The 56703-nt window shown below is 65.0% G+C and carries 54 protein-coding genes (1 of these 54 only partly in view); 31 read left to right on the top strand and 23 right to left on the bottom strand.

Features of this window, described 5'->3' with window-relative positions; all coding sequences use genetic code 11:
• The 4 genes from AC1DQQ_RS20890 to AC1DQQ_RS20875 form a co-directional block, all read right to left on the bottom strand.
• A protein-coding gene (locus AC1DQQ_RS20890; protein WP_478046650.1) for a hypothetical protein crosses the window boundary here: on the bottom strand, positions 1 to 343 show its 5' portion. 350 nt of this gene lie to the left of the window's left edge; only the first 343 of its 693 coding nucleotides appear in the window; the start codon lies at positions 341 to 343; the stop codon falls past the left edge of the window.
• Positions 340 to 879, bottom strand: a complete 540-nt coding sequence (gene ppa / locus AC1DQQ_RS20885) for an inorganic diphosphatase (RefSeq protein WP_478029817.1) — start codon at positions 877 to 879, stop codon at positions 340 to 342. The genes AC1DQQ_RS20890 and ppa overlap by 4 nt, the downstream gene beginning before the upstream one ends.
• Positions 880 to 914: 35 nt before the next feature.
• Positions 915 to 2828 (bottom strand): M61 family metallopeptidase, encoded by a 1914-nt coding sequence (locus tag AC1DQQ_RS20880; RefSeq protein ID WP_478029818.1) that lies wholly within the window; start codon positions 2826 to 2828, stop codon positions 915 to 917.
• Positions 2829 to 2914: 86 nt separating this feature from the next.
• Positions 2915 to 3553 (bottom strand): DUF1345 domain-containing protein, encoded by a 639-nt coding sequence (locus AC1DQQ_RS20875; RefSeq protein ID WP_478046649.1) that lies wholly within the window; start codon positions 3551 to 3553, stop codon positions 2915 to 2917.
• Between the two features lie 50 nt (positions 3554 to 3603).
• On the opposite strand from AC1DQQ_RS20875, the gene hisS reads away from it, so the two are divergent.
• From hisS to AC1DQQ_RS20835, 8 genes are all read left to right on the top strand, one after another.
• Positions 3604 to 4965, top strand: a complete 1362-nt coding sequence (gene hisS, locus AC1DQQ_RS20870; RefSeq protein ID WP_478029820.1) for a histidine--tRNA ligase — start codon at positions 3604 to 3606, stop codon at positions 4963 to 4965.
• Positions 4962 to 6044, top strand: a complete 1083-nt coding sequence (gene prfA / locus AC1DQQ_RS20865; RefSeq protein ID WP_478046648.1) for a peptide chain release factor 1 — start codon at positions 4962 to 4964, stop codon at positions 6042 to 6044. The genes hisS and prfA overlap by 4 nt, the downstream gene beginning before the upstream one ends.
• A 57-nt stretch (positions 6045 to 6101) precedes the next feature.
• Positions 6102 to 6959: a peptide chain release factor N(5)-glutamine methyltransferase gene (gene prmC / locus AC1DQQ_RS20860; protein ID WP_478046647.1), complete on the top strand. Its 858-nt coding sequence runs from the start codon at positions 6102 to 6104 to the stop codon at positions 6957 to 6959.
• Positions 6960 to 7222: 263 nt separating this feature from the next.
• On the top strand, positions 7223 to 8047 hold the full coding sequence (locus AC1DQQ_RS20855) for a DUF4167 domain-containing protein (RefSeq protein WP_478046646.1): 825 nt from the start codon (positions 7223 to 7225) through the stop codon (positions 8045 to 8047).
• Between the two features lie 399 nt (positions 8048 to 8446).
• Entirely contained in the window at positions 8447 to 9154 is a 708-nt protein-coding gene (locus AC1DQQ_RS20850; protein WP_478046645.1) for a DNA helicase, read from the top strand.
• Positions 9155 to 9300: 146 nt separating this feature from the next.
• Positions 9301 to 10770 carry a DUF4139 domain-containing protein gene (locus tag AC1DQQ_RS20845; protein ID WP_478042919.1) on the top strand — a complete coding sequence of 490 codons (1470 nt, stop codon included), beginning with the start codon at positions 9301 to 9303 and terminating at the stop codon, positions 10768 to 10770.
• Positions 10771 to 10786: 16 nt separating this feature from the next.
• A complete protein-coding gene (locus tag AC1DQQ_RS20840; RefSeq protein ID WP_478042920.1) occupies positions 10787 to 12349 on the top strand; it encodes a DUF4139 domain-containing protein in 1563 nt (520 codons plus the stop codon).
• Between the two features lie 83 nt (positions 12350 to 12432).
• Complete coding sequence (locus tag AC1DQQ_RS20835) at positions 12433 to 13098, top strand: HAD family hydrolase (RefSeq protein ID WP_478042921.1); 666 nt, start codon at positions 12433 to 12435, stop codon at positions 13096 to 13098.
• A 185-nt stretch (positions 13099 to 13283) separates the two neighbouring features.
• On the opposite strand, the gene AC1DQQ_RS20830 is transcribed toward AC1DQQ_RS20835, so the two are convergent.
• From AC1DQQ_RS20830 to AC1DQQ_RS20820, 3 genes are read right to left on the bottom strand one after another with little or no spacing between them, the layout of a single operon-like run.
• Positions 13284 to 14552 carry a DUF445 domain-containing protein gene (locus AC1DQQ_RS20830; protein ID WP_478046644.1) on the bottom strand — a complete coding sequence of 423 codons (1269 nt, stop codon included), beginning with the start codon at positions 14550 to 14552 and terminating at the stop codon, positions 13284 to 13286.
• Positions 14553 to 14609: 57 nt separating this feature from the next.
• On the bottom strand, positions 14610 to 17762 hold the full coding sequence (locus AC1DQQ_RS20825; protein ID WP_478042923.1) for an efflux RND transporter permease subunit: 3153 nt from the start codon (positions 17760 to 17762) through the stop codon (positions 14610 to 14612).
• A gap of 13 nt (positions 17763 to 17775) precedes the next feature.
• Positions 17776 to 18954: an efflux RND transporter periplasmic adaptor subunit gene (locus AC1DQQ_RS20820; RefSeq protein WP_478029895.1), complete on the bottom strand. Its 1179-nt coding sequence runs from the start codon at positions 18952 to 18954 to the stop codon at positions 17776 to 17778.
• A gap of 239 nt (positions 18955 to 19193) precedes the next feature.
• Here AC1DQQ_RS20820 and AC1DQQ_RS20815 point away from each other — a divergent pair, with 239 nt between their 5' ends.
• Both AC1DQQ_RS20815 and AC1DQQ_RS20810 read left to right on the top strand, forming a co-directional pair.
• Positions 19194 to 19454: a GlsB/YeaQ/YmgE family stress response membrane protein gene (locus tag AC1DQQ_RS20815; protein ID WP_478029830.1), complete on the top strand. Its 261-nt coding sequence runs from the start codon at positions 19194 to 19196 to the stop codon at positions 19452 to 19454.
• A gap of 107 nt (positions 19455 to 19561) precedes the next feature.
• Positions 19562 to 20287: an SIMPL domain-containing protein gene (locus tag AC1DQQ_RS20810; protein ID WP_478029831.1), complete on the top strand. Its 726-nt coding sequence runs from the start codon at positions 19562 to 19564 to the stop codon at positions 20285 to 20287.
• 98 nt (positions 20288 to 20385) lie between these two features.
• Here the strand turns inward: AC1DQQ_RS20810 and AC1DQQ_RS20805 are convergent, their stop codons facing one another.
• The 4 genes from AC1DQQ_RS20805 to AC1DQQ_RS20790 form a co-directional block, all read right to left on the bottom strand.
• A complete protein-coding gene (locus AC1DQQ_RS20805) occupies positions 20386 to 20640 on the bottom strand; it encodes a GlsB/YeaQ/YmgE family stress response membrane protein (RefSeq protein WP_478046643.1) in 255 nt (84 codons plus the stop codon).
• A gap of 18 nt (positions 20641 to 20658) precedes the next feature.
• Positions 20659 to 20931: a GlsB/YeaQ/YmgE family stress response membrane protein gene (locus AC1DQQ_RS20800; RefSeq protein ID WP_478046642.1), complete on the bottom strand. Its 273-nt coding sequence runs from the start codon at positions 20929 to 20931 to the stop codon at positions 20659 to 20661.
• A 103-nt stretch (positions 20932 to 21034) separates the two neighbouring features.
• Positions 21035 to 21334 (bottom strand): CtrA inhibitor SciP, encoded by a 300-nt coding sequence (gene sciP / locus AC1DQQ_RS20795; protein WP_066588249.1) that lies wholly within the window; start codon positions 21332 to 21334, stop codon positions 21035 to 21037.
• Between the two features lie 104 nt (positions 21335 to 21438).
• Entirely contained in the window at positions 21439 to 21666 is a 228-nt protein-coding gene (locus AC1DQQ_RS20790) for a hypothetical protein (protein ID WP_478029833.1), read from the bottom strand.
• A gap of 150 nt (positions 21667 to 21816) precedes the next feature.
• Between AC1DQQ_RS20790 and mnmA the strand changes: the two genes are divergently transcribed.
• The gene (mnmA, locus tag AC1DQQ_RS20785) at positions 21817 to 22929 is read left to right on the top strand and encodes a tRNA 2-thiouridine(34) synthase MnmA (protein ID WP_478029834.1); all 1113 of its coding nucleotides are present in this window, start codon (positions 21817 to 21819) and stop codon (positions 22927 to 22929) included.
• A 6-nt stretch (positions 22930 to 22935) separates the two neighbouring features.
• Here mnmA and AC1DQQ_RS20780 read toward each other — a convergent pair whose 3' ends face one another.
• The 4 genes from AC1DQQ_RS20780 to pdxH form a co-directional block, all read right to left on the bottom strand.
• Positions 22936 to 23343: an acyl-CoA thioesterase gene (locus AC1DQQ_RS20780; RefSeq protein ID WP_478029835.1), complete on the bottom strand. Its 408-nt coding sequence runs from the start codon at positions 23341 to 23343 to the stop codon at positions 22936 to 22938.
• A 243-nt stretch (positions 23344 to 23586) separates the two neighbouring features.
• On the bottom strand, positions 23587 to 24384 hold the full coding sequence (locus AC1DQQ_RS20775; RefSeq protein WP_478046641.1) for a PhzF family phenazine biosynthesis protein: 798 nt from the start codon (positions 24382 to 24384) through the stop codon (positions 23587 to 23589).
• An 11-nt stretch (positions 24385 to 24395) separates the two neighbouring features.
• On the bottom strand, positions 24396 to 25343 hold the full coding sequence (locus tag AC1DQQ_RS20770) for a cation diffusion facilitator family transporter (protein ID WP_478046668.1): 948 nt from the start codon (positions 25341 to 25343) through the stop codon (positions 24396 to 24398).
• Positions 25343 to 25924 (bottom strand): pyridoxamine 5'-phosphate oxidase, encoded by a 582-nt coding sequence (pdxH, locus tag AC1DQQ_RS20765; protein ID WP_478046640.1) that lies wholly within the window; start codon positions 25922 to 25924, stop codon positions 25343 to 25345. Before pdxH ends, AC1DQQ_RS20770 begins: the two co-directional genes overlap by 1 nt.
• 150 nt (positions 25925 to 26074) lie before the next feature.
• Between pdxH and ku the strand changes: the two genes are divergently transcribed.
• The 9 genes from ku (at position 26075) to aroC (ending at position 37532) form a co-directional block, all read left to right on the top strand.
• Positions 26075 to 26968 (top strand): non-homologous end joining protein Ku, encoded by an 894-nt coding sequence (gene ku / locus AC1DQQ_RS20760; protein ID WP_478046639.1) that lies wholly within the window; start codon positions 26075 to 26077, stop codon positions 26966 to 26968.
• A gap of 104 nt (positions 26969 to 27072) precedes the next feature.
• On the top strand, positions 27073 to 29580 hold the full coding sequence (gene ligD, locus AC1DQQ_RS20755) for a DNA ligase D (RefSeq protein ID WP_478046638.1): 2508 nt from the start codon (positions 27073 to 27075) through the stop codon (positions 29578 to 29580).
• A gap of 202 nt (positions 29581 to 29782) precedes the next feature.
• Positions 29783 to 32269 (top strand): circularly permuted type 2 ATP-grasp protein, encoded by a 2487-nt coding sequence (locus tag AC1DQQ_RS20750; protein WP_478046637.1) that lies wholly within the window; start codon positions 29783 to 29785, stop codon positions 32267 to 32269.
• 10 nt (positions 32270 to 32279) lie between these two features.
• Positions 32280 to 33179 (top strand): transglutaminase family protein, encoded by a 900-nt coding sequence (locus AC1DQQ_RS20745; protein ID WP_478046636.1) that lies wholly within the window; start codon positions 32280 to 32282, stop codon positions 33177 to 33179.
• Positions 33176 to 33598 carry a hypothetical protein gene (locus AC1DQQ_RS20740; RefSeq protein WP_478042931.1) on the top strand — a complete coding sequence of 141 codons (423 nt, stop codon included), beginning with the start codon at positions 33176 to 33178 and terminating at the stop codon, positions 33596 to 33598. The genes AC1DQQ_RS20745 and AC1DQQ_RS20740 overlap by 4 nt, the downstream gene beginning before the upstream one ends.
• 49 nt (positions 33599 to 33647) lie before the next feature.
• Entirely contained in the window at positions 33648 to 34577 is a 930-nt protein-coding gene (locus AC1DQQ_RS20735; RefSeq protein ID WP_478042932.1) for a DnaJ C-terminal domain-containing protein, read from the top strand.
• 18 nt (positions 34578 to 34595) lie between these two features.
• Positions 34596 to 35540 (top strand): YihY/virulence factor BrkB family protein, encoded by a 945-nt coding sequence (locus tag AC1DQQ_RS20730; protein ID WP_478029843.1) that lies wholly within the window; start codon positions 34596 to 34598, stop codon positions 35538 to 35540.
• Positions 35537 to 36340: an enoyl-ACP reductase FabI gene (gene fabI, locus AC1DQQ_RS20725; RefSeq protein WP_478029844.1), complete on the top strand. Its 804-nt coding sequence runs from the start codon at positions 35537 to 35539 to the stop codon at positions 36338 to 36340. The genes AC1DQQ_RS20730 and fabI overlap by 4 nt, the downstream gene beginning before the upstream one ends.
• A gap of 115 nt (positions 36341 to 36455) precedes the next feature.
• Complete coding sequence (gene aroC, locus AC1DQQ_RS20720) at positions 36456 to 37532, top strand: chorismate synthase (protein WP_478046635.1); 1077 nt, start codon at positions 36456 to 36458, stop codon at positions 37530 to 37532.
• A 587-nt stretch (positions 37533 to 38119) separates the two neighbouring features.
• Here the strand turns inward: aroC and AC1DQQ_RS20715 are convergent.
• The 4 genes from AC1DQQ_RS20715 to AC1DQQ_RS20700 form a co-directional block, all read right to left on the bottom strand.
• Entirely contained in the window at positions 38120 to 39421 is a 1302-nt protein-coding gene (locus AC1DQQ_RS20715; protein WP_066825003.1) for an adenylosuccinate synthase, read from the bottom strand.
• Positions 39422 to 39537: 116 nt separating this feature from the next.
• Positions 39538 to 40650 (bottom strand): ATP phosphoribosyltransferase regulatory subunit, encoded by a 1113-nt coding sequence (locus tag AC1DQQ_RS20710; RefSeq protein WP_478042934.1) that lies wholly within the window; start codon positions 40648 to 40650, stop codon positions 39538 to 39540.
• A gap of 24 nt (positions 40651 to 40674) precedes the next feature.
• On the bottom strand, positions 40675 to 42252 hold the full coding sequence (gene serA, locus AC1DQQ_RS20705) for a phosphoglycerate dehydrogenase (RefSeq protein WP_478046634.1): 1578 nt from the start codon (positions 42250 to 42252) through the stop codon (positions 40675 to 40677).
• A gap of 86 nt (positions 42253 to 42338) precedes the next feature.
• Positions 42339 to 43499: a phosphoserine transaminase gene (locus AC1DQQ_RS20700; RefSeq protein WP_478046633.1), complete on the bottom strand. Its 1161-nt coding sequence runs from the start codon at positions 43497 to 43499 to the stop codon at positions 42339 to 42341.
• Positions 43500 to 43648: 149 nt separating this feature from the next.
• Here AC1DQQ_RS20700 and AC1DQQ_RS20695 point away from each other — a divergent pair, with 149 nt between their 5' ends.
• The 3 genes from AC1DQQ_RS20695 to AC1DQQ_RS20685 all read left to right on the top strand — a co-directional run bounded on the left by AC1DQQ_RS20695 (position 43649) and on the right by AC1DQQ_RS20685 (position 46050).
• Positions 43649 to 44290: a DUF4328 domain-containing protein gene (locus AC1DQQ_RS20695; protein WP_478029850.1), complete on the top strand. Its 642-nt coding sequence runs from the start codon at positions 43649 to 43651 to the stop codon at positions 44288 to 44290.
• A gap of 57 nt (positions 44291 to 44347) precedes the next feature.
• Complete coding sequence (locus tag AC1DQQ_RS20690) at positions 44348 to 45022, top strand: extensin-like domain-containing protein (protein WP_478046632.1); 675 nt, start codon at positions 44348 to 44350, stop codon at positions 45020 to 45022.
• Between the two features lie 92 nt (positions 45023 to 45114).
• Positions 45115 to 46050 carry an LOG family protein gene (locus AC1DQQ_RS20685; RefSeq protein WP_478046631.1) on the top strand — a complete coding sequence of 312 codons (936 nt, stop codon included), beginning with the start codon at positions 45115 to 45117 and terminating at the stop codon, positions 46048 to 46050.
• A 324-nt stretch (positions 46051 to 46374) separates the two neighbouring features.
• On the opposite strand, the gene AC1DQQ_RS20680 is transcribed toward AC1DQQ_RS20685, so the two are convergent.
• Positions 46375 to 47046: a c-type cytochrome gene (locus AC1DQQ_RS20680; RefSeq protein WP_478046630.1), complete on the bottom strand. Its 672-nt coding sequence runs from the start codon at positions 47044 to 47046 to the stop codon at positions 46375 to 46377.
• A 248-nt stretch (positions 47047 to 47294) separates the two neighbouring features.
• On the opposite strand from AC1DQQ_RS20680, the gene AC1DQQ_RS20675 reads away from it, so the two are divergent.
• The 5 genes from AC1DQQ_RS20675 (at position 47295) to folP (ending at position 52449) form a co-directional block, all read left to right on the top strand.
• Complete coding sequence (locus AC1DQQ_RS20675; RefSeq protein WP_478029854.1) at positions 47295 to 48185, top strand: prephenate dehydratase; 891 nt, start codon at positions 47295 to 47297, stop codon at positions 48183 to 48185.
• The gene (gene thiD, locus AC1DQQ_RS20670) at positions 48182 to 49354 is read left to right on the top strand and encodes a bifunctional hydroxymethylpyrimidine kinase/phosphomethylpyrimidine kinase (RefSeq protein WP_478046629.1); all 1173 of its coding nucleotides are present in this window, start codon (positions 48182 to 48184) and stop codon (positions 49352 to 49354) included. Before AC1DQQ_RS20675 ends, thiD begins: the two co-directional genes overlap by 4 nt.
• Entirely contained in the window at positions 49354 to 49950 is a 597-nt protein-coding gene (locus AC1DQQ_RS20665; protein WP_478029856.1) for a ribonuclease HII, read from the top strand. The genes thiD and AC1DQQ_RS20665 overlap by 1 nt, the downstream gene beginning before the upstream one ends.
• A gap of 185 nt (positions 49951 to 50135) precedes the next feature.
• Complete coding sequence (locus AC1DQQ_RS20660; protein ID WP_478029857.1) at positions 50136 to 51266, top strand: DNA methyltransferase; 1131 nt, start codon at positions 50136 to 50138, stop codon at positions 51264 to 51266.
• 124 nt (positions 51267 to 51390) lie between these two features.
• Positions 51391 to 52449, top strand: a complete 1059-nt coding sequence (folP, locus tag AC1DQQ_RS20655; protein WP_478046628.1) for a dihydropteroate synthase — start codon at positions 51391 to 51393, stop codon at positions 52447 to 52449.
• Positions 52450 to 52488: 39 nt separating this feature from the next.
• Here the strand turns inward: folP and AC1DQQ_RS20650 are convergent, their stop codons facing one another.
• On the bottom strand, positions 52489 to 52707 hold the full coding sequence (locus AC1DQQ_RS20650; RefSeq protein ID WP_478046627.1) for a hypothetical protein: 219 nt from the start codon (positions 52705 to 52707) through the stop codon (positions 52489 to 52491).
• Positions 52708 to 52763: 56 nt separating this feature from the next.
• On the opposite strand from AC1DQQ_RS20650, the gene AC1DQQ_RS20645 reads away from it, so the two are divergent.
• From AC1DQQ_RS20645 to AC1DQQ_RS20635, 3 genes are all read left to right on the top strand, one after another.
• Positions 52764 to 52910 (top strand): cupin domain-containing protein, encoded by a 147-nt coding sequence (locus AC1DQQ_RS20645; RefSeq protein WP_478046626.1) that lies wholly within the window; start codon positions 52764 to 52766, stop codon positions 52908 to 52910.
• 228 nt (positions 52911 to 53138) lie between these two features.
• Entirely contained in the window at positions 53139 to 53456 is a 318-nt protein-coding gene (locus tag AC1DQQ_RS20640) for an antibiotic biosynthesis monooxygenase family protein (protein ID WP_478046625.1), read from the top strand.
• Positions 53457 to 53539: 83 nt separating this feature from the next.
• Positions 53540 to 54559, top strand: a complete 1020-nt coding sequence (locus AC1DQQ_RS20635; protein WP_478046624.1) for a C13 family peptidase — start codon at positions 53540 to 53542, stop codon at positions 54557 to 54559.
• Here the strand turns inward: AC1DQQ_RS20635 and AC1DQQ_RS20630 are convergent.
• Positions 54540 to 56261 carry a long-chain-fatty-acid--CoA ligase gene (locus AC1DQQ_RS20630; RefSeq protein WP_478046623.1) on the bottom strand — a complete coding sequence of 574 codons (1722 nt, stop codon included), beginning with the start codon at positions 56259 to 56261 and terminating at the stop codon, positions 54540 to 54542. The genes AC1DQQ_RS20635 and AC1DQQ_RS20630 overlap by 20 nt on opposite strands.
• A gap of 43 nt (positions 56262 to 56304) precedes the next feature.
• Positions 56305 to 56508, bottom strand: coding sequence for a hypothetical protein (locus AC1DQQ_RS20625; protein ID WP_478046622.1), 204 nt, complete (start codon positions 56506 to 56508; stop codon positions 56305 to 56307).
• Positions 56509 to 56703 lie beyond the last annotated feature (195 nt).

Genomic DNA, 56703 nt, shown 5'->3' with positions numbered 1-56703 from the left:
TGAGCAGCATCGCGATGATCGCGCGTTGCACGCGACCGCGGCTCGCCGCGATCGCTGCCAGGACCAGGAACGCGGTGTAGGACGGGATGAAGCCGAGCGCGTCGAGCCACAATCCCGTATTCTGTGCGTCGATCAGGCTCGCGCGACACGCACCCGAACCGAACAACGCGGCAACATCGCCCGGCGTCCGGGCCAGCTCGAAGGCCAGAATCGGCCCCAGCTGCCCGGACCCGGCGAACGTCCCGCAGGCGACCAACCCGGGGATCTTCCCGAACGCAAAGGAACAGGCAAACGCCACCAGTCCCGCCAGCACGCACAAGCGCCAGGCGGTGCGTGGCCTCACGCCGCCTCGGTTGCCTTGGCGCGTTCGATCGCCTCGATCACGATCTGGCGGGCTTCGGCCGCATCGCCCCATTTGCCGACGCGCACCCACTTCTCGGCCTCGAGGTCCTTATAGTGGGTGAAGAAATGTTCGATCTGGGCGAGCACGATCGAGGGCAGATCCCCCCGCTCGCCGACGTCCGAATAATAAGGGAAGGTCGAATCGACCGGGACGCAGATCAGCTTCTCGTCGCCGCCATGCTCGTCTTCGAGATTGAGCACGCCGATCGGCCGCGCGCGGACGACACAGCCGGGGACGAACGGCGAGCGCGCGATCACCAGCGCATCGAGCGGATCGCCATCGGGCGACAAAGTGTGCGGAACGAAGCCGTAATTGGCCGGGTAGCGCATCGGCGTGTGCAGGATCCGGTCGACGAACAGCGCGCCCGACTTCTTGTCGAACTCGTATTTCACTGGCTCGCCGCCGACCGGCACTTCGATAACGACGTTCAGGCTCTCGGGCGGGTTGTCCCCGACCGGTATCAAATCGATCCGCATGTCATTCCCTATATGGCGTGGCGCGCCGCCCCGTCTCAGCGGGGCTGGAGCAGCAGGTCGAGACCGCTCTCCCCGGTCCCGGTCTTCACCAGATGCGGATAGCGCAGCCCGTCATGATAGTCGATGCTCACGCTGCGCACTTCTTCGCCCGCCTTGACCAAAAGGACGATGGGCGCCTTGCCGCCCTTGGCCTCGGTCACCGCCGCCTTCAGGCGATCGTCCGAATAAGCCAGGCCGTTCACGCCGACGATCGTGTCGCCGACGGTCAGCCCGGAGTCGAAGGCGGGGCTGCCCCAGCGCACTGATCCCAGGCTGGCGTCGCTGCCGATTTGGAAGCCGAGCGAATAATAGAAGTCGGTGACCTTGCGCCCGCGCTCGGCCTGTTTGCCGATCGCGGGCTGCACGTCGGTATAGACGAGCTTGTAGCCGTTGCGGTCGAACCCCCCGAGCGGTGCCGGCTCGCCGACGCCGTAGAGCCGCTTGGTCAACAGGCCGCGCCAGTCATAGGGCTGGATCTTGTCGAGCGTCGCGACGACATCGTCGAACGTATAAGTGACCTCACCCCAATCGCCGTCATTGATGCCGAAGAAAGCCCGGGCGAAATCGTCGATCGACTTGCTGCCCTTCGATTGCTGGCGAAGGATCGAATCGACCTCCATCCAGATCAGCAGGCCTTCGTTATAATAATCCTCCGACCGCTGGTTGCTGGTCCAGCCCTTGGGCCGGCGGTTGGAGATGATCGGGTCGTTGGTCGTGTCGATCATCGGGCGCCAGTTGCGGCCCGGCGTATTGTCGAGATTGGCCATGATCGCGGCATAGCCGTCGAGCGTATCCTGTTTCGACACCAGTCCCGACCGCGCCTGAAGCACATAGCCCCAGAATTGCGTCTGCCCCTCATAGACCCAGAGCAGGCTGTTGCGCATCGGATAGAGATAATCGGGCGTCCACAGATCGGCACCGCGGCGGAACTTGCCGTCCCAGCTATGGGTATATTCGTGCGGCAGCAGGTTGCGCGCGCCGGCGTTGTTCTCCCACTCGCTGAAATAGCCCATCCGCGTGCCGTTCTCGGAACTGCGATGATGCTCGAGGCCGATCCCGCCAAGCTCGTTCGAGATCGACAGCAGGAATTCGTAATGGTCGTAATGCTGCGCGCCGAAGGTGCGGACGGCCTGTTCGACCAGGCGCTTGTGCGCGTCGATCATCGCCGGGGTCGCCGAATCGAGTTCCTTTTGGGTGTCGGCATAGACGTTGAGATTGACGCGTTCGCTGAGCGGCCACTTCTTGTAATAGCGCCCGGCCAGGATCGGGCTGTCGAGCAGGATCTCGTAATTGGTCGGCTCGTAGGTGTAGGTCGACCCCGCAACCTTGGCGTTGAGCGCTGACGACGCGGTCCAGCCTTCCGGATATTTGACCGTCATGCGGATCGGGATCTGCCGCACGAAATAGCCGGCGGGGTAGAAGCTTGTGCCGATCGGCTCGAGGCTGAGCAGGTTGCGCGTGACCATCATGCGGCCCTGGTCGCCCTTGGTCGAGGTGACGTATTTGAACGTAACCTCGATCGACTTGGCGCCCTTGGGAACGTCGAGATGGAACGCATAGACCTCGGCCGGATCGCGCTTCCACGCGACCGCCTTGCCGGCGGCGGTGATATGCAGGTCGACTACCTTGTCGATCTCGTTGCGCGGCGTGTGTCCCCCCGGCACCCATTTGGGATAAAGCAGCACCATCTCGCCGCTCCCCGAAACCGGGATATTCTCCTTGATGACGTAGATGCCGCGCGCCGTGTCGGTCGCATCCACCTCAAGCGTCAGTGTTCCCGGATACGGCTTGTCGACCGCGACCGGGATCGTGTTCTCCACCGGTGTCGGCTGCGGCTTCGAATTTTCGGCGAGTGCGACGGTGGCGACAGAGGAGGCGAGCAGGACGGCAAGAGCGGCGCGACGGAGCATTGAGCAGAACCCCTTTTTGATGTGCGGCCGTCCTAGGACGGCGATACACCCGCCGTCCAGTAGCTAACGCTACGGAAACAGTAGAATTAACCGCCGCCGATCGAATTGATCGTGAAGGCCAGCACGCCCAGGTTGAAGACGAACGCGGCCAGGCAATGGCCGGTGACGACGCGGCGGACGCGACGGCTCGTGATGTCGACATCGCTGGTCTGGAAGGTCATGCCCAAGGTGAAGCTGAAATAGACGAAATCCCAATAATCCGGGTCGTCGCAATTGGGGAATTCGATCCCGGCGCTGTCTTCGTTATCCTCTGCCGGAAGATAATAGAGATGCGCGTAGTGGAGCGCGTAGATCATGTTCGAAAAGGTCCAGGCGAGCACCAGCGACACCAGCACCAGCACGATCGTGAAGGGCGTCGCCTTTTCAAGCTTTTCGGTCACCACCGAGACCATGATGATGATCGACGTCACGACGGTGAGCAACAATAGAAAGGCGCGATTGGCATCGTTGCGCTGCGCCGCCGCGCGCATCTGCTCGGCCGTCCCGCGCGCGAACAGCGGCATGATCGAGATGAGGAAGATACCGGCGGCGATATCGAACGCGATCATCGCGCCCCGCCCGTAACCCTGGGCCGGGATCGTAAAGAACAGTCCCACAACGAAGATCGCGACGAATGCAATGAAGCGGGGAGGCGCGAGCCGGTGACCGAGATGCATGTTCGCCATGACGAAACGCTAGCGCACGACGCACACGTCTACTAGAGAGCGCCGCCAACATGGCGCGTATCGAGACACCCCGGCCGATCAGAGGCACCCAGGACATTTTCGGCGACGAGCAGCGGCGCTTTGCCCGCGTGCTCGAGGCGTTCGATCATGTCCGCAAATTGTACGCGTTTCAGCGTGTCGACCTGCCGGTGTTCGAGGACACTCAGGTGTTCGCGCGCTCGATCGGCGAGACCACCGACGTCGTTTCCAAGGAAATGTACACGTTCGAGGATCGCGGCGGGGATTCGCTGACCCTGCGCCCCGAATTCACCGCAGGGGTGTGCCGCGCCTATCTGACTCAGGGCTGGCAGCAATATGCGCCGCTCAAGTTGGTTACCTCGGGGCCGCTGTTCCGCTACGAACGCCCGCAAAAAGGGCGCTATCGCCAGTTCCACCAGATCGACACCGAAGTGATCGGCGCGGCCGAGCCGGCGGCGGATGTCGAACTGCTCGCCTTTGCTGATCAGCTGCTCCACGAACTCGGCATTGCCGATGGCGTGACCTTGCAGCTCAACACGTTGGGCGATGCCGAGACGCGCGATGCCTGGCGCGCGGCATTGGTCGCGCATTTCGAGCAGCATCGCGGCGAACTGTCCGAAGACAGCCTCGTCCGGCTCGACAAGAATCCGATGCGGATCCTCGACAGCAAGGATCCGCGCGATCGCCCGATTGCCGACGCCGCGCCGGACATCGACGCGCATCTGACGAGTGAGGCGGGAGCTTTCTTCGAGAAGGTTACCAAAGGGCTCGACGCGGCGGGCGTGGCGTGGACGCGCAACGGTCGGCTGGTGCGTGGGCTGGACTATTATCGCCACACCGCGTTCGAGTTCGTCACCGACCGGCTGGGCGCGCAGGGCACCGTGCTCGCGGGCGGGCGGTATGACGGCCTGATCGAGTCGCTGGGTGGGCCGGCGACGCCGGGCGTGGGTTGGGCGGCCGGTGTCGAGCGGTTGGCGATGCTCCTTGAAGAGCAAGAGTCGGAACGCGTTGCCGTTGCGATCATTCCCTTCGGTGAGGAAGCAGAAGCCATCGCCTTATCCGTGTTGGCGGACTTTCGCCGGGCGGGCGCGTCAGCCGATATGGCGTTCAAGGGCAATCTCAAACGGCGTCTGTCGAAGGCGAACGCGCAAGGGGCGTCCCTTGCGATATTGCTCGGCGACGAAGAGGTGGCCAACCGGACATTGACGGTGAAGGTGCTGGGTACGGGCAAGCAATTGAGCATTGCGGGCAGCGATGTTGATGCTCTTCTGCATGCGGCGTTCCTCTATTCCACGGGTGTGGCGGACGCTGATGTCGAAGGCGATTCGGTGCTGGAGGAAATGCTCGAGGAGTGGCGTGAGGGGTTGTGGACAGCCGAGACGGGCGCCGCATGACCTCCATCTCTCCCGAGCGGATCGCGCAGATCGAGGCGCGGCGCGACGAATTGTCGGCGTTGATGTCGACCGGCGATTTGTCGGGCGAGCGCTTCGTCCAGGTGTCGAAGGAATATGCCGAGATCGAGCCGGTGGCCAAGGCCGCGGGCGAAGTGCGCCGGTTGCGCGCCGAACTCTCGACCTTGAGCCATATGGCCGAGGACGATGCCGCCGATGGTGAGCTGAAGGCGATGGCGCGCGAGGAGATCGAGGAGATCCGCGTCGCGCTGCCCGAGGCCGAGCGCTCGCTGGCGTTGGCGCTGTTGCCGCGCGACGCCGCCGACGAACGCGCGGCGATGCTCGAAATCCGCGCCGGGACCGGGGGTGACGAGGCGTCGCTGTTCGCGGGCGACCTGTTCCGCATGTACCAGCGTTATGCCGAAGGGCAGGGCTGGCGAGTCGAACTGATCTCCGCCTCCACCTCCGAAGCCGGTGGCTTCAAGGAAGTCGTCGCCTCGGTCGAAGGCAAGGGCGTGTTCGCCAAATTGAAGTTCGAAAGCGGCGTGCACCGCGTGCAACGCGTGCCGGTGACCGAAAGTGGCGGGCGCATCCACACCTCTGCAGCGACCGTCGCGGTGCTGCCGGAAGCCGAGGATGTCGACGTCCAGATCGACGAGGCGCGCGATCTGCGGATCGACGTCTATCGCTCGTCGGGGCCGGGCGGACAGTCGGTCAATACCACCGACAGCGCGGTGCGCATCACGCACTTGCCGACCGGTTTGGTGGTGATCCAGCAAGACGAGAAGTCGCAGCACAAGAACAAGGCGAAAGCGCTCAAGGTGCTGCGAACGCGCTTGTACGAAGCGGAGCGCGAGCGGCTCGCCGCCGAGCGGTCGGGCACGCGCAAGGCGATGGTGGGCTCGGGCGACCGCTCGGAACGCATTCGGACGTATAATTTCCCGCAAGGCCGCGTGACCGACCACCGCATCAACCTGACCTTGCACCGCCTGCCCGAAATCCTCGAAGGCGATATGGACGAATTGATCGGCGCGCTGATTGCCGAGGACGAAGCCGAGCGGCTGGCGACGCTGGATGGCTGATTTCCCCTCCCGCTTGCGGGAGGGGCTAGGGGAGGGCGTGTGTCCTCCCCGGGGCGCATGACACGCCCTCCCCCAACTCCTCCCGCAAACGGGAGGGGAGTAAGATTAGCGCTTGCCACTGCGACACAGCGCCTCGCGGCCGTCTCCGACACCCCTCGTCTCGATGCCGAACTGCTGATGGCGCACGCGCTCGGTACGACGCGCGAGCAATTGCTGTTGCGGCACCTGGATGACCCCACGCCCTCCACCTTCGCCGCGCTGATCGACCGGCGCCTCACGCATGAGCCAATCGCCTATATCACCGGCACGCGCGACTTCTGGACGATCAGCCTGGCGGTCGGCCCCGGCGTGCTGATCCCCCGCCCAGACAGCGAGACGCTGATCGAGGCGGCAATCGAACACCTGCCGGATGTCGAGGCGCCGCTGAGGATATTGGACCTCGGAACAGGGCCGGGAACGTTGCTGCTCGCCGCGCTGGCGCACTGGCCCGAAGCGCATGGCCTGGGGATCGACGCGTCGCCGGAGGCGCTCGCCTACGCCCGGCGCAATGCCGAGTTACTCAATCTGGCCAATCGCGCCTCCTTCCGCCAAGGCAACTGGGCCGATGGCGTCGCGGGGGATTTCGACCTGATCCTCTGCAACCCGCCCTATGTCGCCGCCGACGAATCGCTTCCGGCCGAGGTGCGCGAGCACGAGCCCGGCGCGGCGTTGTTCGCCGGCCCCGACGGTCTGGACGACTATCGTGTCATCGCCACCCAGCTCCCGCCCCTGATCGCGCCCGATGGCATGGCGGCGATCGAGATCGGCGCGACCCAGGCCGAAGCGGTTTCCGCCTTGCTGATCGCGCAGGGCCTGAAGGTCGCGGTTCGCCGCGATCTGGCCGGGCGCGACAGGTGCGTCATCGCCACACCTTGAAAATGACACACTCCGGATACATATTTCTTCTTGGACAAACGCCCCGCACCCGCTATTGAGCGCGAAGGGGCAGACGATCTCAATCGACAAGTCGTTGAAATCGCGGGCCTGCCCAATCCATCGTCATTAGGCCGCTCGTCCGGCGGCCATGACAGGCCTTTCGCGCCTCCACCCAAGTTTCGGGTTCGGCGCGGGTGGCGCGTGGGATTTGCATCCTCTTGGAGCAAGGCCGGGTTTGTTTTGAACACAAGGACCACAGGACTTTGAACATAAATCGTCAGGCCGGCCGCCGTCGCGGCCGTGGTGGCCAGCGCCAGGGTGGCGGCGGTAATCCCAACGGCAACAATGGGAACCGCATCGACAACCGCGCGCGGGGCAATGCGAACCAGCTCTTCGAGAAGTACAAGACGCTCGCCGCCGAGGCACAACGTCAGGGCGACCGCGTCAACACCGAATATTATCTGCAGTTCGCGGATCACTATTTCCGCGTCCTCGCCGAGAATCGCAATCGGTTCGAAGAGCAGAACCCGAATCAGGCTCAACAGCGCCGCGGCCGCGAGGACGCGTTCGATGATGAGGATGAGGGTTACGAGGACGATGGCGCCGAGGGCGAGAGCCAGGAGCCACGCCGCGAGATCCAGGCCGAACCGCGCCGGGAGAGCCGCAACCAGGATCGCGACGATCGTGGCAATCGCGACGACCGCGGCAATCGTCAGGATCGCGGCAATCGCGAACCGCGCGAGGATCGTGGCAATCGCTATAACGGCAATGCCAACGTCAACGCTGGCGCCAACGGCAACGTGAACGGCTATGCCGAGAACGACACCGACGAGGTGAACAGTGTCGAGGTGGCTGAGGTCGCTGCACCGGTCGAGGAACGCGCCGAGCGTCCGTCGCGCCGGGGCCTGCGTCCGCGCCGCGAACCGCGCGTGGTCGAGGCGAGCGAGGGTGAGACCTTCGACGCGTCGCTGCTCCCGCCGTCGCTCGGCATTTCGGCCGGCACCGAAGGCGAGGAAGAGCCCGCTCCCAAGCCACGCCGCCGCCGCACGCCGCGTGCGACCGAACCGGCTGCCGACGCCGCCGAGTAATAGCCGTCAACCCGATGCTGGCCTCGTGCCGTATCCCGATTGCCTGAGATCCCAGCGTTCGCTGGGATGACAGAATGAAACGCCCGGTCGGACCCGTTCCGCCCGGGCGGTTTGTTTTGTGCCTTAGCCCAGCGTTGAACGGCTTCCGCAAATGACGGCTTGCGGCCCAATATCGGCCACTCGCGCCAGCCTTCGAGAAAGGCCTCTTTGTATACTTTTCTGCCGTTAGGCTTGCCCGTCTCGTGTGACCGGGATAGCTTGCGGAACAGGCTTGGCCCGCGCCTCCTCCCTCCAGTTGGGGAAGTATCGCACATACGGGGCGACGAGAGTCATCGGACCATCTGTTCGAGCGTTCGCATAAGGAGGGATTGCGTTTCTGGCTCGGAATGGAGGTTTGCGATGCGCCTATCCGTACCGATCTATCAGCTAAAGCGCCGGGCCAAATTATTGGCGCGAGCCGAAAAAGTCCCCTTGCATGAAGCGCAGGATCGGATTGCCCGCAAGGAAGGCTTTCGCGCCTGGAGCGCGCTGTCCGCATGCATGACGGCGAACTCGCCAGCGTCCGCATTGCTGCCGAAGCTAGCCGACGGTGATATGCTTTTGCTTGGCGCTCGTCCGGGACAGGGCAAAACTCTGCTGGGCATACAGCTTTTGCTTGATGCTGCCCGCGACGGGAGGCGGGCTGTCCTCTTCACGCTGGAATATGCCGCTGAGGAGGCGATGCAGCTCGTCCTATCCGTAAATAATGGAGAGGTCAGGCACGCACCGGAAATCGTGACGTCGGGCGACATAAGCGCAAATCTTATCGTACAATATCTGTCCGGTTCGCCAACAGGAACCGTAGCTCTCATCGACTATCTTCAAATTTTGGATCAGCAAAGAAGCAAGCCACCGCTTTCGGAACAGATGCGCGTGTTGAGCGGATTTGCCAGGAAAAGCGGGGTCATCCTTGGCTTCATTTCGCAGATCGACCGTTCGTTCGATCCTAAGCGCGATCCTTTGCCTAGTCTTGACGACGTTCGCCTCCCTAACCCGATACCGGCAGGCATATTCTCGAAGGCCTGTTTCCTGCACGCTGGCGAAACTCGGCTTCAGCATGTCGTGTAGTGTTTCGAAGCGGCATCTTGAGCCACGCTCGGACGATAGCTCATCTCTCGATCGCTCCGGAATGGACACGACATTGCAGCTTCCACGATCTTTCAGCTTCCGTTCACCGGCCAATACGCTAGCTTTGTCTCAAACAAGACAAGGGGATGGTGATGCGCGGATTGGCGGTTTCGGTCTTGTTGCTGGTGCCGGGCGTCGCGTTGGCGCAGACGGCGCCCCAGCCCTCGGCGCAGGGTGATGTCTCGGTCACGATCTACAATAACGACCTGGCGCTGATCCAGGATACAAGGCGACTGGCCCTGGCGAACGGTGTCAACCGTCAGGAATTTCCCGACGTCTCCGACCGCATCCGGCCAGAGACGGTGCGTCTGTCGGTCGACGGCGCGTCGATCGTCGAACAGAATTTCGACTATGACTTGTTGTCGCCGAGCGCGCTGATCCAGAAGGCGGTCGGCCAGACCATCACGCTGGTCCGCACCAACCCGGCGACGGGCGCCGAGACCCGTGAGCGCGCCAAGGTGCTGGCGACCAATGGCGGCGTCGTGCTCCAGATCGGCAACAATATCGAGGTGCTGCGCGACGACGGGCTGCCGGTGCGCGTGGTCTACGATTCGCTGCCGCCCAATTTGCGCGCGCGGCCGACCTTGTCGATCTCGCTCGACGCTTCGGGCGGTGGTACGCGCCCGGCGACGCTCAGCTATCTGACCACCGGACTCGGCTGGAATGCCGATTATGTCGCGCTGTTCGACGAAGCGAAGAGCACGATCGATGTCCAGGGTTGGGTGACGCTGAGGAACGACAACAATGTCGCCTTCACCAATGCCGATACAATGCTGGTCGCGGGCGCGCCGGGGCAGGGCGGCGGCAATGCCGGCATGGCGCCGGGCACGCTCCCGGGTACCGAGCGTTCGGGACGCGCCCGGCTGGGGGATTTCTATCTCTACCCGGTCGGCCACCGCATCACGATCGCGCCCAATCAGCAGAAGCAGGTCAGCTTCCTGTCGGTCGGCGGCGTGCCGGCGAAGAAGCTCTATCAATATCGCAACGCCTGGTACGGCTCGTCGAGCGATCCCGTGAGCGCCGCCACGGTGTTGAGCTTTTCGAGTTCTAGAGATGGCGGACTCGGCGATGCGCTGCCTGCGGGGACGGTCCGCGTCTATATCCGCGACGCCAAGGGCCAGCCGCAATTCATCGGCGAGAATCGCATCGATCACACGCCGATGGGGTCGACCCTGGCGATCCGCACGGGCGAGGCGTTCGACGTCAAGATCAAGCCGGCGGTCGAGAAGCGCGAAAAGATCAACAGCGGGGAATGGGAGCGAACCGAGAAATTCCGCATCTCGGTCGACGGCGGCAAGCCGACCGTCGTCGAGCGCGAGGACGAAGTCACCTATTGGCGCACGACGATGAGCTATACGGTCACCAATGCGCGGCCCGAACCGGTCACGGTCGACCTGGTCCAGGCCGGGCTCGACCGCACTTACTGGCACGACACGCGCGTTTCGAGCGAATCGATCAAGGGCGAGCAACGGTCGCTCGACGAGCGGCTGTGGCATGTGACGGTGCCGGCCAACGGATCGACCGTGCTGACCGTCGCGTTCGACACCCGGTACTGACGGCGGGATCCGCGCGATGCGCGCCGCCTTGCTGTTGCTGTTCGTGCTGGCCGGCGCCGTGCCAGCGCGCGCGCAGACCGTCATCACCTCCGCCGGCCCCGACAAGGTATCGGTGACACTCTATCGCGACCCCAATCGCGGGGCGCAAAGCGCCATCAACCGGTCCTATCCGCAGGGCTTCGCGCTGGTCACCGAAACGCGCACGGTGACCATTCCCGCCGGGCCGGCGGTGATCCGGTTCGAAGGTGTCGCCGGCAACATCCTGCCCGAAAGCGCTTTGGTGTCGGGGCTGCCCGACGGGGTCGAGGAGAAGAATCTCGACGCCAATCTGCTGTCGCCGCGCTCGCTGTTCGAGCGCGCGCTAGGCCGTCGCGTTCTCGTTCGCCGCACCAACCCTGCGACGGGCAAGGCGCAGTTGCTCCAAGCGACTTTGCGCTCCTCGGCCAATGGCGCGGCCGTGCTCCAGTTCGGCGGGGCCTATGGTGACCTGCGCTGCTCCGGCCTGCCCGAAGCGATCGTTTATGACGGCGTGCCCGAAGGCTTGTCAGCCAAGCCAACGTTGTCGGTGAGGACGACGGCCAAGGCTCAGCGCCAAGTGACGCTGACCTTGTCTTATCTGTCGGGCGGGTTCGACTGGCAGGCGGATTATGTCATCGCGATGCGCAAGGACGGACAAAGCGCCGATCTGTTCGCATGGATCACACTCGCATCGACCGACGTCACCAGCTTCGTCGATGCCGATACCCAGGTCGTCGCGGGCAAGATCAATCGCACCGCCAATAGCAATTACGGTCCGCGCAATTTCGTCTCGTCGAGCTACCTGCCGCTGCAATGCTGGCCGCTGCCGGAATATGATCTGTCCAATGAGGAGCGCTATTCCGCCGACGCTGTGCGGGAAGCGCCCGCACCGCCGCCGCCGCCCCCACCGCCCGAACCGATGGAACTCGTGGTCTCCGCAAGCCGGGCCGGTTTTATGGCCGACGCGAAAGTGGCGACGGTCGAGGCGCTCGGCGACCTCAAACTCTATCGCTTCCCGACCCGCGTCACCGTCGCCTCGCAATCGCAGAAGCAGGTCGGGCTGATGAACAAGTCCGGCGTCAAACTCGCGCCGATCTATGTCAGCGATATTATGCGCGAGAACGCGCAGACCGGCTTGCTGCTGCGCGGCAAGAACACCACCGCCAACGGGCTCGGTGCCGCGATGCCGGCGGGCAAGGCGGCGGTCTTCAGCGACGTCGACGGACAGATGCTGCTGGTCGGCGAATCGGCGATCGACGACAAAGCCGTGGACGAATTGGTCGAATTCCGCATGGGCCAGCCGCAGAGCGTATCGGCGCGAGTGGTGGGCACACGCCGCCGTCCCAACGACCGCACCACCGGCTATACGCTGACCGTCACCAACGACCAGCCCTGGCCAGTGACCTACGAGACCAAGATTCACCTCTACGATTACGAGAAGATCGCGCGATCGAGCAGTCGGCTGGGGAGGAAGGACGGTGCGTCTTTCTGGACGACGATTATCCCCGCGAACGGTACCGCGACCTTATCCTACGCCGTGCGCGACGATCGCAAGCGGTAGGACAGTCCAGCTTTGCTCAGGTGCCGTCGGCCGGACGTGGCGGACCGTTTCAGCTTGCCGAATTCGCGGCTAAGGCAAGGGCGATGCAACGGCTCGCCATTTACGACATGGACAAGACGATCACCCGATCGCCGACCTGGATGCCGTTCCTCCGCGCCTGGGCCAGACGGCGGCCGTGGCGACTCGCGGCGCTAGCCGCCAGCGTTGCGCCGGCCGCGCTCTATCTCGGCAAACGCATCGATCGCGCGCGGCTGAAGGAAATGACGCAGCGGCTGGTGATCGGACGGCGGCCGGCGATTGACCAGGTCGATCAAGCCGCGGCGCGTTTCGCAAACCGAATCGTCGTCGGCAAGGTCTGGGACGATGCCCGCGCACGCATCGCGGCCGACCGCGCGGCGGGCTATCGCGTGGTGATGGCGACCGCCTCGTACGATTTCTACGTTCGCCCGATCGCTGCTGCCTTGGGCATCAGCGACGTCATCGCGACGCCGTCGACACTCGAAAACGGTCGTCTGCTGCCACGCATCGCGGGCGAGAATTGCTATGGCGATGCCAAGCTTCGCATGATTGAAGCGTGGATGGCGCGCGAGAGGATCGCGCGCCGGGACGCTCATGTCCGCTTCTATTCCGATCACGTCTCCGACGCGCCGACACTCGACTGGGCGGACGAAGCCTTCGCGGTTAACCCGCATGCGCCGCTGCTCGCGTTGGCCGGAGAGAAGGGCTGGACTGTCCTACGCTGGCGGTAGGTTCAGGCCATTGCGGTTGGTTTCCCCCTCCCTGAAAGGGAGGGGGTAAGGGGTGGGTTTAGCATCGGGCGAGGCTCGAAGCCTCGTCCGATGCTTTTTTGACGATCGGCCGACGAGTCTGTTGGGCGCGCAGACGCGCGCACCCACCCCCAACCCCTGCCTTGGCAGGGAGGGGAGCCGAAATCCTACAGCAATACATCCACCGCATGGATCACGAGCCCGACCAGCCCGCCGACCAGGGTACCGTTGATACGGATATATTGCAGGTCGCGGCCGACCGCATTCTCCAGCCGCCGCGTGATCGTCTGCGCGTCCCAGCCGCGCACCGTTTCCGACACCAATCGCACGATCGCGTCACCATAATCGGCCGCGGTGCCGACCGCGGCACGGCGCGCGAAACGGTTGATCGTATTGGCGAGCTCGGGATCCTCCTGCAACGTCACGCCGAGCTGGTGGAGCGCCTCACCGAACCGCCCGGCCATCATCGCATCGGGATCGCGCGCGATCTTCAGCATCGCGCCGCGCATCTGTTCCCAAATGCCCTGCCACCAGTCCGACAGCGCGGGATTGTCGAGCATCTCCGCCTTGAACCCCTCGACCCGCTCGCGCATCACGGGGTCGAATTGCAGATCATAAGCGAGCTGCGCCAGACCTTCCTCAGCCTTGGCGCGCAGCGGGTGGTCGGGCTGCGACGCCATGTCCTGGATCATGCCGTCGAGCCCGGCGATGATCTTGTTGGCCAGCGTCTCGTCGAGCCCGGTCCAGCGCATCAGCGATCCGGCGCGCTCATGCACCATCGCGCGGATCACCGGTTCGTTAGCGGAGAGCACCTTGGCCGCCCATTTGATGATGCCGTCGAGCAGGGGCACGTGGCGGTTATCGGCAATCGCGGCGTTCAGCGCGTTGCCCAGCAATGGCGAGATTTCGAGCGAGCGCAGGCGCTGCGCCAGCGTCGTCCGCACCATCCCGCCCAGCCGTTCCTGGTCGAGCGATTCGAGCATGTCGGCGGCCAAGCGCGACGCGCCGCGCCTGAGCCGGCCTTCGCTCGCGCCCTTGGGGCTGGCCAGCCAGCGGCCGGCGGCGCCGGCGACGTCAACGCCCTGCATGCGCCGGGCGACGACGCGTGGGATCAGGAAATTATCGCGCAGGAATTGCGCGAGCGTGTCGCCGATCCGGTCCTTGTTCCTCGGCACGATCGCGGTGTGCGGGATGGGCAGGCCGAGCGGGTGGCGGAACAAGGCGGTCACCGCGAACCAGTCGGCCAGTCCGCCGACCATTGCCGCTTCGGCAAAGGCGCGGACGAATCCCCAAAGGGGGTGACGATCGCCCAGCGCGCGCGCGACCAGGTAGAGCGCGGCCATCGCCACCAACAGAGCGGTGGCGACCAGCCGCATCCGCCTGAGGGCAGGGGGCGCGGCAGTCGGGCCGGGAACGGACAGTCGCGCCAACTTCATGCCCGAAACAATCCCCCAAAGCCGGGATTGTTCAAGCCCTCCTTATGCAACCGGTCGTCATTCGGCCGGTTGCGGCCCCTGTTCGCCATGGTCATAGCCAATCGGCTTGGGTGCATCCGGATGGTCGAGTATCGGCCGGCTATCGTCGCCGGGACGATAGGTCAGCAGCACGCGGCGCAGCCACGGCCCGGCCCATTCCTCGATCCCGATCGCCAGGCTGAAGCTGGCCGGCACGATCAGCAATGTCAGCACGGTCGACAGGATCAACCCGCCGATCACGACGATGCCCATCGGCGCGCGCCAGGACGCATCGCCCGACAGCGATACTGCGGTCGGCACCATGCCCGCCACCATCGCGACCGTGGTCATGACGATCGGCTGCGCGCGCTTGTGACCGGCATCCTCGATCGCGGCCAGGCTGGGCACGCCTTTGCTCATCTCTTCCAACGCGAAGTCGATCAGCAGGATCGAGTTCTTGGCGACGATCCCGATCAGCATCAGCAAGCCGATATAGACCGGCATCGAGATCGGCTGACCGGCGATCCACAAGGCGATCAACCCGCCCAGCGGCGCCAGCAGCAGCGAGCCCATGTTGACGAACGGCGGCAGGACGCGGCGATAGAGCAGCACCAACACCGCGAACACCAGGAACACGCCGGCCACCACCGCGACCAGGAAGTTGTAGATCATCTCTGCCTGCCATTTGGCCTGACCGAGCGTCAGTTGCTGCACGCCATTGGGCAAATGCTGCATGATCGGCAGCGCGTTGATTTCCTTCCACGCCTGGCTCGACACCAACGGCTTGCCGGTCTTGGGATTGAGGCCCAAATCAGCGCCGATCGTCAGCTGGCGCTGCAACTGGACACGTTGAATCTTCGATGGGCTGGCGCCGAAGCTGATATCGGCAACGGTCGACAGCGGTACAGATCCGCCATTGATTGTCGATACCGGAATGTTCTGGATCGTCGCCATCCGCGAGCGCGCCGATTGTTCGAGCGCGACGGTGATCGGCACCTGGCGATCGCTGAGCGAAAATTTTGCCTTGTTCTGGTCGATATCGCCCAAGGTGGCGAGGCGCACCGCGCTCGACAGCGCCTGCGTCGTCACGCCCAGATTGGCAGCGAGATCGAATCGCGGGCTGACCACCAGTTCGGGCTGTTGCAGATCGCCCTGGATACGCGGCGCCGTGACCGATTTAAGCTTCGACAGCTGCTGCACGATCGTCTGCGCGGTCGAGGTCAGCAATTTCGGGTCGTCGCCCCCCAGCACGATGGTGATGTCGCGCCCGCTCGATCCCCAACCCTGCTGTGAGCGGAACGAGACGCGCGCGTCGGGGATCGCGGCCAGGGTCGGCGCCAGTTGGCGCTCGAACTGGACGCTCTTGAGATCCTTGTCCTTCTTGAAGATCGCGGTCACACGGCCGTTGCCGACGAACGCGCGTGAATAGACGTCCTCGACCTGCGGCTGCTTCTTGAGCAGGGCCGCGACCTTGTCGACCACCGCTTGAGTCTGGGCCAGGGTGGTACCGGGCACCATTTCGATGCTCGCCGTCGATGCGTCCTGATCCTGATCGGGCTGGAACGATTGCGGCAGGATGGCGAAGAAGACCACCGTCAACGCCAAGGCTACCGCGCCCGCCACGATTGACGACCAGCGATGGCGCAGCGTCCAGCGCAATGCCGCCATATACCAGTTCATCATCCGGCCTTCGCCATGCGAGGCATGGCCCTTGGCCTTGAGGAAATAGGCCGCGATCATCGGCGTCAGCAAACGCGCGACGGCCAGCGACATCAGCACCGAGGCGACGACGGTCAGGCCGAAATTCTTGAAGAACTGGCCCGACACGCCCGGCATCAGGCCGACCGGCAGGAACACCGCGACGATCGACATGGTCGTCGCGAGCACCGCCAGGCCGATCTCGTCGGCGGCGTCGATCGCCGCCTGATAGGCGGTCTTGCCCATGCGCATGTGCCGAACAATGTTCTCGATCTCGACGATCGCGTCGTCGACCAGCACGCCGGCGACCAGGCTCAACGCGAGCAAGGTCATCTGATTGAGCGTGAAGCCGAGTTGTTGCATCACGAAGAAGGTCGGGATTGCCGATAGCGGGATGGCCAGTGCCGAGATCGCGGTCGCGCGCCAGTCGCGCAGGAACAGGAACACGACGAGGACGGCCAGGCCCGCGCCTTCGTACATCGCTTCCATCGCCGAGTGATATTGCATCTCGGCATATTGGACGTTGTTGAAGATCAGCTTGAACTTGACCTTGGGATTCTTCTTCTCGAGGTCGGCGAGCTTCTTCTCGGCGCCATGGAACACGGTGACGTCCGACGCGCCCTTGGCGCGCTGGAAGTCGAACGAGATGACCTGCGCGCCGTTGAGCTGCGACGCCGACCTTTGTTCGGCGAACTGATCGACCACGGTGGCGATATCGGTCAGGCGCACCATGCGGCCGCCACCGGCCGAAATCTGCGTCTGGCCGAGCGCATAGGCGTCCTTGGCATTGCCGAGCACGCGCACGGTCTGTTCGGAGCCCGCAATCTCGGCGCGGCCGCCCGCGGCGTTCATATTGACCTGGCGCAGCTGGGCGTTGACCTGGCTGGCGGTCAGGCCGAGCGACTGAAGCTTGTCGGGATCGAGCTTGACGCGGATCTCGCGGCTGACGCCGCCATTGCGTTCGACCGTCGCCATGCCCGACACCGACTGCAATTCCTTGGTGACGGTATTGTCGATGTACCAGCTCAGCTGCTCGATCGTCATGTCGGTCGAGATCGCGGCATAATTGGCGAGGTCATTGCCGGTGGTGTTGGCGCGTTCGACCTGCGGCTCGAGGATGCCGTCGGGCAGGTTGCCGCGAATCTGTTGCAGCGCGCTGCGCACATCCTCGACCGCGCGATCGATCGGCGTGCCGATATCGAGCTGGACGATCGTGACCGAACTGCCCTCGGTCACGTTCGAGTTGATCTCGTCGATTCCCGACAGACTGCGGACCGCGGCCTCGACCTTCTGCGTGACCTGATTCTCGAGTTCGGTCGGCGCGGCGCCCGGTTGGCTGACCGAAACGATCACGACCGGAAAATCGATATCCGGATCGTTGTTGACCTGCATCGTCGCGAAGCTGACCAGGCCGGCCACCGTCAGCATGAAGAACAGGACGAGGCTGGGGACCGGGTTGCGGATCGACCAGGCGGATATGTTGCGGAAGCTCATGCGAACGCCCTCTTCAAAGCTTGCGCAGCTGTGGCTTGACCTTCTGGCCGGGGCTCAGGAACGCCCCCGCCGACAACACCACGCGCTCGTTACCGACCAGGCCCTGAACGATCGCGACGCCGCGATCGGTCACTTCGCCGGTCTTGATCGCGCGGCGCTCGACCTTGTCGTCCTTGTCCAGGATATAAACGAAATTGCCGGTCGCGTCGGTCTGGATCGCCGAGTTCGGCAGGATCGGCGACGTGTTCGCGCCGCCATAGATCGTCGCCGCGGCGAAGCCGCCCGGGCGCAACGTGGCGTCGAACGGGATCGCGATGCGGACGATGCCGCGGCGGGACTGCGGATCGATGACCGGGGGCAGCTGCCACACCTGGCCGGCGAACGACTGGCTGCCGCCGACCGGTGTCACTTGGGCGCGTGAGCCGACCGAGATGCCCTTGATGTCGCCCTCGGCCACTTCGGCCCTGAGCTCCATCTCGCCGCCCTTGGCCATACGGAACAGCGTGCCCGAGCCCGAGCTAACGATCTGGCCGGGCTCGACCATGCGCGCCAGCACCAGGCCGGCGGCGGGCGCCCGGATATCGAGCCGCCCGTTGCGCGCCTGCGTCTCGGCGAGCTGCGCCTGCGCGACCTTCACCCTGGCATTGGCTGCCGCGAGCGTCGCTCCCTTGCGTTCGAGATCGGCCTTGGAGATGAAACCGCGGTCGACCAGCGCCTTGGCGCGGTTATATTCGCTCAGCGCGATATCGGCGTCCGACTTGGCCACCGCGATCGACGCGGCAAGGCTGCTGGCGGTCTGCACCTGGACCGAGCGGTCGACAGTCGCGAGGGTCTGGCCGGCGGCGACCCATTGGCCCGGCTGCACCAGCACCGCGGTCACCCGGCCGCCTTCGCCGGCGACGCCGACAGGCATATCGACCCGCGCGGCGAGCGACCCCGTCGCCGACACCATGCGGTCGACCGAATTGCTCCCCGGCGACCCCACCGACACGGTCGGCATCTGGTCCTCGGGCGCGCCGCTGGCGGTCGTGCCGCCGGTCCCTGCCGCGGGCTTGGCGGCCGGACGCATCATGAAGAAGGCAGCGATCAGCACGACGATGATTGCGCCGATCCCGCCCAGGACCAGCCAGCGACGCCGCGGCGTCGCGGTTTCGTCGGTGAGCGCGTACATGCCGCTCGACTCGTAATTCATGTCAGCCACGTTCCCCATGTGCCCTGTCATTGAGGCACCATCAGGGCCTCCGTTGGAACTGTATTATAGAAATAAAGCACCGACCTCAAGAGGCTCGGTGCGCTACTCCAATAATGTCCTTTTCGGCCGCGAATCGCAATCGGTAACGCCATTTCGTGTCGGAAACGGTTGCATTTGCCGGCGCTTTGGGCGGACGATGCGGAACCGCCGATTAAAAAGGCGGTAAGGAGGGAAGTTCGATGCCCGAAAGATCGATTCTAGGATGGCTGCTGATCGGCCTTGTCGCCGGCGTGTTGGGCAAGTTCGTCATGCCGGGCAAGGATCCCGGCGGGTTCATCGTCACGATCCTGATCGGCATCGCCGGCGCATTGCTGGCCGGCTTTGTCGCGCAGACGATGAACTGGACCTTGGTCGGCGGCTGGCAGAATTACGCGGCGGCAACCGCCGGCGCGATCGTGCTGCTCGCTTTGTACCGGGTGGTGGTCAGTCGTCGCGTATAGAGCGTGATGGCGTGTTCGCGTAAGGCCGCGACCTCGTTCAGGTTGGTGTAGTCCGCCCTGTGGCACGGGCGCCGAGGGCGGAATGATCCGTCATGTCTGGAGGACATATGCGTTTGCTTGCCACTGCCGCCGTCATCACCCTGTCATCGATCGCGGTCGCTCCCGCGTTCGCTCAGACGATGCCCGTCGCGCCGACGGTGATCCCGGACGGGACCCTGCTCGACGTCACCGCAACCGGCAAGACCACGCGCGTTCCCGATCTGGCGACGATCCGCGCCGGTGTCGTCACCCAGGCACCCACCGCCGCGGCGGCATTGTCCGACAACGCCAATCGCATGAGCGCGGTCCTGTCGGCGCTGAAGCGCGCAGGCATCCAGCCGCGCGACATTGCGACCGCCAATGTCTCGCTGCAGCCGCAATATCGCTATGAGGACAACAAACCGCCGGTCATCACCGGCTATCAGGCGACCAACAATGTCTCGATTCGCTTCCGCGACATCGCCAAATCGGGTGCGATTCTCGACGCGCTGGTGGCGCAGGGCGCCAACCAGATCGACGGGCCCAATCTCTCGCTCGACCAGCCCGATGCCGCGCTCGACGAAGCGCGAGTCGATGCGGTCAAGCGTGCCCAGGCGCGCGCGCAGCTTTATGCCAAGGCGGCCGGCCTATCGGTGTCGCGCATCCTGACGATTGCCGAAGGCGGAGAAATCGCCGGACCGCCGCCGCCGATGCCGGTCTATCGCATGGCCGCCGCCAAGGCGGCCGACACGCAGGTGATGCCGGGCGAGAGCGACGTGACGGTGACGATCACGGTGCGCTTCCTGCTCAAATGACGAGAAAGGGGCCGCTCCCAAGATGGGAACGGCCCCTCCGTTTGTTCGCGTTGTTTGCAGCTTCGCTGAGCCGACCGGCACCGTAACCGAAACAGACTCTAGCGAAACCGCCCGCGGTTGATCAGGGCGAGGACTGCCAGCAAGATGATCGCGCCGGCTACCGAATAGATAAACGTCCTGATCGTGATCGCCTGGTTGATATCGACGCCGAACAGCCAACCGGCGATGACCGCGCCAATGATCCCAACGACGATATTGACGATGATCCCCGATCCGCCGCCGCGCACGACCAGGCTGGCCAGCCAGCCAGCAAGCCCGCCGACGACCAGCCAGATGATGATGTTCTCAAGCATGTGCCGATTTCCCTCCGGTTACCGCGCGCGGCCGCGGTTGATAAGGTTGAGGAGGAGCAGCAGGACCACCGCGCCGACGAATGCGGCGACCAGCGCACCGATCGACGGCGGCCAACTGGCGATCGATCCGCTGCCGGGGAAGAGCGGGCCCAGCAGATAATTGCCGATGAACGACCCGACGATGCCGACGACGATATTGAGAATGAGGCCCTGCTGGGCGTCGGTGCGCATGACGATGCTCGCCAGCCAGCCGATCACGCCTCCGATAACGATCAGAAGAATCCAATACATCGCAACCCTCCTATTCGACGCGATCTGATGCGATCGGTCTTGGGGTTACGACTCTTCAGAAGGAATATATGTTCCGCCCCCGTTTTGAAACGGGGGCGGCGCGTCAGTATTTCTGCTGGCGCTCGTACAGGCTCTTATAATGCTGGATACGCGTCACGCGCAGTCCGGGCATGCCCGAACGATCGATCGCGCGCTGCCAGCCAGCGAATTCCTCGACGGTCAGATTGTACCGGTCGCACACTTCATCGACGCTCAGCAGGCCGCCATTGACCGCCGCCACGACCTCGGCCTTGCGGCGCACGACCCAGCGCGTCGTGTCCGCCGGAGGCAGCGTCTCGAGAGTCAGCGGTTCCCCGAGGGGGCCGATCACCTTGGCAGGGCGTATTTTCTGGTTCTCAATCATTCACTACCTCGATTGGGGCGGGGGGCCCCCACTCACTTTGGCTAAAAACGACCATTAGCGGCCGGACTTGAACATCCATTGAAGCGTCTAGGTAAACACGCCCTTCATGCTTGGCCCCAATCCGCGATCCGCGCCGCGACTTGCGCGTCGAATGCGCCGGAGGGTGGGAAGAAGGCCGAGGATTCAATCACTCGCGGAAATTGGCGAGTCTGAATGAGCGCGGTCGGGCTTGCTGCCTGGCGTGCCGAGATGCCGACCATGAGCACGGCCAGGTCGGGTGGCAACACCGCGACCGACGCATCGTGATCGAATCTCAGATAACTCAGGTCCACGCTTTTACTCACCCGCGTTCAACAGAATCGAGGGTCTACCCATTTTGCCCTAAAGGTCGGTAAAGACGGTGTTCGCGGGAGCTTAACCTCGCACGGCTGCGGCTTGCCTAGGCAAAGCGGGCCGGCATCCCTATTGAGCGCCACACAGCAATGACCGAAGTCGACTTCCAACTAGGCCCCGATCTGTCGGGCAAGCGCATCGTCGTCGCCATGTCGGGCGGAGTCGATTCGTCGGTCGTGGCCGCGCTCGCCGCGCGCACGGGCGCGGAGACGATCGGCATCACGCTCCAGCTTTACGATCATGGCGAAGCGGTCGGGCGCGCGGGCAGCTGTTGCGCCGGGCGCGACATCCGCGATGCGCGCGCCGTCTGCGATCGGCTCGGCATCGCGCATTATGTCCATGATCATGAAAGCGCATTTCGCGACGCGGTGATCGATCAGTTCGCCGATGAATATGTCGCCGGGCGCACCCCGATTCCCTGTGTCCGCTGCAATATGGGTCCCAAATTCACCGATCTGTTCCGACTCGCGCGCGATCTCGGTGCCGATTGCCTGGCGACCGGCCATTATGTCCGGCGCGTCGTCGGTCCCAAGGGTGCCGAACTCCATCGCGCCGCCGATCCGGCCCGTGACCAGAGCTATTTTCTGTTCGCGACGACGCGCGATCAGCTCGATTTCCTGCGCTTTCCCTTGGGCGGACTACCCAAGCCGCGCGTCCGCGAGCTTGCCGCCGAACTGGGTCTGGGCGTCGCCGCCAAGCCCGACAGCCAGGATATCTGCTTCGTCCCCGACGGCGATTATGCGAGCCTGGTCAAGAAGTTGCGGCCCGAAGCGGAAGCCGGCGGCGACATCGTCGACCTGGCAGGCCGCAAGCTCGGCGAGCATAAGGGGCTGATCCATTTCACCATCGGCCAGCGCCGCGGGCTCGAAATCGGCGGCAGCCCCGAGCCGCTCTATGTCGTTCGTTTAGATCCCGCAACTCGCCGCGTGATCGTCGGCCCGCGCGCCGCGCTCGGCGTCGCCTCGGCGCGGCTGTCGGACATCAACTGGCTGGGCGGCGATTATAGCGGGCCGATCACTGCCAAGGTGCGCAGCCTCGCCAAGCCGGTCCCCGCGCGGCTCGCCGGCGACCGGGTCTTGTTCGACGATCCGGAATATGGCGTCGCGCCGGGTCAGGCGGCGGTGCTCTATGCCGGCGATCGCGTGCTCGGCGGCGGCTGGATCGAGGAAACGCAAGCGGTGGAAACAGCGCTGGCGGCGTGATTGCCGCTATTCGGCTTTGGGAAAGAACCGTTCGATCACACTCGACGCCAGCCGCGCGGGGCGCAGCGTTTGGGCGTCGATGCAGCACCAGCTCGATTTGACCTCGGCCAGCACTTCTTCGCCGCGGTGGATGACCGTCTGATAGAAAGCACGGGCACCCTGGACCTTTTCGAGCAGGACGGTGGCGATCACCTCGTCGTCGAGGAAGGTCGGCTTGCGATAGGTGATCTCATGCTTGAGCGCGACCCAGAGCAGGCTTGCGACGGCCTCGGCCGGCGCGATCTTCTGCCAATGGCTCAGCACCGCGTCCTGCACCCACTTCAGATAGGAGGCATTGTTGACGTGCCCCATGAAGTCGATGTCGGCGGGATCGATGCCGATCGGGAAGTCGTGTGGGAGGGCATGGTCGGTCACGCCGGGAATATAGCGCTTGTGGCGAAAAATAGCGAACTTTCTATGGGATAAACGGACGCTACGGAAAGCGGGCGCGAGGGGTGGGGGAGCATAAATCCTCCCCGGGACGGGGAGGGGGACCGCTCGCGCAGCGAGTGGTGGAGGGGGTTCTCAACACCTACATCATCGCGTGGGGCGCACCCCCTCCACCAAGCCGCTGCGCGTCTTGGTCCCCCTCCCCGTAAACGGGGAGGATTTTTTTGGTCAGCCCAAGAGAAACGTGCCTTCGAGCACCGTCACGCAATTCCCGCCGAGAATCACCCGATCGCCCTCCAGCCGGCAGTCGAGATACCCGCCCCGGGAACTGGCCTGGTATGCGGTGAACCTGTCGCGCCCCAGACGCTTCGCCCAATAGGGTACCGCGACCGCATGCGCTGACCCCGTCACCGGATCCTCGTCGATCCCGCCGCCGGGCGCGAAGGCGCGGCTGATGATGTCGGTACCGTCGCCCGGCGCCGTCGCGATGGTGAGCAGGTCGCCGCCCGCCGCCAGCGCGCGGAAATCGGGCGCGAGCGCGCGCACCTGATCGGCGGTCTCCAGCACGATCAGCGCATAGCGATGCTCATGCCACAATGTCTCGACCGCTCTGTCGATGCCCAGCCCCGCGATGATGTCCGGCAGCGGCTTGGGTGAAGGTACCCAGGCGGGCAGCGCCAGTTCGTAGCTGCCGCCCGCGCGCGCGACTTCGAGCATCCCGGCGTTGTGCGTGCGGAAGCGGACGCGCTCGCGATCCGGGTCCGACGACAGCACGAAATGGCCGCTCGCCAGCGTTGCATGGCCGCACATCACCACTTCGACCGCGGGCGTGAACCAGCGCAGGTCGAAATCGACGCCGTCATCGTCCGACGCGACCAGGAAAGCGGTCTCGGACAGATTGTTCTCGGCGGCGATCTTCTGCAGCAATTCGTCGTCGAGCCAGTCGTTGAGCGGCATCACTGCTGCCGGATTGCCCTCAAAGGCATGACGCGCAAATGCGTCGATCTGCGCGATCGGTAACCTCACTTCCAGTCTCCTTAGATACGCTTGCCGAACCAGTGCGGCGTCACATCGGCTTCGACCAGCGGGTTGTCGGTGTCGACATGGCCCTCGGGGTCGACATGGATCAGCACTTCCACGCTGGGAAAGGCCCGATGCAGCGCGTTCTCGACGCGTTCGACCACCTCATGCGATTGCGCGACGGTCAGGTCGCGGCCGACTTCCATATGGAATTGCGCGAATTCGTGGCTGCCCGATCGCCGCGTGCGGAAATCGTGGATACCCTTCAATCCTTCCTGCCGCGCCGCGACTTCGATGAATTGCTTGCGCAAATCCTCGGGCCACTCCTTGTCCATCAACTGGTCGATGGCGTTGGACGACGCCTGGAACGCGCCCCAGGCGAGCCAGGCGGCGATGATGATGCCGAATATCGGGTCGGCGCCGCGCAAGCCCAGATATTGATCGAGCACGATCGCGGCGATTACCGACAGGTTGAGGAACAGGTCCGACTGGTAATGGACCTTGTCCGCCATGATCGCGACCGATCCGGTTTTTCGGATGATCGAGCGTTGATAAGCGAGCAAAGCAAAAGTAGCGAGGATCGCGACGATCGACACGCCAATGCCGAACTCGGCCTCAGCTGTCTGGCTATTGTCGCCGAACTTCAGGACGGCACGCCAGGCGATACCCGCGGCGGACAGCGTGATCAGCCCGACCTGAAATAGCGCGGCCAGCGCTTCCGCCTTGCCATGGCCGAAACGATGGTCGTGATCGGCGGGCTCGGCGGCGATCTTGACGCCGTAGAGCGTGACCAGGCTGGCCAGCAGGTCGAGCCCGGTATCGGCGAGGCTGCCAAGCATCGCCACCGATCCGGTCGACCAGGCCGCGTAGCTCTTGAGCGCGAGCAGGAACAGCGCCATCGCCACGCTGGCCAGCGCGGCACGGATCGCGAAGGGGATGATGCGGCGGCGTTCGCTCTCGGTCATCATGGATAGAGCAATCCTTCGGACCAGGTCCCGTCGCCAGCAAGGTCGAATACACGGCGTTCGTGCAAGCGATGCGCGCGATCCTGCCAGAATTCGATATGGGTCGGGGTCAGGCGATAACCACCCCAATGCGGCGGGCGCGGGACGTCTTGCCCCTCGAACCGGGCCTTCGCCTGCTCGTATCGCGCCTCGAACGTCTCGCGCGCGTCGAGCGGGCGCGACTGGTCGGAGGCCCAGGCGCCGAGCTGCGAATCGCGCGCGCGGCTGGCGAAATAGGCGTCCGATTCGGCATCGGTCGCAAGGCTCAGGCTGCCCTCGATCCGGATCTGGCGGCGCAGCGACTTCCAGTGGAACAGCAAGGCGGCGTGCGGATTGGCCGCCATCTCGCCCGCCTTGCGGCTCTCGCGGTTGGTATAGAAGACGAAGCCGTTGGGACCATGGCCCTTGAGCAGCACCATGCGCACCGACGGGTGGCCCGCGGCGTCCGCGGTGGCCAGCGCTATCGCGTTCGAATCGTTTGGCTCGCTCTCGCGCGCTTCGGTGAACCAGGTGTCGAACAGCATGAAGGGGTCGGTGGTCATGACCGGGCCTTTAGCCGATCCTCCCCGGGACGGGGAGTGGGCATTGCCGCCGCCGCTTCGGGTCGGTGCCCTTCCCAGGCCCCGGGAGGAATGATGGTGGAACGACTTCTCGCTCCGGGAATTGAATCGGTTTCGCAACGGAGGTGACTCATGGCCGCACGGGCCTATTGGCAGGGACAGATCAGGCTGGCGCTCGTCTCGATCCCGGTCGAGATCTACACCGCGACCAAATCGGGCGCGCAGGTGGCGTTCCACCAGATCCACGAACCCTCGGGCAAGAGGATCAAATACGAGAAGACCGTGCCCGGCATCGGTGAGGTCGACCCCGACGAGATCGTCAAGGGATTCGAATATGAGAAGGGCGAATATGTCCTGCTCGACCAGGACGAGATCGACGCGGTGAAGCTCGAGTCGAAAAAGACGCTCGAACTCACCCAATTCGTCGACATGGATGAGATTGATGTCCTTTATTACGAACGGCCCTATTTCGTCGTGCCTGCCGACGATCTGGCGGAGGAGGCGTTCATCGTCCTGCGCGAGGCGTTGCGCCGCGCGAAGAAAGTCGGAATCGGCCAGCTGGCGATGCGCGGGCGCGAATATGTCGTCAGCCTCAAGCCGTGCGGCCGTGGCATGGTGCTCGAGACGTTGCGCTATGCCGGCGAGGTCAACCGCGCGCAGGGCTATTTCCGCGACATCCCGGATGACGAGCCCGATCAGGATCTGCTCGACCTCGCGACCACGCTGATCGACAAGAAATCCGCCAAGTTCGATCCGGCGAAGTTCCACGACCATTATGTCGATGCGCTGAAAGACCTGATCGCGCGCAAGGCCAAGCAGAAGTCGCGGCGCAAGATCATCGAGGACAAGGATGACGAGGGCACCGGCCGGTCGGGATCCAATGTCATCGACCTGATGGCGGCGCTCAAGAAATCGATCGAGAAGCCCTCCTCGCACCCGGCGCAGAAGACCAGCGTCACTGCGACCAAGAAGACCGCGCACAAAAAGGCCCCGGCACGCGCCGCGTCGGCAAAGAAGCGTGCCTGATCCCCGTCCGTCACCCCAGCGAAAGCTGGGGTCTCAAGAGGCTCTCGTCGCGCCCTTGCCGCACGAGACCCCAGCTTGCGCTGGTGTGACGAAGGGGGCGGTCCGTGGCTGACCGCGACCCTCTCGCCAAATATAACGCCAAGCGCGACTTTTCGAAGACCGCCGAACCCAAGGGCGAACGCGCCGCCGACGCGGGGCATCGCTTCATGGTCCAAAAGCACGACGCAACGCGGCTGCACTGGGATCTGCGGCTCGAGGTCGATGGTGTGATGAAGAGCTGGGCGGTCACGCGCGGCCCCAGCCTCAACCCCGACGACAAGCGCCTCGCGGTCCAGACCGAAGACCATCCGATCAGCTACGCCGATTTTGAAGGGACAATCCCCGCAGGCGAATATGGCGGCGGCACGGTGATGCTGTGGGACGACGGCTGGTGGGAACCGATCCCCGGCAAATCGGCCAAGGATCTGGAGGAGGGGCATCTCCACTTCATCCTCCACGGCGAGCGGATGAAGGGCGAATGGCTGCTGATCCGGCTCAAGCCGCGCGGCAAGGAGCGCAATACCAACTGGCTGTTGCGCAAGATCGACGACGACTATGCCGGCGGTTCGGACGATCTGGTCGAAAATGCCGTGACCAGCGTCAAGACCGGCCGCTCGATGGCCGAGATCGCCAGCGGCAAGAAGGCGAAAGAGCTGGCCAGTTGGAAGAAGCTGCGTTCCGCCAGTACGTCGCCCCGGCGGAGGCCGGGGCCGCCGGGTGGCTCGGATTCCACCGCGCAACGCAGCGGCCCCGGCCTGCGCCGGGGCGACGCCAAGATGCCCAAATTCCGCGAACCGCAACTCTGCACCCTGGTCGACTCCGTCCCCACCGGTGCCGGCTGGATCCACGAAGTCAAATATGACGGCTATCGCGCGCTGATCGCGATCGGCGGCGGTAAGGCCAAGGTCTATACGCGTAACGGCCTCGACTGGACCGACAAGTTCCACGCCATCGCCGATGCGGCAGCCAAGCTGCCGGTCGGATCGGCGCTGATCGATGGCGAGATCGTCGCGTTCAAGGACGGCCACCCCGATTTCTCGACCCTGAAGGACGCCATCTCCAACGACGGCGAGATGACCTTGTTCGCGTTCGACCTGCTCGAACTCGACGGCGAAAACCTCGCCAAATTGCCCCAGGTCCAGCGCAAGGAACGCTTGCGCCCGCTGCTCGAGGGTGCCGATGCGCGGCTGCAATATGCCGAGCATATCGTCGGCGAAGGCGAGAAATTGTTCGAGGCGATGTGCCGCGAAGGCTATGAAGGGATCGTCTGCAAACGCGCCGACGCGCCCTATTCCGGCCGGCGCACCCAAAGCTGGCTCAAGGTCAAATGCCTGCACCGCCAGGAATTCGTCATCGTCGGCTGGACCGAGAGCGACAAGTCGCGCGGCTTTCGCGCGCTGCTGCTCGGGGTGAACGAAGACGGCAAACTGCGCTATGCGGGTAAGGTCGGCACCGGCTTTTCGGTCGAGACGATGAACGATCTCCGCGCCAAGCTCGATCGCCTCGCGCGCAAAACGCCGACGGTCGAAGCGCCGCGCGCGGCGACCCGGCGCGTGCATTGGGTCACGCCCAAGCTCGTCGCCGAAATTGCCTATACCGAAACGACGCCCGACAAGGTCCTGCGGCATCCGAGCTTCCTGGGGCTGCGCGGCGACAAGGAGGCCGAAGAGGTGGTCGAGGAAAAAGCCAAGCCTGCGCCCAAGCCGAAAGCGTCGAGCGTCAAGATCACGCATCCCGACCGGCTGATCTTTCCCGATTCGACGGTGACCAAAGGCGATCTCGCCGCTTTCTACGAAGCGATGGCGCCGGTCGCGCTGCAATGGATCGCGAACCGGCCGATCAGCCTGGTTCGCTGCCCGCAAGGGCGCGGCAAGCATTGCTTCTTCCAGAAGCATGACGCCGGGTCGTTCGGTGAGCACGTCAAGCACGTGAAGATCAAGGAGAAGGACGGGTCGATCGAACCCTATCTCTATGTCGACGATGCCGACGGGCTGCTGCAATGCGTCCAGATGGGAACGATCGAGTTCCACGGCTGGGGATCGTCGGTCGCCGACGTCGAAAAGCCCGACCGCTTGGTCTTCGACCTCGACCCCGACGAAGGGCTGGGGTTCGACGAGGTCAAGAAGTCGGCGGCCGAGATCAAGGCGCATCTCGCTGAGATCGGGCTGGTCAGCTTCGCGATGGTCTCTGGCGGCAAGGGCGTCCATGTCGTCGTGCCGCTGACGCCCCAGGCCGAATGGCCGGCGGTCAAGGATTTCGCCGATCGCTTCTGCCAAGCGATGGCCCAGGCCGAGCCCGATCGCTTCACCGCGACCATGTCCAAGGCCAAGCGCAAGGGGAAGATCTTCCTCGACTGGCTGCGCAACCAGCGCGGCGCGACGGCGGTGATGCCGTATACGGCGCGGGCGCGCGCCAAGGCACCGGTCGCGGTGCCGGTGACCTGGGCGGAGCTAGGCGATCTCGACACGCCGGCAAAGTGGCATGTCGGCGATCAGGACGAGTTGCTGAAGCGTGCCTCGTCGAAGGATTTGGCGGGGTGGGGAATCGCCAGGCAGGTGCTGCCCGACCTTTGACCCGCCCCCAACCGTCACCCCGGCCTTGTGCCGGGGTCCAACGGGCGGCAAGCGCAAGATAAGCGGGTCGAGCTACTCGCTAACCTGCACATTGGATGCCGGGACGAGCCCGGCATGACGAATTAGAGGTCTGCGCAATCTCAATCCATGTTGCCACGCAGCATGGTTTGTGGTGGTTAGCCTTTCCCAAGGGGAGGCCCCATTGGCCAGTCACGCACTCAGCGAAGGTTTGTTCGACGCCGCGGCGCATGCCGCGCGCTGGTTGGCGGACTATCGCGGGCGGGTCGGCGACGGCGCCGGCGATGTCGTCGCCAGCGGGGATCAGAGCGCCTGGACCGCGGCGTTCGAGGAACTCGCTGTCGCTGCGGGCGACGACCTCGCGCACGCCCAGGAACGAGTCCAGCGCCACGCCGAGGACATCGGTACGGGGTTTCGTGTCGCCGGCGACTCGGACGAGCGGCCCTGGCCGGTCTCGCCGGTCCCGCTGCTGATTGCCGAAGGCGAATGGAAAGCGATCGCCGAAGGCGTCGCGCAGCGCGCCGGGCTGATCGAAACCATCCTCGCCGATATCTATGGCGAAGGCGCCCTGATCGCCGACGGTGCGATTCCCGCCGCCTTGGTCAACGGCAGTCCGCTGTTCCTGCGACCGATGGTCGGGCTGACTCTGCCCGGCGGCTATCAGCTCCAGTTCGCCGCGTTCGATCTCGGACGAGGTCCCGATGGCGAATGGCGCGTGCTCGCCGATCATCTGCGTGCGCCGGCGGGAGCGGGCTATGCGCTCGAAAATCGCCTCGCCACGTCGCGGACCTTGGGCGGATTGCAAGGGCGCCTGAATATCCTGCGCCACGCACCTTTCTTCACCGCGTTCCGCGACGGCCTCGCCGCCTTGTGCAAACGGGCGGAGCCGCGAATCGGCCTGCTCACCCCCGGCCGCTGGAACGCCAGCTATGCCGAACAGGCGCACCTCGCCCGCTATCTCGGGTTCCTGCTGGTGGAAGGCGCCGATCTCGCGGTGGCCGAGGACCGGCTCTATGTCCGCACCATCGCCGGGCTGAAACGGGTCGATGCCCTGTGGCAGCGCGCCGATCCGCGCATGCTCGATCCGCTCGCGTTCGATTCGCATTCGACGATCGGGGTCGCCGGCCTGATCGATGCGTTTGCCGCGCATAATGTGCTGATCTCCAACGCACCCGGTGCCGGCGTGCTCGAGGCCCCGGCGCTGCAGGCGTTCCTGCCGGCGCTGGCTGAACGGATTCTCGGCGAGAAGTTGAAGCTGCCCAATATCGCGACCTGGTGGTGCGGCGACACTGCCGCGCGGGCCACAGTGGAGGCGCGGCTCGACACGTTGATGATCGCGCCGGCATTCGGCGTGAACCCGCTCGGCCTGCCCGATGGCGCCGTACAGGGATCCGAATTGTCGGCCGATGCACGCGAGGCGCTGCTCGACGACATGGTGCGGCGGCCGCAGGACTATGTCGGCCAAGAACTGGTCCGGCTGTCGACGATGCCGGTGGTGGCCGATCACGAACTCGCGGCGCGCCCCTTCACCTTGCGCGTGTTCGCGGCGCGCGGCGTCGATGGCGACTGGACGGTGATGCCCGGCGGCTTCGCGCGGATCGGCGAGCATCCCGACATCCGGGCCGCGGTGATGGGCGAGGGGATCTGGTCGGCCGATGTCGCGATCTACAGCCCCGATCCGGTGCCACCCACCTCGCTGCTGCCGGCGCCCGACAGTACCCAAATCCGTCGCAATCCTGGGACGTTGCCCAGCCGGGTGGCGGACAATTTCTACTGGCTAGGCCGTTATCTCGAACGCGGTGAGGCGTTGCTGGCGATCGTCCGCGCGATGCTCGGCAATTCGATCGATGCCGATGCCGGCGCCGCGCTCGACCACGACACGGTCGGACGGATGGCGGGATTGGTGGTCGCCGCCGGCGCCGCGGCGCATCCCGCGCACCTCAAGCGGCCCGACCTCGTCCAGCTCGCACGGACCGCGCTCGACGCGCTCGATGGCTGGAACAACATCCCGGCGATCAACCGCATGGCGCGGACCATCGCCCAGGTGTCGCGCGACCGGCTCTCGGCCGATGTCGTGCGTCTGCTCGACGCGCCGCATCCGACCAAGGGATCGATGCTCGATCGCTGCGGCTCATTGCAGCGGCGCTATGCCGCTTTGTCGGGCCTGTCGGCCGAGCATATGGGTCGCACCGCGGCATGGCGTTTCCACGATCTCGGCCGCCGCGTCGAACGCGGGCTGGCAGTGGCGCGGCTGGTCCGCACCTTCGGCATGACCGGGGCTTCGAGCGACGATCTCACCACCTTGCTCGACCTCGCCGACAGCCAGATAGGTTACCGCCAGCGCTATCTGACCGGGATCGCCCGCGTGCCGGTGATCGACCTGGTCGCGCTCGATCCGGGCAATCCGCGCAGCCTCGCCTATCAGGCCGACCGCATCGCCGAGCATCTCGCCGAGCTCCCGGTGCTCAACGACGACGGCGTGCCCGAAGAGCAGCAGGCCGAGGCCCGCGCGTTGTGCGCCCTGCTGTCGACGGCGAGCGCCACGCGGCTCGACAAGGGTCAGCTCGACGATGCCGAACGTCAGCTCGCGCAATTGTCCGACGCCATTGCACGCCGGTATTTCCTGCAAGGCGCGGAACCGTTGCGCGCGGGCGGGCTTATCCTGGCGTGAGATTTGGGGCGTGATCTACGACATCCGGCACGTCACGCGGTTCGATTATGGTCGGCCGGTCGCTTTCGCGCGCTGCAACTTGCGACTCAAGCCGATCCTGTGGTCGGGGCAACAGGTCGAGCATTACGAATTGGCGGTGACACCGGCCGGTGAGACGCGACCGGCGCTGGCCGAAGCTGGCCTCGCCAACGTGACCCGGCTGGTCGTCACCGAACGCGTCCGCAATTTGACGATCGAAAGCGTCTCGCGCGTCATGGTCGATCGCATGGTGCCGGTGCCGCAGCCCGACGACCCGACGCTGGCCGAGGTCGCGGCGCTGGCGCGGGCGAATCGCGATCTTTCGGCTGCTGGCCCCTCGGCCTATCTCTACCCGTCGCCGCTGATCCCGCTCGATGCCGATATCGCGGCGTGGTGCGCGCAGGATCTCGACCCCGACCGCAACGCGCTGGAAGCGGGGATCGCCTTGGCGCAACGCATCCAGCGCGATTTCGCGTTCGATCCGACCGCGACCCTGGTCGATACCCCGCCGCGCGAGGCATTCCTGAAACGCCGCGGCGTGTGCCAGGATCTGACCCAGATCATGATCACCGGCCTGCGTGCCGCCGGCCTGCCGGCCGCCTATGTCAGCGGCTATATCCGCACGATCCCGCCGCCCGGACAGGAGCGGCTGATCGGCGCCGATGCGACGCATGCCTGGGTGATGCTGTGGTGCGGTCCGGCGCGCGGCTGGGTCGGAGTCGATCCGACCAACGGCATCTGGATGGCGAGCGACCATGTCATCATGGCGATCGGCCGCGACTATGCCGAGATCGCGCCGATCGACGGCATCGTGCTGGGATCGGGCGCGCAGAAGATGGACGTGTCGGTCGACGTCGCACCGGTCGGCGACGTACCGGCATGGCATCAATGATCGATGCAGCAGGATACGACTTTGCGTGGCTCGTCAGCGACATTGCGGGCTGTTTAGCGGCGGTCGTGACTGCCGGCGCCGGACCGATTCCGGAAAGCGTTTTCGGCGGCCCCGTGGATCTATCCGATCTGGAGTATCGACTTCTTCAGTTACCGGTTGTCGGCGAGGCCACTGCTCTCGTCGAGGATGGCGATGCCACGAGCTTTCTCGATCTGGCCAGGCGCGGTTTGTTCGTATTCGACTGGACGGATGTTTATAGCACCGACCGCGCAAAAATCGACGCCTATCAGCTGGTCGCGGTTCCGGCATGCGCTATTCACACAGCCGATCTGCCAGCCGATCTCGGCGCCGTGGCTCTGCGACAGCGGCTGTTATCGGCGTTCGGCGATCATTTGACGCTCGACATGCTCGCGGACTGAACGCTCTTCATTTGCGCTTGGCCGTGCAATCCCCCAAATAGCGCGCGAAATGGCAGCTGATCCCTATACCCTGCTGGGCGTGTCCCGGACCGCGACCGAAGCGGATATCAAGAAAGCCTATCGCAAGCTGGCGAAGGAACTGCATCCAGACCGCAATACCGACAATCCCAAAGCGGCGGAGAAGTTCAGTCAGGTGACGTCGGCCTATGACCTGTTGAGCGACAAGGACAAACGCGCGCGCTTCGACCGCGGTGAGATCGACGGTGACGGCAACCCTGCCGCGCCGTTCGGTTTCGGCGGCGGTGGCGGCGCACCTCAGGGCGGTTTCCGCGCCGATTTCGGCGGCGAGCAGGCGGGCGACTTCAGCGACCTGTTCGAAGGGCTGTTCGGCGGTCGCGGCCGAACCGGTGGCGCCGGCGGCGGCTTTGCCGGCGGATTCGGGCGTCGGCCGCAGCCGAAGGGCGCCAATGTCGCCTATCGCCTGACCGTTCCGTTCACCGACGCCGCGACGCTGGCGCCGCAGCGGATCACGCTCGCCGACGGCAAGACGATCGATCTCAAGCTGCCGGCCGGAGTCGAATCCGGAACCCAGATGCGGCTGAGCGGCAAGGGACAGCCCGGCCCTGGCGGCAATGGCGATGCGATCGTCACGATCGAGATCCAGCCGCACCGGTTCTTCAACCGCGACGGCGATGACATCCGGATAGACCTGCCGATCAGCCTGTCCGAGGCGGTACTCGGTGCGAGCGTCCGTGTGCCGACCGCGGACGGCGCGGTCATGTTGACGGTCCCCAAGGGGTCGAGCTCAGGCAAGACGCTGCGGCTGAAGGGCAAGGGTTTCCACCGGAAAGGTGGCGGGCGCGGCGACCAGCTCGTCACCCTGATGGTCGACCTGCCGGTCGATGACGACGCGCTGGTCGAGTTCGTCCAGGGCTGGAAGGACAATGACAGGAATCCGCGCGGCAACCTCGGCGTCTGACGTCGGTTACGGTCCTGTATGTCGCATCTTTCCCCTCTTTCGCCCGAAGCGCGCGGGCTTCGCGGCTATCGCGAGCGAGAGGGAAAACCGCTACCGGTCCGCGCCTGGATCATCACCAAGCGCGTGTTTGTCGGCATCTTCGCCAATGGCTTCATGTATGCGGGCAACATCGCCTATCTGGCGCTGCTGACGCTTTTTCCCTTCTTCATCCTCGCGGCGGCGATCGGTTCGCTATTCGGACAGAGCGCGGAGGCACTTCGTGCGGTGGACTCGTTCCTGTCGACGCTTCCCGGCAGCGTCGCCGATCTGCTGCGCAAGCCGATCGCCGACGTGCTGGCGGCGCGGACCGGCTCGCTCCTCATCCTGGGCGGGCTGGTCGCCTTGTGGTCGGTCGGCAGTTTCGTCGAGACGATCCGCGACATCTTCCGCAGGGCCTATGGCGTGACCTTTGAAAAACCGTTCTGGCATTACCGGCTGGGATCGATGGCGGTGATCGTCGGGTCGGTCATCCTCGCGCTGCTCGCCTTCCTGATCCAGGGCGTGCTGACCGTGACCCAGCAGTTCATCTATCGGTTGGTCCCCTGGGCCGCCGAGGTCGCCCAATGGGTTGGCTGGTCGCGGATCATCCCCGGTCTCATCATGTACTTCGCGCTCTACATGCTGTTCTTCTCGGTGACGCCGGGCAAATATCGCAAAAAGGGCTGTCCGCGCTGGCCGGGCGCCGCATTCACCACCGTGTGGTGGATCAGCGCGACCGCGTTGCTGCCGGTATTCCTGGCGAAGCTCAGTAATTACGACCTGACTTATGGCAGCCTGGCAGGGGTGATCGTCACCTTGCTCTTCTTCTGGATCGTCGGCCTCGGCATTTCGATCGGCGCGCATTTAAACGCAGCACTAGCCGAAACGCCGTTGGAGGACGTAAGGGGGAGCCCGACAACAGAAACGGAGTTTGAAGCGGCATGACCGGACTGATGCAGGGCAAGCGCGGACTCATCATGGGTCTCGCCAACGACCGCTCGCTGGCCTGGGGTATCGCCAAGAAATTGCGCGAGGCGGGCGCCGAGATGGCGTTCAGCTATCAGGGCGAGGCGCTCGAGCGGCGCGTGCGTCCGCTCGCGGCGGAACTTGGCTCCGACTTCCTGATCGATTGCGACGTCAGCGACATGACGGCGCTCGACCAGACCTTCGCGACGCTCACCGAGCGCTGGCCGACGATCGACTTCGTCGTCCATGCGATCGGCTTTTCGGACAAGAACGAGCTGCGTGGGCGTTATGCCGACACTACGCTCGAAAACTTCCTGATGACGATGAACATCAGCGTCTATTCGTTCACCGCGGTGGCGCAGCGTGCGGCGGCGATGATGCCCAATGGCGGATCGCTGCTGACCCTCAGCTATTACGGCGCCGAGAAGGTCGTGCCGCATTACAATGTGATGGGTCTCGCCAAGTCGGCGCTGGAGACCAGCGTGCAATATCTCGCGGTTGACCTCGGCCGCGACAATATCCGCGTCAATGCGATCTCGGCCGGGCCGATCAAGACGCTGGCGGCGAGCGGGATCGGCGATTTCCGTCTGATCCTGAAGTGGAACGAATTGAACTCGCCGCTCAAGCGCAACGTCACGATCGAGGACGTGGGCGGATCGGCGCTTTATTTCCTCAGCGACTTGTCGTCGGGCGTCACCGGCGAAGTTCACCATGTCGATGCCGGCTATCACGTCATCGGCATGAAGGCCGAAGACGCGCCGGATATCGCATTGGTGTGATGCAATCTCCCTCTCCCTTCCGGGGAGAGGGCCGGGGAGAGGGGCAGTCGGGGACGCTCCTATGCCGTACTCCCCCTCTCCCAACCCTCTCCCCGGAGGGAAGAGGGCTTTTCGGTTGAGCTACAACACCTTCGGTCACGTCTTCCGCTTCTCGACCTGGGGGGAGAGTCATGGCCCCGCGATCGGCGCGGTCGTCGACGGCTGCCCGCCGGGGCTGAGCCTGAGCGAGGATGATATCCAACCGTTCCTCGACCAGCGTCGTCCGGGCCAGTCGCGTTTCACCACGCAGCGTCAGGAGCCGGACCGTGTCCGTATCCTGTCCGGGGTGTTCGAAGGGCGCACCACCGGTACGCCGATCAGCCTGATGATCGAGAATGTCGACCAGCGATCGAAGGATTATTCGGAAGTCGCTTTGGCCTATCGCCCGGGTCATGCCGATTACGCCTATGACGCCAAATATGGTTTCCGCGATTATCGCGGCGGCGGTCGCTCGTCGGCGCGCGAGACCGCCAGCCGGGTCGCGGCGGGCGCGGTGGCGCGGCTGGTGATCCCGGACGTCTCGATCCTCGCCTGGGTCGAAGCGATCGGCGGCGACGCGATCGATTATACGCGGTTCGATCCGGCCGAGATCGGCAATAATCCGTTCTTCTGTCCCGACGCCCAGGCTGCGGCGCGCTGGGAGCAATTGGTCGACGACGCGCGCAAGGCCGGGTCGTCACTCGGGGCGGTGATCGCCTGCGAGGCAACCGGCGTGCCGCCGGGCTGGGGAGCGCCGCTCTACGCCAAGCTCGATGCCGAGCTCGCGCATGCCTGTATGGGGATCAACGCGGTCAAGGGCGTCGAGATCGGCGACGGCTTCGCTGCCGCGACATTGACCGGCGAGGAAAATGCCGATGCGATGCGGCCGGGTAGCAACCAGACCGGCGGGCCGCATTTCCTCTCCAACCATGCCGGCGGGATCGCCGGGGGAATCTCGACCGGGCAGCCCGTCCGCATCCGCGTCGCGTTCAAGCCCACCAGTTCGATCCTGACCCCGGTCGAGACGATCACGCGCGAGGGCGAGCCTACCGACATCCGCACCAAGGGTCGCCACGATCCGTGTGTCGGTATTCGCGGCGTGCCGGTGGTCGAAGCGATGGTGGCGCTGGTTCTGGCCGACCAAAAGCAGTTGCATCGCGCACAAAACGGCTGAGTTTCCGTCAGTTAATCTCGCGATAGGCTCAATCTCCGGTAAGCCGTTCGATTCCGTGGACGTGACGATCCATTGCCATGGAGCCTTTTGGTTACTGAGCCTTTTCCTCTTCGGTCCATTCAGGACAGGAGAGTATCGAATGAAGCTTGTCATGCTTGCGGGCGCCTTGATCATCGGCGTCTCGGGAGTTGCGGTGGCGCAAACCACCCCGGCGACCCCCGCAACGCCGGCTACGCCGGCAACGCCTGGCTCTATGGGCACCCCGGCGGAACCTGCAACGCCCGCCACCCCTGCCACCCCGGCTACGCCAGACGCGGCGGCGCCGAGTTCGACCCCCGATTCCGCCACCACACCGTCGACTACGACGGATTCGACGGCGACGACCGACACGTCAGCGTCGGCGGATACGGGCAAGAAGAAAAAGAAGCACTGATAGCCCCAGCCCACCCCATGCAATCGGCTCGTGCCTGATCAGGCGCGAGCCGTCGGGGCTAATGGGCCTGTCCTCGCGGTCGGTGCTGGCGTGCACTGGCTGCGGGGGCAGGCCCTACCTTTTTCAGCTTTTCTCGTTGCGTGCCTGAAGCAGATCAGTCCGCGAACGGATCGCGCACCAGGATCGTGTCGTTGCGCTCGGGGCTGGTCGACACCAATGCCACCGGGCAGCGGATCAGTTCTTCGATGCGGCGGATATATTTGATCGCCGCGGCAGGCAGTTCCGCCCAGCTTCGCGCGCCGGCGGTCGATTCGGACCAGCCGGGGACCGTCTCGTAGATCGGCTCGACTGCCGCCTGGTCGAGCGGATGCGGCGGCAGATAGTCGTAGGTCTTGTCGCCCAGCCGATAGCCGGTGCAAATCTTGATCTCGTCGAGCCCGTCGAGAATGTCGAGCTTGGTCAGCGCGATGCCGGTAATGCCGCTGACCGCCGCCGATTGCCGCACCAACACGGCGTCGAACCAGCCGCAACGCCGTTTGCGCCCGGTATTGACCCCGAACTCGCGCCCGCGCGTGCCGAGATATTCGCCGATCTCGTTATCCTGCTCGGTCGGGAAGGGGCCCGATCCGACCCGCGTCGTATAGGCTTTGACGATCCCCAGCACGAAGCCGACGCGCGACGGCCCAAGGCCGGATCCCGCCGAGGCGGTGCCGGCGACGGTGTTGGACGAAGTGACGAACGGATAGGTGCCGTGGTCGACGTCGAGCAGCACGCCCTGCGCGCCCTCGAACAGGATGCGCTTGCCGCGCTCGCCCGCCGCGTTGAGCGTGACCCAGACCGGCTTGGCATAAGGCAATACGAAGTCGGCGATCTCCCTGAGCTCGGCCAGCAAGGCCTCGCGGTCGACCGGCGGCTTGCCGAACCCGGCAAGCAAGGCGTCGTGATGCGCGCAGAGCCGATCGATCTGCGGCCCCAATTGGTCGAGATGGGCGAGGTCGCAGATACGGATCGCGCGGCGGCCGACCTTGTCCTCGTACGCCGGGCCGATGCCGCGGCGGGTAGTGCCGATCTTCTGCCCAGAATTGCCGGCGTCGAGCGCGTCCTCGCGCAGGGCGTCGAGATCGCGGTGGAGCGGCAGGATCAGCGGTGCGGTCTCGGCGACGTGGAGCAGTTCGGGTGTGACCTTGACGCCCTGTTCGGCGATCCGGGTGACCTCGTCGCGGAAATGCCAGGGGTCGAACACGACGCCATTGCCGATCACGCTCAACGTGCCCCGCACCACGCCCGAGGGCAGCAACGCGAGCTTATAAGTCTTGCCGTCGATGACGAGCGTGTGGCCGGCATTGTGCCCGCCCTGAAAGCGCACGACGACGTCGGCGCGCTCCGACAGCCAGTCGACGATCTTGCCCTTGCCTTCGTCACCCCATTGGGCGCCGATCACCGCTACGTTGGCCACTTGCTATTCCTTCGCTTCAATTCGTCATGCCGGGCTCGTCCCGGCATCCAACCATCCGCGGGCGATACCGCTTGAGGCACGTTGGACCCCGGAACAAGTCCGGGGTGACATTTGGGTTATCTGACCAGGTCCCGAACCTCGCCATCGGCTAAAACATGCGTGCACAATTGCGCCTCGGGCGTGTCGCCGGCCTCGAGCGCCGCGACGGTCACCCAGCCTTCGCCGCGCAGCCTACCGGCGAGCGCGGGATCGGTCCCGAGCGGTACGAACAGCCTGCGCCGCTCGTCCTGCGCCAGACCCGCGCCGACGATCGCGTCGATATAGAGCGTGAAGCCGATCGCGGTTTCCTCGCTGCCGTCCTCATGCACGATCGTATAGCTGCCGCCGCGCCCGATTTCGCCGCGCGCGCCGTCGGCGAACAGCGAGTAACCGAGCCAGGTCTGATATTCGAAGCCGTGCCGCTCGGTCGGATCGAGCGTTAGCGCGACGCGGCCCTTCACCGCCTCGGCCACTTTCCACAGCCCATCGAGCCGCGACCGCAGCGCACCCCCGACATCGAAGCGGCAGAGACGGTCATGCGCGGTCTCGAATGGTCCGGCTGCCTCGATCATCGGCAGATAATTCGGCGCCAGCGCCGCGACTGCTCCGGCATCCTTGGCATCGAGCCGGTCGGCGAGCTCGTCGAGCGACACACCGTCGAGCGGCAGCGGCCCGGCGGCGAGCGTCGCCAGCAAATCGGGCAGGGTGAAGTCGATCGAGATGCCGGTGACCCCGGCGGCTTCGAGCGCCTCGACCGCGACGGTGACGACTTCCTGCGCGGCGGCGATCGTATCGAGCCCGATCAATTCGCAGCCGGCCTGGCGGCGCTCGCGCTCCGGCGACAGTTCCGACGCGCGCAGCCGCAGCACCGATCCGGCATAGCTCAGCCGCAGCGGGCGCGGATGATGCCCCATCCGCGTCGCCGCGATGCGCCCGACCTGTGCGGTGATGTCCGGCCGGATCGCCAAGGTACGCTGGCTGATCGGGTCGACGAAGCGCACCGCATCCTGCGCGCGCGCCGCTTTCAACCGATGCGCCAGCGCATCCTCGAATTCGGCGAGCGGCGGATCGACGCGTTCATAGCCATAAGCATGCGCCGCATCGAGCACACGCCGCTCCAACCGCGCCGCCGCATCCGCGTCGGGCGGCAGCCGATCGTGAAAGCCGGAAGGGAGCAGCGCGTGAGTCACGTCCGCCCCCTTAGCGTGCCCTGCTCAGAACGACAGCCCCATCACCGTCTTCACGCCCGCCAATTGGCGCACGCGGGCGATGAGGTCGGCGTCGACCGCCTCGTCGACCGATAGCAACAGGATCGCTTCGCCGCCGGCGGAGCGGCGGCCGAGGTGGAAGGTGCCGATATTGACGCCTGATTCGCCCAGCAACGTGCCGAGTCGGCCGATGAAGCCCGGCGCGTCCTCATTGACGACGTAGAGCATGTGTCCCGCCAGATCCGCCTCGACCTTGATGCCGAACAATTCGACCAGGCGCGGCGCCTGATCGCCGAACAAGGTGCCGGCGACCGAGCGCTCGCCTGCCTCGGTCTTGACCGAGACGCGCAGCAGCGTGTGGTAATCGGCCTCGCGCTCGGTGCGGACCTCGCGCACCTCGATCCCGCGCTCCTTGGCGAGCAACGGCGCGTTGACCATGTTCACCGTGTCGGTCTGGGTGCGCAGGAATCCGGCCAGCACGGCAGAGACGATCGGCTTCTGGTTGAGCTCGGCGGCGGCGCCCTCGCTATGGATCGAGATGCGGCCGATCGCGCCGTGCGTCAGCTGTCCGACCAGCGAACCGAGCTTTTCGGCCAGCGCCATATACGGCTTGAGCCGCGGTGCTTCCTCGGCCGACAGCGACGGCATATTGAGCGCGTTGGTGACGCCGCCCGAGACCAGATAATCGGCCATCTGCTCGGCGACCTGGATCGCGACATTGACCTGCGCTTCGGTCGTGGACGCGCCAAGATGCGGGGTGGAAACGAAATTGGGCGTGCCGAACAACGGGCTGGCCTTGGCCGGTTCCTCGACGAACACGTCGAGCGCGGCGCCGGCGATGTGGCCCGAATCGAGCCCTTCCTTGAGCGCCGCTTCATCGATCAACCCGCCGCGCGCGCAATTGATGATCCGCACGCCCTTCTTGGTGCGGAGCAGATTGTCGCGGCTCAGGATGTTGCGCGTCTGGTCGGTCAGCGGCGTGTGCAAGGTGATGAAATCGGCGCGCGCGAGCAGGTCGTCGAGATCGACCTTTTCGACACCCAGTTCGACCGCGCGCTCGGGGCTGAGGAACGGATCGAACGCGATCACCTTCATGCGCAGGCCATGCGCACGATCGGCGACGATCGATCCGATATTGCCCGCGCCGATCAGGCCGAGCGTTTTCGAGGTCAGCTCGACCCCCATGAAGCGGTTCTTCTCCCACTTGCCGGCCTGGGTCGACAGATCGGCCTCGGGCAATTGGCGGGCGAGCGCGAACATCAAGGCGATGGCATGTTCGGCGGTGGTGATCGAATTGCCGAACGGGGTGTTCATCACCACCACGCCCTTGGCGCTGGCGGACGGGATGTCGACATTGTCGACGCCGATCCCGGCGCGGCCGACGACCTTGAGGTTGGTCGCCGCCTCGAGGATCTCCTTGGTCACCTTGGTCGAGCTGCGGATGGCGAGGCCATCATAGTCGCCGATGATCGCCTTCAATTCCTCGGGCGTCTTGCCGGTGATCTCGTCCACTTCGACCCCGCGTTCGCGGAAGATCTGGGCGGCTTTGGGGTCCATTTTGTCGCTGATCAGTACTTTGGGCATGGTAAGTCTCCGTCGCCCCGGCGCAGGCCGGGGCCGTTGGATTGGGAATGAAACATAGCGGCCCCGGCCTTCGCCGGGGCGACGAGTCAGGCCGTCTTCGCGGTCGCGTAGGCCCAGTCGAGCCACGGTCCGAGCGCCTCAATATCGGCGGCGTCGACAGTCGCGCCGCACCAGATACGCAAGCCGGGAGGCGCATCGCGATAGCCGGCGACGTCGAACGCGGCGCCTTCCTTTTCGAGCGCGGCGGCCATCGCCTTGATCAGCGCCTCATCGGCACCCTCGACCGTCAGGCAGACGCTGGTCTTCGACCGCGCGGCCTCGTCGACGGCGAGATGGCCGAGCCAGTCGCGTTCCGCCACGATCTTGTCGAGCGCGGCGGCATTGGCGTCCGACCGCGCGATCAGGCCTTGAGCACCGCCGACCGATTTCGCCCATTCGAGCGCGAAGATCGCATCCTCGACCGCGAGCATCGACGGCGTGTTGATCGTTTCGCCCTTGAACACGCCTTCGGTCAGCGCGCCCTTGGAGACGAGGCGGAACACTTTCGGCAGCGGCCAGGCGGGGGTGTATTCGGTCAGTCGTTCGACGGCGCGCGGGCCGAGGATCAGGACACCGTGACCGCCTTCGCCGCCCAGCACCTTTTGCCAGCTGAAGGTCGCGACATCGATCTTGTCCCACGGCAGGTCATAGGCGAACACCGCGCTGGTCGCGTCGGCGAAGCTCAGCCCTTCGCGGTCGGCCGGGATCCAGTCGCCATTGGGCACGCGCACGCCGCTGGTGGTGCCGTTCCAGGTGAACAGCACGTCGTTCGACCAGTCGATCTGCTTCAAGTCCGGAAGCTGGCCGTAATCGGCGCGCACCACGGTCGGCTCGATCTTGAGCTGCTTGACCGCGTCGGTCACCCAGCCTTCGCCGAAGCTTTCCCAGGCGAGCGCGGTGACCTCACGCGCGCCGAGCATGGTCCACATCGCCATCTCGAATGCGCCGGTGTCGGAGCCCGGGACGATGCCGATACGGTGCGTGTCGGGGAGCTGGAGCAGTTCGCGCATCAGGTCGATGGCATATTGCAGCCGTGCCTTGCCGAGCTTCGAGCGGTGCGACCGGCCGAGCACCTCGACCGCGAGCTTCGACGCGTCCCAGCCTGGCGGCTTGGCGCAGGGACCGGAGGAAAAATGGGGGCGAGCCGGCTTGGTGGCGGGCTTCGCAATGGACGCAATGGTGGCGTCGGCAACGGTAGTTTCAGTCATGTAGTCTCTCCTCGCAGAGAGCGCGCGCGGCGTTGGGACCGCGTGGCCCGTCGGCCGCCCTAAAGATATTGTGCGCTGCGTCAAGGAGCTTGCGGTGGACGGCAAAGCGAACATGCGGCAGTCTGCGACAGAGCAGGGGGAGTGGGCGAATGTATGAATTTCGCGATCCGAACGGGCGTGGACGCGTAGCGATCATCGCCGTTCTGGTTTGGTTGGCGGCGGATTTTGCCTTTACGATCAGCAGCGGACTGATGATTGCCACGCTGAACTCGCTGGGATCGGGAACAGGGCCCGCGCCCGAAACCGCCGACGCCGTCGCGGGTATCACCAGCATCGCCATGCTGGTGGCGATGCTAATCTCGATCGTCTTCGTTTCCCGCTGGATCATGCGCGTCAACGCAAATGCGCATTCGCTGTCCGATTCGATGACCATCACGCCCGGATGGAATGTCGGCTGGTTCTTCGTCCCGGTGGCGACCCTGTGGAAGCCGTTCCAGGGGCTGCGCGAAGCATGGCAAGCGAGCGTCAGTCCTCATGATCCAGGGTCGGTCCCGGTACCGGCATTGATGCGCTGGTGGTGGGGATTGTGGCTGGCGACCAGCATCATCGGCAACATTTCCTTCCGGCTCTCGCTCAACGCCAATGACGTCGGGACGCTGATTGCAGCGAGTTGGTTGGACGTGGCATCGTTCTTCGTCGACGTACCGCTGACCGTCGCATTGATCATGATGATCCGCCGCTTCAACGAGCTCCAGAAGCACGGGCCGGGCTACGCCGAAACCTTCGCCTGACTGACAGCACGCGCCGTCGCAGGATTAGCGATTCGTTAACCATGTTCGCGCACATCGATGCGCGTGAAGCGCCTCGTTCCCTTGCTCGGCTTTGTCCTGTCGGGTTGCCTGTTTGGCGGAGGGGGCGATGACCGTTTGCCGCCGCCGCCACACCGTCCGGCCGGTTCGCCGCCGATCACGCTCAACTTGCCGACCAGCCGCGAAACGCAGCAATGTTATGCCGATCTGTCGCGCGAGGAAGTGCGCTATTCGCCGCTGCCCGACCGCGATTATGGCGGCGGGTGCACCGTCATCGGCACGGTGCAGCTGATCGATATCGGCGTTCCGGTCACCGGGTTGAAGGCAATGCGCTGCGGCCTCGCCGAGGAATTCATCGGCTGGACGCGCAACGCGGTCGCGCCCGCAGCCTTTCAGATACTGGGCAGCCGGCTGGTCAAGATCGAGACGTTCGGCACCTATGCCTGCCGCAATACGATCGGTGTTCCGACGACGCGGCTGTCGGGGCATGCGCTGGCCAATGCGGTCGACGTATCCGCTTTTATCCTGGAGGACGGTCGTCGGGTATCGGTTGAGAATGACTGGCGCTCGGACGATCCGGAAATACGCCGTTTCTTTGAGGTCATCCACACGTCCGCCTGCAAGCGGTTCGGGACGGTACTCAGCCCGGATTACAATTCCGCGCACCACGACCATCTGCACCTAGAAGACGACCACAAGAGCTTCTGCCGCTGATTTCCCTCTCCCGCGCGCGGGAGAGGGCTAGAAGCGCCGCCGCGGAAGAACATCCCCTTCAATCCGTCACAACTTTGCTCTAACGCGCTGGGATGACTGATACCCGAGTACCGTCGCGCGTCTTTCCGCGCGCGAAACAGGAAGCCGACCGCGCCAAGGGCGGCGTTTCTACCCCGCAGACCCAGGATCCGGCCTATCGGCTTGCTTTCCAGGACATGGACTTCCTGCTCCGCGAGGATCTGCGTCCGGTCCGCTTCCAGCTCGAGCTGCTCAAGCCGGAATTGGTGATCGACGAAGCAGGGATTGCTTCGACCTTTGTGATGTATGGATCGGCGCGCATCCCCGCGCCCGACAAGGCGCAGGCCTTGCTTGAGGCGGCGACCGACGACGCGTCGCGCAAGATCGCCGAACGCCTGGTCGCCAAGTCGAAATATTACGAGGTCGCGCGCGAGCTCGGACGACTGGCGTCGAGTTTCCCGGTCGATACCGACGGGCAGCGTCACTTCGTCGTCTGCTCGGGCGGCGGTCCATCGATCATGGAAGCGGCCAATCGCGGCGCGTGCGATGTCGGCGCCGAATCGATCGGGCTCAACATCGTGCTCCCGCACGAACAGGCGCCGAACCCGTACGTAACGCCGCGGCTCAGCCTGCAATTCCACTATTTCGCGCTGCGCAAGATGCACTTCCTGCTTCACGCGCGCGCGCTCGCGGCGTTTCCGGGCGGCTTTGGCACGTTCGACGAATTGTTCGAGCTGTTGACCTTGATCCAGACCGGCAAGATCCAGCCGATCCCGGTGCTGCTCTATGGCAAGGAATTCTGGCAGCGCGTGGTCAATTTCGAAGCTTTGGTCGAGGAAGGCGTGGTCAGCGCCAAGGACCTCGACATCTTCACCTATTGCGAGACGGCGGAAGAGGGCTGGGAGTGCGTCCAGCGCTTCTACCAGAACCGTTCGCTGGATGCCGGTCTCGCCGAAGCGGAGCAGCACGCCGCGGAAGAGATCGCCGCGCAGGCCGACACGTCGCGGTAATCTCTAAAATCCTCCCGCTATCGGGGAGGGCAATCGCATATGGAGCGGGAGGGTATAATCAACGGCCCGAACCGTCATGCCGGCCTCGTGCCGGCATCCACCAAGCCTGTTGGCGCGAAGCTTGAGCATTGAGCCCTCACCCTGCCTCCCGGTGGACCCCGGCACAAGGCCGGGGTGACGTAGGGAAAATGGCTTAAAGTCCCTCAGGCGCGGTATTTGCTGGCCAGTCGCGGCAATGGGACGAAGAGCGCACCGCTCCCCTCCTGACCAAACATCCCATAGGCGATTGCCCTGCCGGAAATGGGGAGGAATTAATCTTGAGGCTTACCTCTTGGCAGCTGGCGCGGCGGTGTTGCCCGCGGCAGGCGCCGCTGCATTGCCATCGGCCGGAGCCGCGGCATTGCCCGTAGCCGGCGCCGCGCTGTTACCCTCGGCTGCCTTGGCATCCTTGCCCGCCGGGGCAGCGGCCGGTGCAGCCGGCAGCGGCAGGTTCGAGCCCTGCTGGTTGAGGTACAGGATCACGTCGGCACGATCCTTGGGGTTCGACAGGCCGGCGAAGGTCATCTTGGTACCCGGCGCAAACTTACGCGGGCTGGTCAGCCAGGCGTTGAGCGAATCGAAATCCCACTTGCCGCCCTTGGCCTTCAGCGCATCGGAGAAAGCGAAGCCGCCCTTGCCCTGGGCTACCGCTTCGCCGACCGTGGCGTAGAGATTCGGACCGATGCCGTTGGCGCCGCCCTGGTTGACCGTGTGGCACGCCGCGCACTTCTTGAAGACCTCGGCGCCCTTGGCGGCATCGGCGGTCGGGAGCAGAGACGCGATCGGCACTTCGGCCGCGGCGCCGCTGTCGCCGCCTTCGTCCACGGCCTCGACCGGATAGCCTTCCTTCTTGGGTTCGCCGCTGTGGAACATCATCCCGCCAACGATCGTGGCGCCAAGCGCGACAAAGCACCCTGCGAGGGTCCAGCCAGCGATCGTGTTGGTCTTGTCGGACATGATTTTTCGCGTACGCCCCTGAATTGAGTAGCAGCCCTTTAGTAAGCGTATTCGCAGGGGGCAAGGTGGCTGTTGTTTGGCGACCTGCGGTCGCGAGCGGCACCAGCCCACTCCCCCACCCGACCACCCATAGCATATCCTGATTGGGCGGTCGGGTGGGGGAGTGGGCTGGTGCCGTACACGCGCGTGGGCGCGTCAAACAAAGCTCGGGTTGCTACAGATGATGCCCGCCTCTAATCGCCGCCGCCATGGAGAACTTCGCCGCCCCCGCCCAGCCCATCGTTGCCGCGATGACCGAAGCCGCTGCCCGCGAGCCCGAGCGCGCGGTGGCGTTCCAGGGCGCGCCGGGCGCCAACAGCCATGTCGCGGTCGAAGAGACGTTTCCCGACGGACTGCCGCTACCCTGCTTCAGCTTCGACGACGCGATCGATGCGGTGAAGGAAGGGCGCGCCGATTGCGCAGTCATTCCGATCGAAAATTCGCTCCATGGCCGCGTCGCCGACATCCATTTCCTGCTGCCCGAATCGGGGCTGGTGATCACCGGCGAGCATTTCCTGCCGATCCGCTACGCCTTGATGGGCGTCGGCCCGCTCGACGGCGTCAAGGAAGCGATGAGCCATCCCCAGGCGCTGGGCCAATGCCGCCATTGGCTGAAGGCGCACGGCATCACCCCGATCGCCTATCCCGACACCGCCGGTGCCGCCGCCTTGGTCGCCGAAATCAACGATCCCAAGGTCGCCGCGCTCGCGCCACCGCCCGCGGCCAAGATCTACGGGTTGGAGACGCTGGCGAGCGACATCGCCGATGCCGAGCATAATACCACGCGCTTCGTGACCCTGGCGCGGGGCAGCCGTCCGCTGACGGGTGAGGGGCCGTTCATGACGACGATCATCTTCGAGGTGAAGAACGTCCCCGCCGCGCTCTACAAGGCGATGGGCGGGTTCGCGACTAACGGCGTCAACATGACCAAGCTCGAAAGCTATCAGCGCGGCGGCAGCTTTGCCGCGACCGACTTCTTCGCCGATGTCGAGGGCCGGCCGGGGGATGAGAATCTGGATCGCGCGTTGGAAGAACTGGGCTTCCACTCAAAATGGATGCGGGTGCTGGGCAGCTATCCGCAGGCGCGGAAACGGGGATGACCCCGCGCGTCCTGATCATCGCCGGATCCGATTCGGGCGGCGGCGCCGGGATCCAGGCCGATATCAAGACGGTGACGATGCTCGGCGGCCACGCCATGACCGCGGTCACCGCGATCACCGCGCAGAATACGCTCGGTGTCCAGGCGGTGTTGCCGGTGCCGACCGACATGGTGATCGCGCAGATCAACTCGGTGGTCACCGACATCGGCGTCGACGCGGTGAAGATCGGGATGATCGGCTCGGCTGCGACCGCGCATGCGGTAGCGGATGTGCTCGAGCATTTGTCGGTGCCGATCGTGTTCGATCCGGTGATGGTCGCGACCAGTGGGTCGGTCCTGGCGGACGACGAGACGATCGCTGCCTTCGAGCGATTGATGCGTGTTTCCGAGGTAACGACGCCCAATCTTCCGGAGCTGAAAGCGCTGTCCGGCATGCCCGTCGACGACAGCGAGGCGGTCTATGCGGCGGCGCAGACGATCGCCGTTCGGCACCGTTGCGCAGTGCTGGCCAAGGGCGGGCACGGTCGTGGTCGAGAGATCGTCGATCGCCTTGTCTATGTCGACCCGATGGACGGGCGGCCGACGGAATGGCGCAGCGAGCGCATCGACAGCAACGCTACTCATGGCACCGGGTGCACCTTGGCATCGGCGATCGCGACGATGCTGGCGGCGGGGCATTCGCTTGAAACCGCGATCGAACGCGCCCGCCAATTCGTCAGGCTCGCGATCAAGGGAGCGCCGCAACTCGGTGATGGTCACGGCCCGATGGGCCATCAAGCGGTTCGGCTCGATGTTTCGATCGGCCCGGGTGCTTGCCTCAATCAGGTGACGATTGCGGCAACCGACTATGCCGAGACCTGCTCATTCTACGAGCGATTGGGGTTGCGGCAGATCGTCGGCACTGACGATGCGCATTATGCCCGTTTCGAAGCGCCGGGCGGGATGACCTTGTCGATCGAAACCGGCGCGCAGCCGACCGTATTTCTCGAAGTCGACGATCTCGACGGAACTGTCGAATGGCTGCAAAAAGACGGCATCGTGTTCGACCGGTTGCCAACTGATCAGCCCTGGCTTTGGCGTGAAGCGCGCCTGACCGATCCGTCGGGTAATGCCCTATGCCTGTACCAAGCCGGCGAGAACCGGCGCTATCCGCCTTGGCGGCTTAGCTGATGCCCGGCCTCAAACACGAAAAGCTCTGCCTCGCCCCGGTTGCGGGGGTCGATGAAGCCGGGCGCGGTCCGCTCGCCGGGCCGGTGGTGGCTGCGGCAGTGATCCTGCCGGCCAAGGGTATCCCGCGCGGGCTCGACGATTCGAAAAAGCTGAGCGCCACCGAGCGTGCGCGCCTGCACGGGCGGCTGATGGACTGCGCGATGGTCGGCATCGGCATTTGCGAGGCCGAAGAGATCGACACGCTCAATATCTATTGGGCGACGATGAAGGCGATGACGCTCGCGGTGGAAGCATTGGGCTGCCCGCCCGGACACGTACTGGTCGACGGCAATCGCCTGCCGCGCTGGACATATCAGGCGAGCGCGATTGTCGGTGGCGACGGGATCAGCATGTCAATCGCCGCCGCGTCGATCGTCGCCAAGCACACCCGCGACACGATCATGATCGCCCATGCCGAATCATATCCGCATTACGGCTGGCATTCGAACAAGGGCTATGGCGCGCCCGAACATCTGCGCGCGTTGCGCGAGCACGGGCCGTGTCCGCTGCATCGCCGGAGCTTCGCACCGGTCGCCCAAGCGGTTCTGCCGTTTTAAGAGTCTTTTGTGCCACACCCCATAAATTGGGGCTGTGGATAACTTCGGACTCAATATCCGGTAAGGGTCGTAAAATGTTCCGCTCGCTTAACCATTTGCTAACCCAAGTCGTTAACTAAACTTCGCTTGACCGGAGTCCGCGCGCTCGGTTTTCGTGCGCGTGTCATTGCGGGGAGTGGTTGCCGATGGGGGTCATCGAGAAGGTCAGTGCGCGTATCGCGCCGTCGGTGCTCGTGCCGGGCGAACTCCCGCTCGACCGCATCGTCATGGGCGATTGCATCGAGACGATGCGCGCGCTGCCGGCCAAGTCGGTCGACCTGATCTTCGCCGATCCGCCCTACAACCTTCAGCTCGGCGGTGACCTGTCGCGTCCCGACGGCAGCCATGTCGATGCGGTGACCGACGACTGGGACAAGTTCGACAGCCTGGCGATCTATGACCGCTTCACTCGCGAATGGCTGGGCGAGGCGAAACGCATCCTCAAGGATAACGGCACGATCTGGGTGATCGGCAGCTATCACAACATCTTCAAGGTCGGGTCGGCGATCCAGGATCTGGGCTATTGGATCCTTAACGACATCGTCTGGCGCAAGGCCAATCCGATGCCCAATTTCAAGGGCACGCGCTTCACCAACGCGCATGAGACGCTGATCTGGGCATCGACCGGCGAGGGCGCGAAATACACGTTCAACTATCGCAGCATGAAGACGCTCAACGACGAGCTTCAGATGCGCTCGGACTGGGAATTCCCGATCTGCGGCGGTCCGGAGCGGCTCAAGAAGAACGGCGTCAAGGTTCACCCGACCCAGAAGCCCGAGGCGTTGCTCTACCGCATCCTGCTCGCCTGCTCGAAGCCAGGCGATGTCGTGCTCGATCCGTTCTTCGGCACCGGCACCACTGGAGCGGTCGCCAAGCGGCTCGGCCGGCACTGGATCGGGATCGAGCGCGAGCCGGTCTATATCGAGGCGGCGGAGGAACGCATCGCCGCCGCCTTGCCGCTCGACGAATCGGCGCTGACGACGATGCAAAGCCCCAAGGCGGCGCCGCGCGTCGCCTTCGGTGCGCTGATCGAGAACGGCATGCTGGCGCCGGGCACAATGCTGACCGACACCAAGCGGCGCTGGAAAGCGACCGTCGGCGCCGACGGTTCGCTCAAGAGCGATTGCGGTCAGGCCGGGTCGATCCACAAGCTCGGCGCGACCTTGCAGAACGCGCCGGCCTGCAACGGCTGGACTTTCTGGCATTATGAGGCGGTGGACGGGTTGAAGCCGATCGACGCGCTGCGCCAGAATTACCTGCTCGCGACGCAGCCTTAAGGCCCAATTCCGGAAATGCGTCACCCGGGCTTGTCCCGGGGTCCACTGTGCAGCAAACCCGGGACGCGGGGTTCTCGCCGCACGGTGGATGCCGGGACGAGCCCGGCATGACGAAAGAGAGCTGATGCCCGCGCCACTCCACCTCCGCCCCGTCCAGTTCGTAGACACCCCGATCGGCCGCGACGGCGAGGTCGCGCGGCTGGCCGGCGGGATGCAGTGGTTCGCCGCCTATGAAGTGATCGAGGGCGATACCAAGCGGACCGTGCCGATCGCCGAATTCGGCCGCACTTTGTGCGTCAGCGACGAACGCGCCGCCGAACTCCACGCGACGATGACCCGGCCCCGCCCACCGCTGACGCTTGGCGAGCGCATCCTGCGTTTCGATCAGCCGGCGGTCGCCGGCATCCTCAACGTCACGCCCGACAGCTTTTCCGATGGCGGCGAGCAGGACGATCCGGTCGCCGCCGGCGTGGCAATGGCCGCGGCCGGCGCGGCGCTGATCGATGTCGGCGGCGAATCGACCCGACCCGGCGCCGAGCTCGTCTGGGAAGAGGATGAGAAGAAGCGCGTCGAGCCGGTCGTGCGCGGGCTGGTGCGCGCGGGGACGCTGGTTTCGGTCGACACCCGCAAGGCGACGGTGATGGAGGCCGCGCTCGCCGCCGGCGCGAGCATCGTCAACGACGTCGCGGCGCTGTTATGGGACGATCGCGCGCTGGACGTGGTGGCAAAGGCGGGCTGCCCCGTCATCCTCATGCACTCGCCCGATCCCGCCAAGGGGCCGCATGGCGGCAACGGCTACGGCGATGTGCTGATCGAAGTGTACGATTGGCTCGACACGCGGATCGCAGCGGTCGTCGCGGGCGGGGTCGACCGCGCCAAGATCATCGTCGATCCCGGCATCGGCTTCGGCAAGTCGCTCCAGGACAATCTCTCGCTGCTCAACGGACTCGCCATGTTCCACGGCCTCGGCTGCCCGATCATGCTCGGCGCCAGCCGCAAACGGATGATCGGCGCGTTGTCGAACGAAGCACCCGCCGACGAACGCCTAGGCGGCTCGATCACGCTCGCGCTCAAAGGGGCGGAAGCCGGCGTTCAATTGCTCCGCGTCCATGACGTGCCGGAGACGGTGCAGGCGCTGAAAGTCTGGCGCGGCCTGCGCGATCAGGCGCTGGTCGGCGGCTGACCGGATATTGCCGTTGCGACGCGCGTTGCAGACGGCAAGCTAGCGGTCGCGAAAAGGAACGGACGCCATGGACATCAAGCGCAGCGGGTCGCAGCCATCGGGCAAGGGTCCGACGGACTGGTTCACCGGCACGGTCAGGATCGACCCGCTGATCACGGCGCCAGATCCCGCGCGCATCGCCAGTGCCAGCGTCACGTTCGAGCCCGGCGCGCGCACCGCCTGGCACACCCATCCCCTCGGCCAGACACTGATTGTCACTTCCGGCCTTGGTTGGGTCCAGCGCGACGGCGGTCCGGTGGAGGAAATCCGTCCCGGTGACGTGGTTCGAGCCCGGCGAGAAGCATTGGCACGGCGCGACGCCGACCAATGCGATGACGCATATCGCGATCCAGGAGCGGCTCGACGGCAAGGCGGTCGACTGGCTGGAGAAGGTCACCGACGAGCAATACCGCCGCGATTGAATCGCACTCGATTGGTCGCTGGCCACTCACGGCGCCCGCTGCTAGCCTTTGCCGGTCGAAAAGGACCCGCGAGTGGCATATCGGTAAGCCCGCTCCCTTGCATCTCACCCCGGGATGCACGCTCCGTTTCCGCCATTCATGGCGGAACCCCCGGCAGGACGCGCGACAGCGCGGGGCCTGCGCGTGGGGACAGTCCGCCGCCGGCCTGTGAGCGAAGGAGCAAGCAAGATGCCGATCATCGTCAGCGACCCGGGAGTCGTTACCCAGATCAATGTCTTCACGGTCAAGCCGGGCGGACAGGATGCCATGATCGCACAACTCGAACGTGGCGTAGCCATCGCGCGCCAAGAGCCGGGCTGGTTGTCTGCCAGCCTGCACCGCAGCCTCGATGGGACTCGGGTGGTCAATTATGCGCAAAGCACCGATCTCGCCGCAGCGGAATCGATCATCGCCCGGTTGCGCGATGCCGGCATGATCGCGCGTAACGCTGGGCTCGGCACCGCGCATCCTGGCCTCTATGAAGTGGTGCGCGTGTTCGAACTCTAGGTTTCGCGCATATCACGACCGGGCCGCTTGACTTCGAGCGTCACAACGCCACGTGATGCGGACGATAACGGGGGCCCGGTCGCATGCGTCACCAGTTTGTCCGTCGCTTCGTCGCGCTGACAGCGGCGCTTTCCGTCAGCCTGTCGCTGGCGAGTTCGGCAATTGGACAGGCGACCGGTTCCTATGTCGCACCCCAGCACACCACCGGCTGGCCGGGCCTTGGTACCGGCGACGATCAGGGGGCGGCGGAAGCGTCGCTCGAGCTTGGTCCTGAACTCGAGCGCGACCGGTCACCGATCTGGATGTTGGCCGACCAGCGCCGGCTCGACAAGGCGCTCGCCGCGCTCCAGCCGCAGAAGAAAGGCGTGGTCGATGCCTATGTGGTGGTGGTCGGGCTCGACAGCGATCCGATCTTCGGGCGCGAAGCGCGCGAGGCGGGCAGGGTGCTGTCGCGCCGCTACAATGCGGTCGGACACACGATCGTGCTTGCCGGCACCGACGGGTCCGGCCCGAGCGACTTGCCCAACGGCACGCCCCGGGCGTTCGCGCTGACGCTAGCGCGGATCGCCGAACTGATGGACCGCAAAGAGGACGTGCTGGTCCTCTACACCGCCGGGCACGGCGCGCCGGTCGGGCTGGCCTATCATGACGGTGACGAGGGATTCGGCATCATTTCGCCCGCGCGGATGGCGCGAATGTTCGAAGAGCTTGGGATCAGGAACCGCCTGTTGATCCTGTCGGCCTGTTATTCGGGCGTGTTCGTGCCGGCGATGGCCAGCGAGACGACGGCGCTGTTAACCGCAGCCTCGGCTGACCGCACCTCGTTCGGGTGTTCGGCCGACCGCGACTGGACCTTTTTCGGCGATGCGATGATCAACCATGCGCTGCGCCAGCCGGTGCCGCTCGCCAAGGCCGGCGAGGACGCGCGCGCGCTGATAGCGCAATGGGAGAAACAGGGCCACGTCACCCCGTCGCAGCCGCAAATCTCGATCGGCAGCGGTGTCGGCAAATGGCTGGCCCCGCTCGAAGCCCGCATGCCCAAGACCGCGACGGCAATGGTCGGCCGCCCGGCAATCTCGATTCTCAACGATCTGGAACAGTGACGTTCGGATCGCGCATCTCTGCTTGTACTTCGGCCACCAGTTCCTTGCGACTGAGCTTGCCGACCAATGTCTTGGGCAAGGCGAGCCGCACGACCACCTGATCGACGCGTTCGTGATGGCCGAGTTGAGGATTGAGCCACGCCTTGATCTCGTCGCCGGCCGCCGTGGCGCCGTCGTTGAGCGTCACGTAAGCGCGTGGCTGCTCGCCGCGATAGGTGTCGGGGACGCCGATCACGAGCGCCTCCTTCACCGCGGGATGGCGATAGAGCACGGCTTCGATCTGGCTCGGAAAGACCTTGAACCCGCTGACCGCGATCATGTCCTTCAACCGGTCGACGACATGGATGAAGCCGTCCGCGTCGATCGTGCCGACATCGCCGGTGCGCAGCCAGGCTCCCCCTTCGTCGGGAACGAACACCCCGGCATCGGCGTCGGGCCGGTTCCAATAGCCCTTCATGATCTGCGGCCCGCGCACCAGGATTTCGCCGGGTTGTCCGTCGGGGGCGGGACGCGATGCATCCTCCTTATCGGCCAGCCGCACCTCGGTCGCCGGGATCGGCTGGCCGATCGTGCCCAATTTGCCTTCGGCCTCATAGGGGTTGCACGATACGACGCCCGAACTCTCCGACAGGCCATAGCCCTCGATCACGCGCGCGCCCGTCGCGGCTTCGAACTTCGCCTTGACCTCGGCCGGGAGCGGGGCGCCGCCCGAGATGCAATATTTGAGGCTGGAGAGATCGGCCGACGCCAGCTTGGGATGGTCGAGCAGTGCCTGGTACATGGTCGGCACGCCGGGCAGCGCGGTCGCCTTGGTCCGCTCGATCGCCGCCAGCACCTGCGCGCCGTCGAAGCGCGGCAGCAGCACGATCATGCCGCCATTGGCGACGGTGCGGTTCATCACACAGGTATTGGCGAAGACGTGGAACAGCGGCAGCACGCCGATGATCCGGTCCTCCTCGCCGGGATGCGGATCCAGCCCCTCGACCTGGCGGGCATTGGCCGACAGATTCTGGTGCGTCAGCATCGCACCCTTGGGCGTGCCGGTCGTGCCACCGGTATATTGGATCAGCGCGAGCTGGGTGGCGGGGTCGATCGCCGGGAAATCGTTGACACCGTCATTGGCGATCAGCGCGGAAAAGGCGGTGATGCGGGCGTCGTCGGGCCGCTTCGTCACTTCCTTGCCGCGGAACAGGCGATAGAAAAGCGACTTGGTTGCGGGCAGGGCGCCCGCCACCGAACCCACCACCAGCCGTTCGAGTCCGCTCTGGTCGAGCACCTTGAGCGCGGTCGGCAGCAGCGCGCTCGCCGAGAGCGTGAAGAGCAGCCTGGTCCCCGAATCCTCGACCTGATGCGCCAGTTCGTCAGCCGTGTAGAGCGGCGAGAAATTGACGACGGTCGCACCCAGCTTGAGCACGCCGTAATAAGCGGCGAGGTAATGCGGAACGTTTGGCAGGAACAAGCCGATCCGGTCGCCCGGCCCATAGCCCATCCGCGCCAGTCCGGTGGCGACGCGCGCCGCGCCACCCACCACTTCGGCATAGGAATAACGGCGACCGAGGAAGTCGAGCAACGGCCGCTCGGGATAGGTTCGCGCAGTGGCCTCGAACATGTCGACCAGCGACAGAGGCGGAAAATCAGTCGCCCACGGCGTGGGGTGACGATAGGCGCTGCCGCGCCATAGGCTCTCCGCGTCTTGTCTCATTGACATTGATGTAAGCGCGCCGCCGGTGCTGCGGCAAGCGGACTTAGCGACTGACCGCGTTTCCGCTGGTCCAGGTCAGCAGGAACTTGACCGCGACCACGCCCAGATCGACTGCCGCCTGGATACGGTGCGGTGTCGGATCGCCGTCACGATGCGTCAGGATCTCGATATCGGCGGTCGGATGGCGCACAACCGCGACCAGCACGAGCAATGCCCCTAACGCGACCATCGCCTTACGCCTACGCATACCCCGCGCCTCCAGCCGCTTCCTATAAAGGGCTGGCGAGCAAGCGACAAGCCAAAGCGGCGGCAATCCGTCGCGATTTCGCAGCCGAAACGGTGTTGGAGTCTGTTTCAGCTTTGCTGAAACRGKTGCGGTGCCGGCCCGCTCCCCCACCCGACCTCCCAATCAGGGTATTCTATGGGAGGTCGGGTGGGGGAG

The organism is Sphingomonas sp. P4_G3 (genome assembly GCF_056401105.1).
The sequence above is the reverse complement of the archived record's forward strand: the minus strand, read 5'-3'. Positions and strand labels throughout refer to the sequence as shown.

Excerpts from the sequence above, each read along its gene's own strand:
- AC1DQQ_RS20695 (WP_478029850.1), top strand. The coding sequence starts at position 43,649 with ATGTATGAATTTCGCGATCCGAACGGGCGTGGACGCGTAGCGATCATC.
- fabI (WP_478029844.1), top strand. The coding sequence starts at position 35,537 with ATGACCGGACTGATGCAGGGCAAGCGCGGACTCATCATGGGTCTCGCC.
- AC1DQQ_RS20685 (WP_478046631.1), top strand. The coding sequence starts at position 45,115 with ATGACTGATACCCGAGTACCGTCGCGCGTCTTTCCGCGCGCGAAACAG.
- AC1DQQ_RS20735 (WP_478042932.1), top strand. The coding sequence starts at position 33,648 with ATGGCAGCTGATCCCTATACCCTGCTGGGCGTGTCCCGGACCGCGACC.
- prfA (WP_478046648.1), top strand. The coding sequence starts at position 4,962 with ATGACCTCCATCTCTCCCGAGCGGATCGCGCAGATCGAGGCGCGGCGC.
- AC1DQQ_RS20840 (WP_478042920.1), top strand. The coding sequence starts at position 10,787 with ATGCGCGCCGCCTTGCTGTTGCTGTTCGTGCTGGCCGGCGCCGTGCCA.
- AC1DQQ_RS20830 (WP_478046644.1), bottom strand. The coding sequence starts at position 14,552 with ATGAAGTTGGCGCGACTGTCCGTTCCCGGCCCGACTGCCGCGCCCCCT.
- AC1DQQ_RS20700 (WP_478046633.1), bottom strand. The coding sequence starts at position 43,499 with ATGACTGAAACTACCGTTGCCGACGCCACCATTGCGTCCATTGCGAAG.
- AC1DQQ_RS20875 (WP_478046649.1), bottom strand. The coding sequence starts at position 3,553 with ATGGCGAACATGCATCTCGGTCACCGGCTCGCGCCTCCCCGCTTCATT.
- AC1DQQ_RS20680 (WP_478046630.1), bottom strand. The coding sequence starts at position 47,046 with ATGTCCGACAAGACCAACACGATCGCTGGCTGGACCCTCGCAGGGTGC.
- folP (WP_478046628.1), top strand. The coding sequence starts at position 51,391 with ATGCCCGCGCCACTCCACCTCCGCCCCGTCCAGTTCGTAGACACCCCG.
- AC1DQQ_RS20800 (WP_478046642.1), bottom strand. The coding sequence starts at position 20,931 with ATGTATTGGATTCTTCTGATCGTTATCGGAGGCGTGATCGGCTGGCTG.
- AC1DQQ_RS20635 (WP_478046624.1), top strand. The coding sequence starts at position 53,540 with ATGCGTCACCAGTTTGTCCGTCGCTTCGTCGCGCTGACAGCGGCGCTT.
- pdxH (WP_478046640.1), bottom strand. The coding sequence starts at position 25,924 with ATGACCACCGACCCCTTCATGCTGTTCGACACCTGGTTCACCGAAGCG.
- AC1DQQ_RS20820 (WP_478029895.1), bottom strand. The coding sequence starts at position 18,954 with ATGAATTACGAGTCGAGCGGCATGTACGCGCTCACCGACGAAACCGCG.
- AC1DQQ_RS20630 (WP_478046623.1), bottom strand. The coding sequence starts at position 56,261 with ATGAGACAAGACGCGGAGAGCCTATGGCGCGGCAGCGCCTATCGTCAC.
- AC1DQQ_RS20730 (WP_478029843.1), top strand. The coding sequence starts at position 34,596 with ATGTCGCATCTTTCCCCTCTTTCGCCCGAAGCGCGCGGGCTTCGCGGC.
- AC1DQQ_RS20740 (WP_478042931.1), top strand. The coding sequence starts at position 33,176 with ATGATCGATGCAGCAGGATACGACTTTGCGTGGCTCGTCAGCGACATT.
- mnmA (WP_478029834.1), top strand. The coding sequence starts at position 21,817 with ATGACCGAAGTCGACTTCCAACTAGGCCCCGATCTGTCGGGCAAGCGC.
- AC1DQQ_RS20810 (WP_478029831.1), top strand. The coding sequence starts at position 19,562 with ATGCGTTTGCTTGCCACTGCCGCCGTCATCACCCTGTCATCGATCGCG.
- ppa (WP_478029817.1), bottom strand. The coding sequence starts at position 879 with ATGCGGATCGATTTGATACCGGTCGGGGACAACCCGCCCGAGAGCCTG.
- AC1DQQ_RS20640 (WP_478046625.1), top strand. The coding sequence starts at position 53,139 with ATGCCGATCATCGTCAGCGACCCGGGAGTCGTTACCCAGATCAATGTC.
- AC1DQQ_RS20660 (WP_478029857.1), top strand. The coding sequence starts at position 50,136 with ATGGGGGTCATCGAGAAGGTCAGTGCGCGTATCGCGCCGTCGGTGCTC.
- hisS (WP_478029820.1), top strand. The coding sequence starts at position 3,604 with ATGGCGCGTATCGAGACACCCCGGCCGATCAGAGGCACCCAGGACATT.
- AC1DQQ_RS20675 (WP_478029854.1), top strand. The coding sequence starts at position 47,295 with ATGGAGAACTTCGCCGCCCCCGCCCAGCCCATCGTTGCCGCGATGACC.
- sciP (WP_066588249.1), bottom strand. The coding sequence starts at position 21,334 with ATGATTGAGAACCAGAAAATACGCCCTGCCAAGGTGATCGGCCCCCTC.
- AC1DQQ_RS20770 (WP_478046668.1), bottom strand. The coding sequence starts at position 25,343 with ATGACCGAGAGCGAACGCCGCCGCATCATCCCCTTCGCGATCCGTGCC.
- AC1DQQ_RS20690 (WP_478046632.1), top strand. The coding sequence starts at position 44,348 with ATGCGCGTGAAGCGCCTCGTTCCCTTGCTCGGCTTTGTCCTGTCGGGT.
- AC1DQQ_RS20825 (WP_478042923.1), bottom strand. The coding sequence starts at position 17,762 with ATGAGCTTCCGCAACATATCCGCCTGGTCGATCCGCAACCCGGTCCCC.
- AC1DQQ_RS20850 (WP_478046645.1), top strand. The coding sequence starts at position 8,447 with ATGCGCCTATCCGTACCGATCTATCAGCTAAAGCGCCGGGCCAAATTA.
- ku (WP_478046639.1), top strand. The coding sequence starts at position 26,075 with ATGGCCGCACGGGCCTATTGGCAGGGACAGATCAGGCTGGCGCTCGTC.
- prmC (WP_478046647.1), top strand. The coding sequence starts at position 6,102 with ATGACACGCCCTCCCCCAACTCCTCCCGCAAACGGGAGGGGAGTAAGA.
- AC1DQQ_RS20665 (WP_478029856.1), top strand. The coding sequence starts at position 49,354 with ATGCCCGGCCTCAAACACGAAAAGCTCTGCCTCGCCCCGGTTGCGGGG.
- AC1DQQ_RS20880 (WP_478029818.1), bottom strand. The coding sequence starts at position 2,828 with ATGCTCCGTCGCGCCGCTCTTGCCGTCCTGCTCGCCTCCTCTGTCGCC.
- AC1DQQ_RS20815 (WP_478029830.1), top strand. The coding sequence starts at position 19,194 with ATGCCCGAAAGATCGATTCTAGGATGGCTGCTGATCGGCCTTGTCGCC.
- thiD (WP_478046629.1), top strand. The coding sequence starts at position 48,182 with ATGACCCCGCGCGTCCTGATCATCGCCGGATCCGATTCGGGCGGCGGC.
- AC1DQQ_RS20805 (WP_478046643.1), bottom strand. The coding sequence starts at position 20,640 with ATGCTTGAGAACATCATCATCTGGCTGGTCGTCGGCGGGCTTGCTGGC.
- serA (WP_478046634.1), bottom strand. The coding sequence starts at position 42,252 with ATGCCCAAAGTACTGATCAGCGACAAAATGGACCCCAAAGCCGCCCAG.
- AC1DQQ_RS20625 (WP_478046622.1), bottom strand. The coding sequence starts at position 56,508 with ATGCGTAGGCGTAAGGCGATGGTCGCGTTAGGGGCATTGCTCGTGCTG.
- AC1DQQ_RS20845 (WP_478042919.1), top strand. The coding sequence starts at position 9,301 with ATGGTGATGCGCGGATTGGCGGTTTCGGTCTTGTTGCTGGTGCCGGGC.
- AC1DQQ_RS20835 (WP_478042921.1), top strand. The coding sequence starts at position 12,433 with ATGCAACGGCTCGCCATTTACGACATGGACAAGACGATCACCCGATCG.